Raw genomic sequence first — 56,585 nt, forward strand, 5'->3', positions numbered from 1 at the left:
CCCCGGGGCTCCGGTTGGTCGAAGAGCGGGGCCCGCGTCGACCCGACAGCCACCGGCACCCTCCCGGTCGTGGACTCCAGCCGGTCCGAACGGCGGGGCCCACACTGGCCCGACAACCACCCCGCACCACCCCGACCAGCCCGCACCAGCAGGGGAGCACCACCGATGTCCGTACCACCCGGCCACACCCTGCTGGTCGCCACCGTGATCGCCCACGACCCCGACAGCGACCGGCTGTTGCTGCTCCGCCGAGGACCCCGCGCCAGCTTCGGCACCGGATGGTGGGACCTGCCCGGCGGTAAGCACGAGTCGGGCGAACCCGTCACCACCACCGCCCAACGCGAACTGGCCGAGGAGACCGGCCTGATGACCGCTCCCGAGTCCCTCCGCCTGGTCCACGTCCTCCACGCCCCACCCACCACCACCGCCCCCGGCGGCTACCTCACCCTGACCTTCCTCACCCACATCTGGACCGGTCACGCCCACAACCGGGAACCCGACAAGCACGACCACCTGGACTGGTTCCCCCGCCACGCCCTGCCCGCCCCTCTCCTCCCCAGCACCGCCCAGGCCCTGCGCCCACCCCTCCACCCCGACACCCCCCACCTCACCCTCCACGGCTGGTGATTCGCCCGTCCCGGTGCCAGTCGGCCCACCCCGCCGCCTCGGGGGAGGGGTACGCGTGGGGGCCCGCCTGGACAACACCTGGACCAAGGGCGCGGCCGGGTTGCGAACCCACCAGGGTTGATGACGACACGAAGGTCACGGCCGCGCTCGTCCAAGGCGCCGCGTTGCGAACCCACCAGGGTTGATGACGACGACCGGAGTCCACGTCACGGAGGACGGCCTCCACCGTTGCGAACCCACCAGGGTTGATGACGACGCCAGGGTAAAGCCGCTGTTCAGCGTACAGGGAGGGCGTCGCGGCGGGTTCGTTTCTGCAGCGACCCGTCGGTAGTGCAAAGGTGCAGGTCACAGCGATGAGGGGAGGCGTCTCGTGGCAGTGGTACTCCTCGGAGGAGGGAGGTACCGCGTGCCCCAGTGTCCGTCACCCTGTCGCGAGACGGCTGGTGTAGCCCGCGGTGCGGAGGCGTTCGTAGGCACGCGTCACATCGTTGGGCACGGGTTGGGTGATGGTGAACCCCCGCTCGGGGTAGATCAACAGCCTCTGGAGTGTGCCGACGAGCATGTCCAGGACCAGGTGCGGGTCTCCGATCGACCGTACGTACTCCGTGAAGGCCATCGGCGTGGACGCGCTCACGACCTCGGTGTCCGGCCACAGTCTGCGTGCCGTGGCGTATGCGCGCCGTTCTTCATAGGGCTTGCTGACCAGCAACGTTGATGAGGCCCGAACCCCTTTCCCCTCAAGGAGCGCTCGGCTGAAGAGGATGTTCTCTCCCGTGTTGCGCGCGTGCGGCTCGACGAGCACGGCGGAAGCGGGAACGCCCAGTTCGAGGGCCCGTTCCCGGTAGTGCACCGCTTCCCCGCGAGGCATGAGGTCCCGGGTCGTACGGCTCGTCGAGCCGGTGAAGACGATGAGCGGGGCCATGCCGCGTAGGTAGAGGTCAGCCGTGGTCTCCGCCACGCCCAGGTCGTGGCTCCCCAGGCCGATCGCGACCGAGCAGGGACGCGGTTCGTGGTGCATCAGGTGGTAGTTCCAGACGGTCTGGGCGTCCTCCCATGCCTGATCGGTGACTCCGGGCCGATCCTCCGCTCCGCACTGAGGTACTCCTCCCTGGGGTCTTGGCCCCTGGACGGAGCCACGCGCACGTCACGTACCCGTGAGGTGCCCGTACTCGGTCCCGGAACCAGGACCGTACTCGGAAGGCCGTTGGTGACAGAAGAACGGGCCGTCGGCCGCCTCCTCCGGGAGCGGAGGAACACGGCCGACGGCCCGCAGACGACCCGGAGAACCAGAGACCTGCTCCGAACTGCGACGTTCTTAGATGTCGAAGTACAGGCCAGCATTGCTCTGACCTGTAACAATGCTCCTCTCAGAATTGTTCTGTGCACAACCGGTGCACTGGTGAGATGCAGTGAACATCCTTCGCCGGACGCTTCACGCTGGATATGCGCTTCGAGGGGTATCCGGCGTTCACTCATCGGTACTCTGTGCGGACAGCTCTCCGTGAGTTTCACACCTGCAGGGCGTACTGACGGAACGTGCCGCTGCGGGACCGCATCCGACATCTTGATCATGCTCCTGTGCAGTCTCCCGGGATTCATGACCCGTCGGGTTGTGCAGCTCGTAGCGGACTTGCCGCCAAGCGCGGATGATTTTCGGAAGCTTCGACAGCACCTCGCCTATTTGTGCCAGTACGAGCGTGAGGCAACCAAAAGCGGCAAGGATGATGAGGCTGAGCTTGTCCCAACTCATGGGGCCGGCTACCCGAACAGGGCCTGGCGAGAGATCCAGTCGAGGGCGTCCGCCCCCAGCCGGTCGGGTGCCTCGAGCAAAGCGGCCTTCACCGCCTCGAGGTTCGTGAGCGGCTCAGGTGCTCCCGAACGGTCCCGCACGGCAATTCGCTCCATCGCCGTGGCGACGGCACCGGGCCAGCCTGGCATACCGAAGTGGTGGAGCGCCTTGAACGTGGCCGAAGCCGCTCTGTGCAGGAGCGCGGCGTGCCAGCCTTGCTCACGCATCATCTCCGCGGTGAACCAAGTCCGGTCGTCAACCTGTCGGACCAACTCCTCCACGAACTCAGGTGGTGCCATCCGCAGTGTGAAGCGCGAATCTCCGGCCCAGGGAAGGTCCATATCCGAGGCGACCGCCACGAACGCGAGCAACGACTCGGGCCCGTCGTCTTGCGCGGCCATGAGAGCGGTATGGGCCCTGCGATACAGATCGACGCTTTGCGCGAAAATCTCCCCGTCGCTCGGCCCGTCAGCAGCTTCCCGGATCTGGTCCAGCGGCCCTTCACGCCAGGCGTCGGCGACCAGGCCGACAGCCGCCGCGCTCACCAGGGCATCCGTGTCGTCCGCGGTGATACCGAAGTGCGCAAGGACCGCCGGCACGTGCTCCTCGATGCCTGGGAGCGGTGGGGTCTTCTCCTTAGCCGTGTCCTTCCCAAAGAGAGCGGCAAGACGCGGTGACAGAGGTTCGGGTTCCGGTGGCTCCACGGTGACTCCGTGCTCCGCCAGATCGTCGAAGACAGCGTCAGGGCCGCAGTCGATGTGCGAGGAATCATGGCGGCCTGAACAATCGTCGGCACACTCAAACTCCCCGCACATCTCGGGGTCCTCGGACTGTGCCTCATTGATCAGGTGGTAGGCGAGTCGTTCCGCCACCGTCTCCCGCGCGGTAATCATGGCCAGGTCGAGCCGGAATGCCTCGTCCTTCAGCTCCGTGTCCGCAGGGCCCGCGGAAGCGGGTGGCTCAGGTGTTTCCGGAATCCATGCGTACGCCGACTCCAGTGAGATGAGCAGCCAGGCGATGCGGAGAGCCTCGATGTTCTCGTCTCCGGCCACCTCCGCCGCGGCCTCAGCGGCTTCGCGTACGCGGTTCAGCCGGGCGAGATGGCGTTCACGCATCGGCAACCAGGTCGCAGACTCGGCGCGGGCCCGCTCGGCGTCCTGCGCCAGCGCGGCATCCCGGTTTCTCCGTGCTCGGGTGACCAACCGGGTCAGGCAGGGACGGCATCCGAACAGGCCGGATGTCGGCGTCGGCCCGAGGGGTATGGCGGCGAGGTCCTCTCCGAAGGGCCTCCCGCACAGGCGGCACTCCAGGCCGCCCGCTTGTCGGGACGTGGGCACGCCGGGTAGCACGGCGGCACGGATCGTGTCATGAGCGTAGGAAGGGATGTGCATGTTCGACGGCTCCTTGGGCGAAGGCGCTCTGTTGGCGCTGTCTCCATGCTCACTTCGCCGGACGACCGCGAGTCACAGTTTGGCGGGCGGGCCAGGCAAATTGACGAATCCTGTCTTGGCCCTGGCCTGCGACTTCTACTGTATGAGCGGAACTTGACACTCGAGCCGGAGGAATCCCGTTGTCCGCTTCCGCCACCGTTCCTCAACCTTCTGGTCCTCACAAGGAACTGATTGAAGCCCTGCAGGAACTGCACCGAGCCACAGGCCGGTTGAGCTTCCGGAAGGTGAGCGAACTCATCGGTCGCCGGGAGGAGCGCTTATCAGCTGCGAGTCATGAGACCGTTCGCTCCGCGATCAACGGGTTACGCGTGCCGCGTTGGGAGACCGTCCACGACATCGTCCTGGTGCTGGCGGGCCAGTGCGGACCACCCCGCGACGAGAAGTCGGAGACAGCCAGGTTCCTGCCGCTGTGGCGGGCGATCGGTGAAGGGGAGTCCGGAGCCCTGAAGTCGTTCCAGGAACTGCTCAACGGAGGCTGGGGAGGTGAGGATGGCCAGTGGACTCCGGAACTGGTCATGGGAATGCTGATCAACCCCTTCAGCGCCATCGAAATCCACCCCTCGCTGGCCGCACCGCACGAACCACTGATCTCGGAGGATGACTGGGTTCACGGGATGCTGCGGCTCATCGAGGAGCAGGGAGTCGAACACGCACTACGGGTTCTGCTGCACCTGCTGAAGGGCGACTACGTCGGGGCGAACGAGGGCTCACCGTATGGCTACCGCAACCCCGACCGGGAGGCGTTGGAGGCGCACGCGGCCTTCCAGTACGGCTGCCAGGAAATCCTCCGGCGCCTGAACCGTGAGCCGAACCTCCTCGCGGAGTCGATCCGCGCGATGCGTACCGACACGACAATGGACCGGGACGACAGGGCCGAGATGCTGGAGAACGAGTCCGATCCGAGCCTGATGCGCGAGGTGATGATCGTGACCCCTGACACCTGGGACGAGGTCTCAGAAGAGGCTCAGCACATGGTTTTCGGCTACCTGATCCAACAGATCAGCCCGGTACACCCGGTTGGACCTCCGGGCTCGGACCGATTCACGATCGTCTGGCGGATCCCCGAACCGCTTGTCGAGCAGTAGCCCGATCACGCCGAAGGTCGCTGCCATGAAGCAGGGCAGCGACCTTCGTACGGAATCGCGTTTTAGATGTCGAAGTACAGCTCGAACTCGTGGGGGTGGGGGCGGAGTTGGATCGGGGCGATCTCGTTGGTGCGCTTGTAGTCGATCCAGGTCTCGATGAGGTCGGAGGTGAAGACACCGCCGGCCTGGAGGTACTCGTTGTCGTCCTCCAGGGCGTCCAGGACGGCCGGGAGGGAGGTCGGGACCTGAGGGACGCCGGCGTGCTCCTCGGGGGCCAGCTCGTAGAGGTCCTTGTCGACGGGCTCGGCCGGCTCGATCTTGTTACGGATGCCGTCCAGGCCGGCCAGCAGCAGGGCGGAGAAGGCCAGGTACGGGTTGGAGGAGGGGTCCGGGGCGCGGAACTCGATGCGCTTGGCCTTGGGGTTCGCACCGGTGATCGGGATGCGGATGGCGGCGGAGCGGTTGCGCTGGCTGTAGACCAGGTTGACCGGGGCCTCGAAGCCGGGGACCAGGCGGTGGTAGGAGTTCACCGTCGGGTTGGTGAAGGCCAGCAGCGAGGGGGCGTGCCGGAGGATGCCGCCGATGTAGTAGCGGGCGGTGTCCGAGAGGCCGGCGTAGCCCTGCTCGTCGTAGAACAGGGGACTCTTGTCGGCCCACAGCGACTGGTGGACGTGCATCCCGGAGCCGTTGTCGCCGAAGATCGGCTTGGGCATGAAGGTGGCGGTCTTGCCGTTGCGCCAGGCGGTGTTCTTCACGATGTACTTGAAGAGCATCAGGTCGTCGGCGGCGGCGAGCAGGGTGTTGAACTTGTAGTTGATCTCGGCCTGCCCGGCGGTGCCCACCTCGTGGTGCTGGCGCTCGACCTGGAGGCCGGCCTTGGCCAGCTCCAGGGAGATCTCAGCGCGGAGGTCGGCGAAGTGGTCGACCGGCGGGGCGGGGAAGTAGCCGCCCTTGTAGCGGACCTTGTAGCCGCGGTTGCCGCCGTCCTCGATGGCGCCGGTGTTCCAGGCGCCGGCCTCGGAGTCGATGTAGTAGTAGCCGGCGTTGGACTTGGTCTCGAAGCGCACGTCGTCGAAGACGTAGAACTCGGCCTCGGGACCGAAGAACGCGGTGTCGGCGATGCCGGAGGAGGCGAGGTACGCCTCGGCCTTCTTGGCCACGTTCCGGGGGTCACGGCTGTACTGCTCGCCGGTGATCGGGTCGTGGATGAAGAAGTTGATGTTGAGGGTGTTGTCCTTGCGGAACGGGTCCCGGCGGGCGGTGGTCAGGTCGGGGACGAGCGCCATGTCGGACTCGTGGATGGCCTGGAAACCGCGGATGGAGGAGCCGTCGAACATGAGGTTCTCGTCCGGGTCGAAGGACTCCGCGGGAACGGTGAAGTGCTGCATCACCCCCGGCAGGTCGCAGAACCGTACGTCGACGAACTGGACGTCGTTCTCGGCGATGTACTGCTTGGCCTCGTCGGCGTTCTGGAACATCCATTCCTCCTAGACCCGCCGCGGGAGAGGACGGGGATTGCTGCTCGAAGCGCAGACCAGTGCGGTGGCGCGCTGGGGCCGACCATAGGCAGGGGGGATTTCTCAAGCATCACCCAACTGTTTCGCCGATGTTAACCGCCTCCCACCTGCTGCGCGCGGTACATCCGGGCCCCGGGGCGGCCCGATCCCGCTGTCCGCCGGAGGCCTCCCGGGCGCTACCGTGGACGGGTGAGCAACAGGGACGCACTGGGATCGTGGCTGTCGGGGCCCCGCGCCGCGGCCGAGGACATGGGCGCGGACTTCGGTTACCCGGGGGAGCGGCTGGGCCTGCCCAAGGAGGGGCCGGGGTCGGTGGCCCCGCTGGGCCGGCGCTTCGGGGCGATCTTCCTGGACTGGGGGTTGTCGGTGCTGATCGCCTACGGGCTGCTCGCCGGCCGCCAGTTCAGCTCCACCTCGAACTGGGCGCTGCTGGTGTTCCTGGTGATGAGCGTCCTCACCGTCGGGACGGTGGGCTGCACTCCCGGGAAGCGGCTGCTGGGCCTGCGGGTGGTCGCCGTGGAGGGGGGCCGGTTGCCGTTGTGGCGGGTGGCCGTCCGTACGGCGCTGCTGGGCCTGGCCATCCCGGCGCTGGTGTGGGACCGGGACAACCGGGGACTGCACGACCGGCTCTCCGGCGCGGTACAGGTGCGCGGTTGAGCGGTCCCTCGGGCCCACCCACGGCGGGTACCCGAGCGGGAGGCGCAGTCCCCCGGGCATCGGTCCCTTGGGGCCAGCTGTCCTGTGTGGCGTATCCGTTTACCGCTCGTTTGAGCGCCTGCCCCCCATGACAGGAGAGGTCTCCTCCCCGTGGGAGGGCGCTTCACCGTTGGTCGGCCTCGTCAGTCCTTGAGCTGAGCGACAAATGCCCGCCACGAGTTCACGGAGGCGGTCAGACCCGGGATCGTCACGTCCTTGCTGTCGCGGACAGGGACGACGCCCTGGGTGCTGGCGAGGTTGGTAGCGACCTCGACGCACTCGCCACCGTTGGGCTGGCTGTAGCTGGACTTACGCCAACGGGCTTTGGCGGGGCTCTGGTTCCGGTTCATGGCACTCCTCGTTCTGGTGCGGTTGTTGTGTGAGGTGGGTGCTCAGTACGGACACAACACAAACCCCGCCATCGGGGGTCGCAACTCCCTGGATGGCGGGGCACGTTGGGGTACGGGTGGGGGCTCAGTGCTTCAGGTCGGTGACAAAGGCCGACCAGGCAGCCGGGGGGAACACCACAGCGGGACCGTCGGCCATCTTCGAGTCCCGCACCGGAACATCCAGGTACCCGTCAGCGACCTCGACACACTCACCGGCGTTGCTGTCGCTGTAGGACGACTTACGCCAACGGGCTTTGGCGGGGCTTTGGTTCCGGTTCATGGCACTCCTCGTTCTGGTGCGGCTGTTGCGTGAGGTGGGTGCTCGGCGGGGGAGCGGTACAAACCCCGCCATCGGGAGTCGGAACTCCTGGATGGCGGGGCGGGTGGGGACGTACGGGGTGTGGGCGCGGCGAAGCTCTCCCTTTCCGGGCGGATACGGGAGGCCTTTCGCGCATCTCAGAATTCGTACGGGTCTTCTTCGATGCCGTCCCTGAGCTGCCGCAACAGGTCGTGCACGTCGGCGGGAACTTCTCCCGTTTCCAGACGCCGGGAGATCACGCGCTCAAGATTCGTCAAGGACGCCCGAGATGACATTTCGCTGACGGCCGGGACCAGGGTTTCTGCGGTATGCCGAGCGTCCGGCCAGGCCTTCACGGACAGGAAGCAGTCCAACAGCCATACGGACGCGGCCAGTTCGTACCCGACGTGCGCGCCGTTCTGCTCGTCGGCTGCGCGTTGCAGCACGGGAATCGCTTCGTCCCACTTTCCGACCGTGCTGAGAACCCGTCCTTGCTGCCGGTCGATCTCCCGTTCCGATACCCACCAAGCCCACTCGGGGGCGTCGGTCGGCTCGCACTCCTGCACCAGCGACCGGGCGCGGGCGAACGACTGACGAGAGCGTGAGTCCCCCGCCTGCTGGAGGCCCTGACCTTCCCGGGCGCGGAACATCGCTTCCACCCGGGGGTTCAGGTTGCCCCGGTCGATCACGGCCTGTGCGATCGACAGTTCTTCCCGTGGGCGGCCAGTCCACCCGGCGACCAGGGCCAGGTTCTGCAGCGTGAGCAACTCAATGCCCCTGTCTCCCGCCAACTGGGCCAGATACAGGGCCTCTTGGGAGAAGCGTCGGCTGTCACGTGACCGTCCCTCGTTGAAAAGGGCCCACCCGGCGATCTCGGCCAGTTCAGCGGCGGCGGCTTGAACGTCCCGCTCGTGTTCTGCCCCGAAGTCGTGTTTGCCCAAGCGCCGGTACACGGTCTTGAAGGCCCGGGCGGCGGTCTCCGCGATCGGAAGGCCGTACAACTCATTGTCGAGTGCGATGAGTCTTTGATTCAGCTCCCGGATGGTGGGGGCCAACTCGTCCGGCGCGGCTCTGTGCAGCGCCGGCAGCGCGGCAGGCGTGGGCGATGAACTCCCCATCTGGGGCGGCTTGCTCATGTCCGTAATGGAAACACCCAGCGCATGGGCCAGCGGAGCCAGCCAATCCCGGGGCGTACGCGTGCCCTTCTCGTACCGGTACACGCCTTGCTTGGTGAGCGACCCGATCGGGAGCCCCGCTGATCTGCACGCTTCACGGGCAACCCGCTCCTGCGTCCAGCCGTGCTCAACGCGCAGCCGTCTGAGGTTCTCTCCAACTACGTTGCCCATACTGCCCATTGTGGACTGCTCGGGGCTCACCTGAGGGCTACCCGAGGCGCATAGCCAATGCGCTGTACGCGTCACAGGATTGTCGCTGTACGTAAGCGCCCCGGGCTGGTCGTACGGGCTGGGGGCATGGGTGAACCGCTTTTCGGGAGGGTCGGACGATGAGTGGCCGCAGCGAGCACTTGGCGGTACTCGACATCGTCCGGGAAGCCCCACACCCATCGTCCAGGTCCCCGTTGATGTGCACGGGCGAAGGTGAAGGAACGCGCGCCAGCCACGCCATCGGCCGGTTCGCCAGATCGGCCGCCCTGACCGTCGTCTTCGGGGCGAGCGGACCCATCTTCCTCGCAGTGGCCACCGGCGGCCTGTGAACCGCCGCCTCTGGCGGGGCGCACTCCCTGCCAGGAAACCCCCGCCGGAGGCGGCACCCCATCCCTTTGAGAGAGAGGCACCCCCAGCATGACAGTTGCGACAGAACCGTCAACTCGCCAGCCGAACAGGGGCCGTTGACAGGAGCGGCCGACTCGGGGCGTCCGAGGTGGACGGACTGCTGTGTTCGTTCACCCGCGCCCAGCTCACCCACGAGATGGTCACCGCCGCCATCGAGGACGACGAGGGAGCCCGGAGCGTCGCGTGGGTCTCCGAGCAACTGGCGCGCGGCGCCGAACGGCTGCGGGGGACCGTACTCGCCTCGGCTGCGCACGAGGGACCGTTCCCGGAGTGCGAGTGGGCGCTGGTGACCCGGATGTGCCTCTACGCCCGCCAGGCGGTGGCCGCCGAGACCTGGCGTGACCTGGCCCGCACGGCGGAGGGCGAGCCGGTGGAATCCCTGCTGTTGCACCTGGACGACCGCGCCTGGGCGGACACGTTGGCCCTCCGGGAGGTGACAGAGGCACCGACCGCTCCGACGGTACGGGTGGTGGACGTGCCCTGGGACCGGGAGCCGGTGTGCGGGCGGGGCCAGGAGTTCTGGTCGGTGCTGTGCCGGTACGCGGGGCACCGGGTGGTCTTCCAGACGATCAGTGCCTCGCTGTACCGGTTCGGTGCCGCTCCCGCCGTACTGGCACGCCTGGGCGCCGTACCCGGAGGGATGCGTCAGGCCCTCGCCGGGCTCCGGGCCGCCCGCTGAGGGGGCTGCGATGGGGGCGCCTCGGTCGGGCGGTTCCGTACCGGTGACCATCCCCAGCGGTGGTCACCGGGGGCCTCGGCCGTTCGCCCTCGGCTTCCGGGCCGCCGCGCGGGTGGCCGTCAGGCCCCGTCGGGCCGGCCCCTCGTCGGCGGCACCCACGCGGACTCCCGCCTGGGCCAGCCCCGACTCCTCGGGGGACGCCGGCACGAGGAGTGCGGCACGCGCCGGTGCGGGCGCGCCAGGGGCCAGCCCGGCGGGGGACCGGGGCCACCGGGGCCTCGCCCGACCGGCTCCCCGGCGCCGTACGGGTGCGGGGCCGAGGCCCGGGCGCGAGATGACCCCCTCGGGTGCGCGCACGAGAAACCGGGTGGGGCGGCCTTCGGGAGAAGGCCGCCCCACCCGGTGTGGTCGGTGTGGGGTGGGGTTAGCGTCCGCCGCCCTGGCCCTTGGGGAGGCGCATTCCCTTGGGCATCGGCCCCTTGGGGATGGGCATGTTGCTCAGCAGGTCGCCCATGGCGCGGAGTCGGTCGTTGATCTGGGTGACCTCGCCGCCGGGGACCACCCGGGGCAGCTTGAGGATGGTGGTGCGCAGCTTCTTCAGCGGCACCTGTCCCTCGTCGTCGCCCACCACCAGGTCGTGCACCGGGGCGTCGGCCACCACCCGGGACATCCTGCGCTTCTCCGAGCCGAGCAGGTTGCGTACGCGGTTGGGGTTGCCCTCGGCGACCAGCACGATGCCGGCACGGCCCACGGCCCGGTGCACGACGTCCTGCTGCCGGTTCATGGCGACGGCCGGGGTGACGGTCCAGCCTCGGCCGATGTTCTCCAGCACCGCCGCGGCGGCGCCCGGCTGGCCCTCCATCTGCCCGAAGGCCGCTCGTTCGGCGCGACGGCCGAAGACGATGGCCATGGCCAGGAAGGCGCACAGGAAGCCCACGATGCCCAGGTAGATCGGGTGGCCGATCCAGAACCCGAACGCCAGGAAGGCGCCGAGGACGACCAGTCCCACACCGGCGAGGATGAGCCCGATCTTGGAGTCGGCTCGCCGCGTCATCTTGTACGTCAGAGCGATCTGCTTGAGACGCCCTGGATTCTCGGGGGTTTCCTTCCTCGCCATGACTGGAAGTTTACGTGTCCCCGTCGACAGCGGACGCCTCGGTACGGTCTCCCGCACCGAGGCGCGGTTCCGGGCCGTCACGGGGACGGGGCGGCGGCCCGGTGCGGTCGGCTCAGGCGGGGTGTTCCCGGCCCGCCCGACGGGTGCCGGTGGCCTCCAGCAGACGCTGGGTCTCCCGGCGGGAGTGGGCCCGGCGGCGGTCCTCCACCACGGAGGCCCAGGCGTTGTGGCGGGCGGTGCGCTGACCTCGGTAGAGCAGCAGACCTTCCAGGGCGCGCAGTGTGGTACGCACGACAGCTCCTCCAGGGAAGCGGTAGCGAACGAGGGTTGGTGGGGTCGCTGGTCATCCTTGACCATCTGCCGGGGTGAGTGGTGGACCCCGGTGCCACGACACGTACACCCATGGTGACCCATGAGCTGTTGCCGGCGCGTGTCCAGGACGTCAAAGGTGGGGAAAGCCACATCCGAGGCGGGGTGACGTCGCCCACGTCGGACGACGTCACCCGGTGGCTCAGGCGGCGGCGGAACCGTCGCGTGCGGCGACGGCCTGCTGGTAGAGCCGGCCGGCGCGGTACGAGGAGCGGACCAGGGGCCCGGACATCACTCCGGCGAACCCGATCTCGTCGGCCTCGTCCTTCAGCTCCACGAACTCGTGCGGCTTCACCCAGCGCTCCACCGGGTGGTGCCGGGGGGTGGGGCGCAGGTACTGGGTGATGGTGATCAGCTCGCAGCCGGCCGAGTGCAGGTCCCGCAGTGCCTGGGAGACCTCCTCGCGGGTCTCGCCCAGGCCGAGGATGAGGTTGGACTTGGTGACCAGCCCGTCCTCCCGCGCCTTGGTGATGACCTCCAGCGACCGCTCGTAGCGGAAGGCGGGGCGGATGCGCTTGAAGATGCGCGGCACCGTCTCCACGTTGTGGGCGAGGACCTGGGGGCGGGAGGAGAAGACCTCGGCCAGCTGCTCGGGGACCGCGTTGAAGTCGGGGATCAGCAGCTCCACCCCGGTGTCCGGCATCCGCTGGTGGATCTGGCGCACGGTCTCGGTGTACAGCCAGGCGCCGCCGTCGGGCAGGTCGTCCCGGGCCACGCCGGTGATGGTGGCGTACCGCAGTTCCATCTGCTCCACGGACTCGGCGACGCGGCGGGGCTCGTCGCGGTCCAGCTCGGCGGGCTTGCCGGTGTCGATCTGGCAGAAGTCACAGCGGCGGGTGCACTGTTCACCGCCGATGAGGAAGGTGGCCTCGCGGTCCTCCCAGCATTCGAAGATGTTGGGGCAGCCCGCCTCCTGGCAGACGGTGTGCAGGCCCTCCCGCTTCACCAGGCTCTGGAGGGCGTTGTACTCCGGGCCCATCTTGGCCCGGGTCTTGATCCATTCCGGCTTGCGCTCGATGGGGGTCTGCGCGTTACGGACCTCCAAGCGGAGCAATCGCCTGCCGTCAGGGTTGGCTGGCTGACCGTCGGGTGCGACAGCGGACACGTCCTGCTCCTCAGGCTTTCGATTCCTCGGCGTTCCCCAGGGTACGCCTGCGATTGTCGTGGTGGCCCCGGGCCCCGGCCCACCACTGCCACCGTGATGGTCGCAGTGGGCAGGGCCCCGCGCCAGGGGCCCGCCGGGCTGCTCAACCCTCCTGGGGCAGCGGCTCCCTCAACTCCAGGAACTGCCGCAGGTGTTTCTCCACTACGGGAAGGACATCGGTGGCCGATACATTCCGCCCCAGTTCCTCCGAGAGCGAGGTCACTCCCGCGTCCCGGATGCCGCAGGGGACGATCCGGTCGAACAGGGTGTTGTCGGGGTCGCAGTTGAGGGAGAACCCGTGCATGGTCACGCCCCGGGACACCCGTACCCCGATGGCCCCCAGCTTGCGGTCCTGGCCGCGCTGCCCGGCGTTGGAGGGGGCGTACTCGGGGCCGGCGAGCCGGCTGTCGTACTCGTCCTGGGAGCCGTCGGACATCGCGGGGGCCAGGTCCAGGGCCAGCCCGCCGAGGGCGGTGGCCGGACGTTCCTCGCCCAGCACCCACACCCCGCTGCGCCCCTCGACCCTGGTCGTCTCCAGTCCGAAGTCCGCGCAGGTGCGGATCAGGGCCTCCTCCAGCCGCCGTACGTGCTCCACCACGTCGACGGGCAGCGGGAGTTGGACGATGGGGTACCCCACCAGCTGTCCGGGCCCGTGCCAGGTGATCTTGCCGCCCCGGTCCACGTCCACGACCGGGGTGCCGTCCAGGGGGCGTTCGCTGTCCTCGGTGCGGCGCCCGGCGGTGTACACCGACTGGTGCTCCAGCAGCAGACAGGTGTCGGGCACCTCGCCCGCCAGCCGAGCCGCGTGCACCCGGCGCTGTTCCTCCCAGGCCTCCAGGTACTCCACCGCGTCGGGGCCGAAGCCCAGGTGTACGAAGTGGAGCCGGTCGCCCGGCTCCTCCCGCTGAGGCTGGTCCACTGGACGCTCCTCGCTCGTCGTTCGGCCGCTCGGCGGCCACGGAATGCGCCACCGGCCACTGTACGGCCGAGCTGGCCTCCGACGATATTCAGCCTCCGTACACACATATGGATGAATGCACCGCGCACCCGACCGGTAACACCCTCCGGCTCGTTACATTCGCGCCGTCCCCCACGATCACCAGCCAGGGCGTCAGCCGCAGTCAGCGAGGCAGGAGACCCCACGCACCGATGTCCATGGAACGAACCGGGGAGTCCGCCCCGCGCCAGCGCGTGCCCAACCGACAGCTCGCGGCCCTGATCGCCGAGGCCGGGTTCTCCCACGCGGGGCTGGCCCGCAGAGTGGACCAACTGGGCCTGGAACACGGCCTCGACCTGCGGTACGACAAGACCTCGGTCACCCGCTGGCTGCGGGGACAGCAGCCCAGGGGCGCCACCCCCGCCCTGATCGCGGAGGTGTTCAGCCGGCGCCTGGGGCGCCGCCTCACCGCCCAGGACGTCGGGCTGGACGCCTGCGCCCCGGTGTACGCGGGGCTGGAGTTCGCCGCCACCCCGGTCGAGGCGGTGGACATCGTGAGCGGACTGTGGCGCAAGGACGTCGGCGACCCCCAGGAGCTGCGGAGGATCGCCTTCACCCCGGCCGGACTGGTGGTGCCCAGCCGGGACTGGCTGATCGGACAGCCGGACGAGCAGGTGAGCCACGGGACGCGGGTGACCGCCCGGCCCGAGGAGCCCCAGCCCTCCGGCCGCCGCATCCCCCAGCAGGGGCGCGGCCCGGGGGTGCGGCCCAGGTCGGTGGCGGGGCTTCGGGGGGCGCGGCCGGAGCCCGCGCAGAACGCCAGGGAGGGCTCGGGACACCGGGTGAGCGGAGGGGACATCGCCGCCCTGAGGTCGGTGGGGGAACTGTTCCAGGCCCTGGACCGGGCGCACGGGGGCGGCCACGCCCGGCAGGCCCTGGCCCGCTACCTGGAGCACGAGGCCGAGCCCCTGCTGCGCGGGGTGTACGGGGAGCAGGTCGGCCGCCGACTGTTCGGCGCGGTGGCGGAGTTGACCCGGCTCGCGGGGTGGACCTGCTTCGACATCGCGGCCCACGGGCTGGCCCAGCGGTACTACGTACAGGCCCTGCGGCTGTCCCAGGTGGCCGGTGACCGGGCGTACGGCGGGCACGTGCTGGTGACCATGAGCCAGCAGGCCGTCTACCTCGGGCACGGACGGGAGGCCGTCCAGCTGGCCCGGGTGGCCCAGCAGGGGCTGGGAGCGCCGGCCGCCCCGCTGGTGGAGGCCCAGTTGTACGCCGCCGAGGCCCGGGCCCACGCGGTGGTGGGGGACGGCGCGGCCTGTGCCTCCGCCCTCAGCCGCGCCGAGAACGCCTGGACCGCCGCCCAGGAGGCGGGCGCCGAGCCCCCGGCCTGGGCGCGGCACTTCGACGAGGCGCGGCTGGCCGAGGAGTTCGCGCACTGCCACCGGGACCTGCGCCAGCACCGGCACGCCGCCGAACAGGCCGAGCGCGCCCTGCGGTTGGGGGACCGACGGCACGCGCGGAGCCGGGTGATGTGTCAGGTGGTGCTGGCCACCGCGCTGCTGGGGCTGGGGGAGATGGAGCAGGCCTGCGCACTGGCGGCCGAGGCGGCGGCGACCGCCAGCCAGCTGCGTTCCACCCGCGCCCACGAGTACCTCCGGCACTTCGAACGCTGTCTGGAACCCCACCAGGGCACCTCGGCCGCCCGGGGTTACCGGGAACGGGTGATGGCGCTGGGCTGACCCGTCCGACGGTTCGTGGGTCTCGCGGGTTCCGGTGGGTTCCGGTGGGGGAGGTCCGCGACCGTTCGGGCGGGGTGTCCGCGCGGGCCCCTGGGCCGGTGTCGTCCCCAACCCCCGGTGTCCGTCCCCGTGGTGGGGGACGCCCCGACGCGGCTCCGCGCCGAGCCCGCCGGCCAGCCCACACGTGCCCCGCCCTTCCGGTCGCCTCGGCCACCCACGGCGAGCCACGCCACCCTCCGAGACATCTCAGGGGGCTAAGAAGTCAAGCGGGTCCGCGAGTCTTGATCACTACTGAGCCTGCTGATTGGCTGGCCGACATGACTGATCTCGGACCGGTTGCCTGGCCGCCCGCACCCATCAAGACCGGGAGGCTCGTGCTGCGTGAGCCCGAGGTCAGAGACCGTGCGGCGTTCATCGAGCTGCACGCCTCGCCGGAGGTGCACACCTACCTCGGCGGCCCCCGGCCGCGTGACGAGCTTGAGGGCGAGATGCCCGAGGTGCCCGGGCGGCGGTCCGGGAGTTTCGTCGTCGATCTCGACGGGGTGATGATCGGCCAGATCCTGCTCAGAAGAGTAACGGAGCACGTTTGCCCCTCTGCCGTGGGGAAAGTAGATCTCGGCTACCTGTTCCTGCCGCAGGCGTGGGGATTCGGGTATGCGGCCGAAGCGTGCGCGGCGGCTCTCGGCTGGCTCGAAGACGTCCTTCCGGGTGAGCCGGTGGTGCTCGCCACTCAGACCGCCAACGTCCGTTCGATGCGCCTCGCGGCGAAGCTGGGGTTCGCCGAAGCGCAACGGTTCCGGGCCTGGGACGCCGATCAGTGGCTCGGCTTGCGGGCCCCTGTCACGCCCTCCAGTTGAGCTCGAAGGAGTGGCGCGAAGGCGCGCTGTTCGTCGAACGGCTGTCGTGTCTGGAGGCAGTGGTGGAGCTGTCCGAGGAAGCGGTTGAGTAGGTGGCGCTGGGCGGCGTTGTGCCAGTCTCCGTGTTCGCGTCGGCGTCGGTAGTGGGCGTTCGCTCCTGGTGAGGCGGTGAGGGATGAGAAGGCCCAGAGGGCCGGTGGCCGCTCGAAGAGGGCGAGTGGCCGCGTGCGTGGGACGACGCACGCTCGCCGTCCCGCGTCCCGCGCGGGCTCGCCGCCCAGCCCGCTGGCGCACGCCGGCGTTGTCCCGCATCACGATCCTCGCGGCCCTCGGTGGAGGGGGGCTCGGGCGGACGGTAGGTGGCCGATGCTGGTCTCCACGCTGGGTCGGCGGGGGCTGCCGGGACGGCCGGGGAGCCCCCGCAGGCCGCACCCCGAGTGGCGAAGGTGGCCGTGCCGGCTCGCCCCCCACCGGGAGCCCCCCCACCCAGGGACCGTTCGCCGGGGGCGCTGCCGTTCCGCTTCGTTCCCGACCGTTCGCCGGCCCACCGCGTCGTCCCGGTGGTCACGTCCAGAGGGAGGGGCGGCGTGCGGGGAGAGGCCGGGGCCGAGGTACGAGCCCGACGATGGCGCAACGGCTCCGAGGCGGCCCCGGTGAGCTGACCGCTACGCCTCGGGACCAGCCCACCCGGCGCGGGGCACCCACCAAGGTGCGCGGCCCCCGAGGCGCGGCGCGCGCCCACCTCAGGCGTGGACCTCCCACGTCCACCTCGAAGGTGGCCGCCGACGGCTCAGGCGGCGGTGCTCAGCGACACCTGCCCGGTGCGCACACCCATGTCCCGCAGGAGGGCCAGGGCCGCCCGGCGGCCGGAGCGCAGCGAGCCCTGGAGGGTGCTGCTGTCGCGGTGGTCGCCGCAGACGTAGAGCCCGCCCAGCACCCGTACCGCCCGGTTGGGGTCGTGGGGCGCCGGCATCGCGGGCAGCGCCCGGGTGTCGGCGTGGGCGGCGAGCAGCTCCCAGTCGCTGGTGGACACCCCGTGCAGCGCGGCCAGTTGGGGTCGGGCGGCCCGGTCCAGTTCGCTGGCCGGCGCCCCGGCGGCCGAGCCCAGCACCACCGAGGTGACCAGTCCCCGCCCCTCGGGGGCGCGCCCCGGGTCCACCGTGGAGGCCACCCAGCTGTGGCTGACCGGACCCCGTTGGTCGGCGTCCACACACAGCGAGCCGGCGTGGCGCGGCTCCAGCCTCGGGGTGGCGTGGTGCAGCACCGTGACCGGGTGGAAGTCGGGCACCCGCAGTCCGGGCAGCAGTCGGGCGGCGGAGGCGGCACCGGTGGCGACCAGTACCGCGCGGCAGTGGACCGGCCCGGCCTCCAGGGTGCGGGCCTGCCGGGTGCTGACCGACCGTACGGTCACGCCGGTACGTACCGTGCCTGGGGGCAGGGCGTCGGCCAGCAGCCGGGGCACCGCCTCGGAGCCGCCCTCGGGGAGGGCCAGTCCACTGCGGACGAAGCTCCGCAGCACCAGGTCGGCGATCCGGCCGGAGGTGGTGAGCGTCGGGTCGGACAGCAGGGCGGTCAGCAGGGGGGCGAGCAGGCCCTCGACCGTACGGGAGGGCAGTCCACGTCCCAACCAGGACTGCCGTACCGGGAGTTCGGCCCGACTCAGCAGCCGTTCGGGGTCGGTGGCGGACAGCCGGGTGAGCACCGAACGCAGCCTGGCCAGGTCCAGGACCTCCGTCATGCCGCCCCGGCGGCGGGCGGTGGCCAGGGCGCGGGCGGCGTGCAGGGCGTTGCGGGCGGCCAGCCGGCTGTCGGTGTGCGGGGTGCGGCGGGGTTCGCCGACCCGGTGGCGGCGGCCCTCCCAGTGCACCAGGGCGCCGGGGTCGAAGGGGCGCAGCGGCAACGGGCGCAGGGCGTCCAGCCGCCCCAACTCCGGCCAGTCCAGGGGGAACAGGCCCGGCCCCTGGTCGAGGAGGAAGCCGGACAGGTGGTGGGTGCGCAGCCGGCCGCCCACCACGGGTTCCCGTTCCAGCACCCGTACGGTCACCCCGGCGTCGGACAGGTGGTGGGCCGCCGCCAGACCGGCCGGGCCGGCGCCGACTATCACCACCTCGGCGTCGAGTTCTCTCGCGTCGCTCGTGCGCGTCGCATCGCCCATGGCCACGTGTCCTCCCTCGCTCGCGCCGGTACCCGCCCCACCGGGCGCGGGCCTCAACCGGCTTACGACATGGCCGAGTTCCCTCTTGCCTCCACTCTATGCAAGGGGGCGGTCGCGGTCAGTCGTCATGGCGAGGCGGATGGTCGCACCACGGTCGCATCCGGTCGCGGTGGGGGCGCGAGGGATCGGGAGGGGATCACTGTCGGCGCGGGGCCCCTTCTCCGCGCCCCTTCTCCGCGCGGTCCGGGGGCACTTGCGCGGGCCCGCTCCTCGGGGCGCTCCGGGGCCCTGGAGGAGCGTGGGGTTCAGTCCAGAGCGGCCCGTACCGCCTCGCGGACGGTGGGGAAGGCGAAGGTGAACCCGGACTCCAACAGCCGCTTGGGCAGCACCCGTTGACTGGAGACGATGTCCCCGGCGAACTCGCCCAGGGCCGCCTTGAGGGCGAAGGCGGGGACGGGGAGCACGGCCGGACGGTGCAGCACCTCCGCCATCGCCTCGGTGACCTCCTTGTTGGTGGCCGGTTCGGGGGCGGTGAGGTTGACCGGGCCGGCCAGCTCGGGGGTGTCCAGGATGTGGCGGAGGGCGGCGACGTGGTCGTGCAGGGCGATGTGGCTCCAGTACTGCTCGCCGTCGCCCAGCCGTCCGCCCAGGCCCAGCTTGAAGATCGGGAACAGTCGGCCCCAGGCCCCGCCCTCCCGGGAGACGACCAGTCCGGTGCGGGCGTAGGCGGTACGGATACCGGCTCGTTCGGCGGGCGCGGCCGACTCCTCCCACTGCTGGCACAGGTCGGCGAGGAAACCCTCGCCCGGAGGGGAGTCCTCGTCCACCGGCTGGTCGCCGGTCTCCCCGTAGTAGCCGACGGCGGAGCCGACCACCAGGGTGTGCGGGGGGCTGTCCAGGGAGGCCAGGGCCTCGGCGACGGTGGCCGTGCCCAGCACCCGGCTGTCCCTCAACTCCCGCTTGTAGGCGGCCGTCCAGCGCTTGTCGGCGATTCCCGCGCCGGCCAGGTGGACCACCGCCTCGCAGCCGACCAGGCCGGCGGCGTCCACCTCCCGTCGGCCCGGGTCCCACCGCACCTCGTCGCCGGTTCGGGCCGGTCGCCGTACCAACCGCACCAGTTGGTGGCCGTCGGCCCGCAGTGAGTCCACCAGTGCCGAGCCGATCAGTCCATGGCTGCCGGAGATCGCGATACGCATGGGCCCAGTCTCCCCCACGGTGGCCCCGTACGACGCGGGCCGTGCGCGCGCATCCTCCGTGCGGCGCAAAGGGGTTGAGCACCGGGTCGCCCCTGGGACACGGTGGGCGCATGAGCGAGGCGCGGCACATCGACTCCGGGTCCGGCTGGCTGGTCCGGCCGGCCGACTGGGCGGACGACGAGGGACTGCGGGAGCTGAGCGTCCGCACCTGGTCCACCCTGCACGCGGTCACCCCACCGCCGGAGGAGGGGGCGCCCTTCCTGTCGTTCCAGGACCCGCCGGAGCGGTACCAGGTGGCCGAGGACCACGGCGGGCGGTTGCTGGGCTACGTCTGCCTGGGCTGGCCCACCGGTCTGGCCAGCAACGCCCACGTGCGCCAGATCCGGGGGCTGGAGGTGGACCGGGCGGCTCGTGGCCGGGGCGTGGGGCGCGCGCTGGTCCGGTCGGCGATCGAGGGGGCCCGTCTGTCGGGGGCGCGGCGGCTGACCCTGCGGGTGCTGGGGCACAATCGTCCCGCCCGGACGCTGTACGAGTCGCTGGGCTTCCGCGTCGAGGGCGTGCTGCCCGGGGAGTTCCACCTGGCGGGGGAGTACGTGGACGACGTGCTGATGGGGCGTTCGCTGCTGCCGTGAGGCGGGTCGGCGACCTCAGTAGCCGAAGCGGTCCCAGAGGCGGGGGAGGCGGGTGGCCAACTCCTTCTCCTCCTCCAGGTCGAGGGGGAGCCCCTGCGGTTCGTCCGGGGGGTCGGGTACGCCCAGCTCCGGCAACTCCACGCCGGTCAGCTGCTCGTAGGCGTCGTCGGCCACGAAGCGCAGGTCCTCGGCCTCGCCGTCGAGTTCCTCGTCGAAGTCCTCCAACAGTTCCGCGAGACTGTCCGCCTCGTGGGCCGCGCCCTCGAAGACGGTACGGCCCTGGCCGATCAGCCAGGCGCGGAAGGAGTCGAAGACGTCGTCGCTGGCGCCGTCGAGGAGGATCCAGGCGGCGGCCCACAGGTCCCACTGGTAGGCGCGGTGGAAGCGGGCCTCGAAGTGGCGCGCGAAGTCGGTGACCGCCTCCGGGTCGAGCTGGGTGAGGCGGTCCAGGAGCAGGTCGGCCTGCTCCTCGGCGTCGCCTTCGGCCGCCTGCCGGGTGGTGTCGATCAGCTCCCAGAACTCCGCTTCGTCCATCACGCCCCCCAGCATCCAACCTCCGAGGGTGCCACGCACGTGGAGTGCCCCAGTCGGGACGCGGTCGTTATAGAGGGGCTTTTCCGATGGGCCTCCGATCGGTCCGGTGCGGTCGGGCCACCGGCTGGCGACCCACCGGAACGTCGGGGCGGGGAGTGGGTGTGGGGACCGGGTCCGGTACCCGTGTGGGTGCCGGACCCGGTCGCCCGCCCGTCAGCCGTTCCGCGTCACAGGACAGGGCGAGGCGGAGGGCTGAGTTGACGTGGTGGGGGGTTCCCGGGATGGCGCGTATCCCGGGGATGGTTCACCCCCCACCGCTGTGAGCGACTGTAGCCCTCTGATCGATGATCGATCAAAGGGTGGGCCAAAGAATCATGGAAAACCCGTGAAGTCGGCATCCGGTGCCCGACTCAGTCGTCCTCGGCGGCACGCGGTGCACAGCCGAGCACATGCTCCTTCACCAGCTCCGGCACCCGGGGGTCCCGCCGACGGAAGGCCTCCACCAACGACTGGTGCTCCTCGGCGTAGGACTGCTGCCGGGTGCCCAGCCAGCGGATGGACAGGGTGGTCCACACCCCGATGCCCAGGGACTCCCAGGTGTGCAGCAGCACGCTGTTGCCCGAGGCCCGCACCAGCTCCCGGTGGAAGGCCACGGTGTGCCGCACCTGCGCCTCGCCGTCCCCCGTCCGGTCCGCCTCGTACAGGGCACGCACCTCCGGCTCCAGTACGGACGCGTCCTCCGCCAGCCGCTCGGCGGCCAGCTCCGCCGCGATCTGCTCCAACCCGGCGCGCACCGGATAGATCTCCTCCAGGTGCGAGGCGGACAACGCCCGCACCCGTACCCCTTTGTTGGGGGCGGACTCGATCAGCCGCAGGCTCTCCAGCTCCCGCAGCGCCTCCCGTACCGGCGTCTGGCTGACCCGCAGTTCCACCGCGATACGGCGTTCCACGATCCGTTCCCCCGGCTTCCACCGCCCCTGGACGATCCCCTCCACGATGTGCTCGCGGATCTGCTCGCGCAGCGAGTGGACGACGGGTGCGGTCATCGAAGACGACTCCTTCGGGAACGGGTCCGGTGGCATGGGGCCCTGCGTTGACCATACGGCGACCGGGGCGCCGCGGAACCCCGTCGCGGCGGGCCCTCGGGGCGGGGGAGGGCCGTTCCGGCGCCCGGGCCGGGGCCCCGGGTGCGGGGCCGGGGTCGCTCGTACCGTCCCTGGTCACCCCTCGGTACGGGAGGGCCGGGCGCGGACCGCTGGGCCGGGGCTCCGGGGCCGCCCGGGGAACGTCCGGCCACATGACGGTGGCCCCGTCCCGGAGTGCGGGAACGGGGCCACCGACGGGTGCCGGGTTGACGGCTGCCGCACCTACAGGCCGAGGTCGGCCTCGAACTCGCCCTCCTCCAGGCGGTCCTTGACCGTGCCCAGGAAGCGGGCGGCGTCGGCGCCGTCCACGATCCGGTGGTCGTAGGTCAGGGCCAGGTACACCATGTCGCGGACCGCGATGGTGTCGCCCAGGTCGGGGTCGGAGACGACCACCGGGCGCTTCACCGTGGCACCGATACCCAACATGCCGACCTGCGGCTGGTTGAGGATCGGGGTGTCGAACAGGGCGCCCCGCGAACCGGTGTTGGTGATGGTGAAGGTGCCACCGGTCGCCTCGTCCGGCTTCAGCCCACCGTTGCGGGTACGGTCCGCCAGGTCGGCGGTCCGCTTGGCCAGACCCGCGATGTTGAGGTCGCCGGCCCCGTGGATCACCGGGACGAACAGCCCCTTCTCGGTGTCCACCGCGATGCCGATGTTCTCCACGTCGTGGTAGGTGATGGTGTCGTCGTCGTTCACCTTGGCGTTGACGGCCGGGTGGACCTTCAGCGCCTCGGTGGCCGCCTTGATGAAGAACGGCATCGGCGACAGCTTCACGCCCTCGCGCTGCTGGAAGCTGGCCTTGGCCCGCCCCCGCAGCCGCATGATGCGGGTGACGTCCGCCTCCACCACGGTGGTCAACTGCGCCGAGACCTGAAGCGAGTTGAGCATGTGCTTGGCGATGGACTTGCGGATGCGGGTCATCGGCACCGTCTGGCCCCGCAGCGGCGAGGGCTCGATCGGCGTCGACGCCTTGCGCTGGGTGGTGCCACCGGCCGGCTGGGCCGAACGCGCGGCCTCGGCGGCGGCCACCACGTCCTGCTTGCGGATGCGGCCACCCACGCCGGAGCCCTTCACGGTGTTCAGGTCGACGCCGTGCTCCTGCGCCAACTTCCGCACCAGCGGGGTCACGTACGGTCCCTCGACCGCCGAACGGCCGGCGGGAGCCGGAGCCGGACGGGCGGGCTGCGCCGGCTGCGCGGGCGCAGCCTGAGGTGCCGCCTGCGCGGGGGCCTGCTGGGGCTGGGCGGGAGCCTGCTGTGCCGGTTCCGGCTGGGCCGGGGCCTGCGGTGCGGGCGCCGTCTGGGGCTCGGGCTGCGCGGGGGCCTGCTGCGGCTCGGGCTGCGGTTCCGGCTGGGCGGGCTCCGGCTGCGCGGCGGGCGCGGCACCGGCCACACCGATGACCGCCAGCTTGGCGCCGACCTCGGCCGTCTCGTCCTCGCCCACCACGATCTCCACCAGGGTGCCGGCGGCGGGTGCGGGGATCTCGGTGTCGACCTTGTCGGTCGACACCTCCAACAGCGGCTCGTCCTCGGCCACTTCCTCGCCCACCGACTTCAGCCAGCGGGTGACGGTGCCCTCGGTGACGGACTCGCCGAGCGCCGGCAGCACCACGTCGGTGCCCTCGGTCGCGCCACCGGAGGCCTGCGGTGCCGGCTCGGGCTCCGCCTGGGCGGGGGCCTGCTGCGGCTCGGGCTCGGCCGGCGCCTGCTGGGCCGGCTCCGGCTGCGCGGGGGCGGGCTCGGGCTCGGACTGCTGGGCCGGGGCGCCGGAGTCGGCGGGAGCGCCGGAACCGTCGTCGATCACGGCCAGTTCGGCCCCGACCTCGACGGTCTCGTCCTCGGCCACCTTGATGGAGGAGAGGGTGCCGGCGGCGGGTGCGGGGATCTCGGTGTCGACCTTGTCGGTCGACACCTCCAGGAGGGGCTCGTCTGCCTCGACTCGCTCACCCTCGGCCTTCAGCCAGCGGGTGACGGTGCCCTCGGTGACGCTCTCGCCGAGCGCCGGCAGGGTTACGGAAACCGCCATGGTTTCGGTTGCTCCTTACGAAGTGTGCGGAACGTGCTGGTGAGGACGCTCGCGCTCGGACGGTAGGTCAGTCGTGGGCGTGCAGCGGCTTGCCGGCCAGGGCCAGGTGCGCCTCGCCCAGGGCCTCGTTCTGGGTGGGGTGTGCGTGGATCAGCTGGGCGACCTCCGAGGGCAGCGCCTCCCAGTTGTAGATCAGCTGGGCCTCGCCCACCTGCTCACCGAGCCGGTCGCCGACCATGTGGACGCCGACGACGGCGCCGTCCCGCACCTGGACGAGCTTGATCTCGCCCGCGGTCTTGAGGATCTTGCTCTTGCCGTTGCCGCCCAGGTTGTACTTCAGGGTCACGACCTGGTCGGCGCCGTACTTCTCCTTGGCCTGGGCCTCGGTGATGCCGACGGAGGCCACCTCGGGGTGGCAGTAGGTCACCCGGGGCACCCCGTCGTAGTCGATGGGCACCGGGTTGAGTCCGGCCAGCCGCTCGGCGACCAGGATGCCCTCGGCGAAGCCCACGTGCGCCAGCTGGAGGGTGGGGATCAGGTCACCGACGGCGGAGACGGTCGGCACGTCGGTGCGGCAGTACTCGTCGGTGAGCACGAAGCCCCGGTCGGTACGGACGCCGACCTCCTCGTACCCCAGGCCCTCGGAGACCGGGCCCCGGCCGATGGCGACCAGCAGCACCTCGGCCTCGTGCTCCTTGCCGTTGGCGAGGGTGACCTTGACGCCGTTCTGGGTGTACTCGGCCTTCTCGAAGAAGGAGCCCAGCGAGAACTTGATGCCCCGCTTGCGGAACGCCCGCTCCAGCAGCTTGGAGCTGTTCTCGTCCTCGGCCGGCACCAGGTGCGGCAGGCCCTCGACGATGGTCACGTCGGCGCCGAACGACTTCCAGGCCGAGGCGAACTCGACGCCGATGACGCCGCCGCCCAGGATGATCGCCGACTCCGGGACCCGGTCGCGCACCAGCGCGTGGTCGGAGGAGATGATCCGGTCGCCGTCGATGGTCAGTCCGGGCAGGGAGCGGGGCACCGAGCCGGTGGCCAGCAGGATGTGCCGGCCCTCGTACCGCTGGCCGCCCACGTCCACCGAGGTCGGGGAGGACAGCCGGCCCTCACCCTCCACATAGGTCACCTTGCGGCTGGCCACCAGGCCCTGGAGGCCCTTGTAGAGCCCGTTGACCACGCCGTCCTTGTACTTGTGGACGCCGGCCATGTCGATGCCCTCGAAGGTGGCCTTGACCCCGAACTCGGCGCTCGCCCGCGCCTGGTCGGCGATCTCGCCGGCGTGCAGCAGGGCCTTGGTCGGGATGCAGCCGTTGTGCAGGCAGGTGCCGCCGAGCTTGTTCTTCTCGATCAGGGCGACGTCCAGACCCAGTTGCGAAGCGCGCAGGGCAGCGGCGTAACCGCCGCTACCGCCTCCGAGGATCACTAGGTCGAAAACGGTGCTGGCGTCGTTCGCCACGTCACGTCCTCCATGCAATGGGTACGCCGTAGCCGGCCGTCGGTGGCCGGGCGGCTGAGGTTCGGCCGCTGTCGTTCGGCCCTGGACTCGATCGTTGGGTGAATCGTGCGGGCCCTGTCCTGCCGAGGACCCATCTTCGCACTTGTCGACACCCCACGGGACGCCGGCCCTGAGCTACCGATGGGTACGGCCCCGTGCGCCCACCAACCACCCGTGGACGTACGGGGCCGTAGTGGCGGAGGTCATCCCCGCCCGGGGCTCACAGGTCGCCGTCGGCGGCGTGCTCCAGCAGCCGTACCAGCGTGCGGACGCCCACCCCGGTGCCGCCCTTGTGCGTGTAGCCCTGGGGGACGCTCTCGTGGAAGGCCGGGCCCGCGATGTCCAGGTGGGCCCAGGGGGTGCCCTCGGAGACGAACTCCTTGAGGAAGACCCCGGCCACCAGGCCGCTACCGGCCCGCTCACCCATGTTGGCGAGGTCGGCGACCGTGGAGTCCATGCCCTTGCGCAGGTCGGAGGGCAGCGGCATCGGCCAGGACGCCTCGCCCACCTCCGTGGCGGTCTCGTGCACCCGGGTACGGAAGGCGTCGTCGTTGCCCATCACGCCGAAGGTGCGGTTGCCCAGGGCCACCACCATCGCTCCGGTGAGGGTGGCCACGTCCAGCAGCGCGTCCGGGGACTCCTCGCAGGCCCGGGTCAGGGCGTCGGCCAGCACCAGCCGCCCCTCGGCGTCGGTGTTGAGCACCTCCACCGTCTTGCCGCTGTACATGGTGAGCACGTCGCCGGGGCGCATCGCGGTGCCGGAGGGCATGTTCTCGGCGAGGGCCAGCCAGCCGGTGACGTTCACCCGCAGGTCCAGCCGGGCGGCGGCGGCCACGGTGGCCAACACGGCGGCGGCGCCGCTCATGTCGCACTTCATGGTCTCGTTGCTGCCCGGAGGCTTCAGCGAGATGCCGCCCGAGTCGTAGGTGATGCCCTTGCCGACCAGGGCGACGGTCTTCTTCGCCTTGGAGTGCTTGTAGGCGACCCGCACCAGCCGGGGCGGGTTCTGGGAACCCTGGCCGACGCCGAGGATGCCGCCGAACCCGCCCTTGGTGAGGGCCTTCTCGTCCCACACCTCGACCTTGAGGCCCAGCTCCTTGCCCAGGGCCTGGGCCTGCTCGGCGAAGACGGCCGGGTTGAGGCCGTTGGAGGGGGTGTTGATCAGGTCACGGGCCCGGTGGACCTCGGTGACCAGTTCGGTGGCGCGGTGCACGGCCGCCTTGTGGTCGGCGTCCCGGGACCTGCCACCCAGCAGGACGACCTCGTCCAGCGGGGCGTTCCCGCCGTTCTTCCCGTCCTTGGCACCCTTGCCGTCCTTGCCGTTCTTGCCCTCGGTGCCTCGGTAGGCGGTGAAGGCGTACGCCCCCAGCAGGGCACCCTCGGCGACGGCGGCCACCGACCCGGTGTCGGCCAGCGGCAGGGCGAAGCCGGCCTTCTTGGTGCCGGCCAGCGCGCGGGAGGCCGCGCCGGCGGCCCGGCGCAGGGCCTCGTGGTCGTAGGTGTCGTTCTTCCGTGGCACGTCACCCAGCCCGACGGCGAGCACCACCGGGGCCTTCACCCCGCTGGCCGGGGCCGGCAGCTTGGTGACCTCTCCCTCGGAGCCACTGGCGCCCAGGGCCTCCAGGGTCGTCGCCAGTTTGCCGCCGAAGGCCTTGTCCACCGCCTCGCCACCGAGGGCGACGACGGGACCCTTGGCGCCCTTCGCGACGCCGATGACCAGAGCGTCCGCTCGCAGCGTGGCGATGGACGACGTGCTGAGACTCAAAGCAGACACAGCGGTAGGGACCTCTTCCAGTTGGGGACCCGGTCTCTTCCTGGTGGATCCGGGTGAAGTGCCGGGTGGGGGCGCAGCGCGGAACAGGCCCCGGACGGCATGGTATGCCCGTACGCCCCGCTCACGGCCAGGGGGGCCGGGAGTGGCGTCGGTGGCCGTGGCGCGTGCCGCGTCCGTCACCAGGAACGACGCGGCGGCCTCGGGCCCTCGGGGATGCCGAACTCCCCCGCACCGCCCGGTGGTTGGGCACCGGCGACCGTTCCCCGCCCGGGTGGCCGGAGGTCGTGCCCGGATGGCCGGAGGTCGCGCCTGTGTGGCCGGGGGCCACGGGATCCCCTCTCCGGGGCGGCCGGCCGCCCCGGGAACGGGTACCGGTGTCCGCGCGGTGGGTGTACGGGACCCGGGGGTACCGACCGGATCAGGTGGCGTCCAGGTCCGAGACCGGGTCGGAGGCCGACTCCGGCTCCCGGACCGGCAGTTCGGCGGCCAACCGCGAGGCCGACACCACCAGGGGCAGGGACAGCAGGGAGCCCAGCCCCTGACCCACGGTCACCCCGTGGTCCAGCAGCGGTTCCAGGGTGAGCCGGTCCAGCGCCTTGGCCTGCGCCGGCTCCCCGCTGGCCTGACCCACCAGCCACCAGTCCGGCCCCCGGAACGCGATCCGCTGGGCCACCAGGGCACAGGCGGCCGAGACCACCCCGTCCAGGATGACCGGGGTACGGCGTACCGCCGACTGCAACAGGAACCCCGTCATGGCGGTCAGGTCCGCTCCGGCCACCGTCGCCAGCAGCCGCAACTGGTCGCCCAGTACCGGCCGGGCGCGGCGCAGCCCGTCCCGGATGGCGGCGCACTTGCGCATCCACGCCAGGTCGTCCAGACCCCCGCCGCCCCGGCCGGTCACCACCGAGGCGTCCGTACCGCACAGGGCGGCCACCAGGGTGCCGGCGGCGGTGGTACCGCCCACCGACAGGTCGCCCAGCACCACCAGGTCGGTGCCCGCGTCCGCCTCCTCGTCGGCCACCGCCATACCGGCCCGGAACGCCCGCTCCGCCTCCTCGGCGCTGAGGCTGTCCTCGATGTCCAGCCGCCCGCTGGAGCGGCGCACCCGGTGGCGGGTGACCTCCGCCGGCAGCTCCTCGGCCGGGCAGTCCACCGACAGGTCCACCACCCGTACCGGCACACCCTGGTGGCCGGCCAGCAGGGCGCTGGGGCTCTGGCCGTCCAGGGCGGCGCGCACCAACTCCCGCGCCCCGTCGACCGGTTGGCCGGAGACCCCGAGCGAGGCCACCCCGTGGTCGCCGGCGAACAGCAGCATCCGGGGCCGTTCCACCGGCCGTACCGGGACCTGACCCTGTGCGGCCGACAGCCACTCGGCGATCTCGTCCAGCCGCCCCAACGCCCCCGGAGGCAGACCGGTCCGCTCCCGGCGTTCCTCGGCGTCGCGCCGCACACTGCCCAGGGGGCGCTCGATCCGGTCGGTGAAGTCGTCGAGATCCAGGCTGCCGTCGCTCATAGTGGCGAAGCGTACGGTACGGTCCGGCCGCCCACCGGACCGGTGTACGCCGGCTCAGCCCCGCAGCCGACAGGCGGTGCCGGCTACCATCAACAGCACCTCCTCGCACTCCTCGGCCACCGCCGCGTTCAGCCGGCCCAGCTCGTCCCGGAACCGTCGGCCGGCCCGCCCGGTGGGCGCCCCAGCCGAGGCGGTGTCCTCGCTGACCGCCACCACGGTGCGCCGGGTGGCCCGGAAGGCGGCCACCAACTCGCCCGCCCGCTTGTGCAGTTCGGCCCGCGCGCCGTTCCGCCAGGCACCGTCGTCCCAGGCGTTCACCCGGTCCATGGCGTCCGACAGCCACCGCGCCAGACAGTCCACCAGCAGCGGCGCCGCGTCCCGTTCGGCCAGCAGCGGCACCAGGTCGCAGCCCTCCACGGTGCGCCAGCCCGGCGGCCGGCGCTCCCGGTGCGCCTCCACCCGCTCCCACCACTCCGGGTCGCCGTTCCCCTCCTGGCCGCCGCCCCCGGTCGCCGCGTACACCACGTCCGGGAACCCCGCGAGCCGCCGCTCTGCCTCCACCGACTTGCCCGACCGCACCCCGCCCAGCACCAGGGTCCGCCGGGGGACGTCCGGCACCTCGCGGTACTCGCCCACGGTCAGCGAGGTGCCGTCCGGTTCCGCCCGGGCCCCCAGCGCCGCCAGCCGCCGCCGTGCCTCCGCCCCGGGTGGCACCTGGTGGCCGAGGTGGACGGCCAGTACGTCCGTGGTGGCGGTGACCGCCCCGACCGCCCGCAGCCGGGCCAGCGCGTCCGGCCGACCCAGCACGTCCGAGGCGACCAGGTCGTACGGCGCCTGCCGGGGGGACAGCCCGGCCGGCGCGCCCCCCGGTGGCAGGTACAGCATCCGCGCCCCGCTGGGGCCCACGATCTCGTAGCCGGTGCCCGGGGCGTCCAGCGGCACCGCCCGTACCCGGTGGCCGCTGATCAGGGACAGTTCCTGCCCGTCCGGCACCCGCACCGGGGAGGGCAGCCCGGCCGGGAACTCCATGGCGGGACCGTCGTGGGGGTGGGACAGCAGTACCTGCCGCACCTCGTGCACCGACCGTCCGGCCCGGGCGGCGGCCAGGGCGGCGCCGGGGGTGAGGTCCAGCAGCAGGGAGTGGTCGACCAGCAGGGAGGTCGCGGCCCTGGCCTCCGGGCCGGTGGCCAGGGCACACCGCGCGCAGGGGCAGCCGGGGCGGGGGAGTCCGTCGGGGGCCCCGGTGCCGAGCAGAGTCAGTTCCACAAGCCGATCGTCCCTCCTCCCGCCGGCTGTTGCCCGCCGGCCGAGCCGGCCGGGGCACTTCCGCGGTCCCCGGGCGGACACCGCCCTTCGCTCAGTACCCTGCGACAAGCATCGACCCGATCCTCAAGGAGGCGCAGTGCCCTGGACATGGCGGTTCGAGAAGGCCGACGGTACCGAGACCACCACCGGACTCCAGGTGGAGGAGTTCTCCACCCAGGGCGACGCGGAGTCCTGGATCGGCGAGGCCTGGCGTGACCTGAAGGAGGAGGGCATCGACCAGGTCGTGCTCCTGGACGACGGGGCCACCGTGTACGGCCCGATGAGCCTGCACGCCGAGTGACCCGAGGGGCACCCCGCACATGACGGCGCCGGGGCGGACGAGGACAGGTGAGTCCGTCGTCCGCCCCGGCGCCGTCGGGTCAACCGGGGGCGTGCGTCAGGGGTGCTCGCCGCGCGCCACCTGGGGCTTGGGCAGCCGCATCTTGCGGATCTGGAGGGTGCGCATCAGGGCGTACGCCACCGCGCCCTTGCGGTTCTCGTCCGGGAACCGCTCCCGCAGCCGCTTCCTCAGCCGGACCACGGTCATCGCCGAGTCCAGGACGATCAGCAGGATCAGCGCCATCCACACCAGCAGCACGTACGCCTGGAGGGCACCGGCGTTGACCATGCTCAGCACCAGGATCACGATGGCGACCGGCATGAAGAACTCGGCCACACACCATTTGGCGTCCACGAAGTCCCGGACGTAGCGGCGCACCGGCCCCTTGTCGCGGTAGGGGAGGTAGCGCTCGTCGCCGGTCATCATGGCCTCGCGCTGCTGGGCCATCTCCTTGCGGCGCGCCTCCCGGGCACGCTTCGCCGCCTCCTTGCGGTTGCTCGCGGGCTTGGCCAGCGTCCTGCGCTGACCCTGCGCCTCGCTCCGCTTGGGGGTGGGCCGGCCCTTGGGGGCCTGCGGGTCACGGACCTGCGTGGGCTCGTCGTCGGTCACCGGGGACGTGGAGGAGCGCTCATCCTTCGTACGGCTTCGAAACACCCCTCCACCCTACGGCGCCCCCGGGTGTGCGCCGCCGGCCAGGGGGGAACGAATCGGCAACGACCTCGGTCCCGCCGCCGTCGGTGGGGGCGCGTACCCGGAGACGGAGGGGGCGCGGCCTACTCCCTCCGCCGGAGGTCGGCGATACTGATCGTCCTACAGGAGGAGCGCATCCCGCACCGAACAGTGCGGTAATGGAACCAGGCCCCGTAGTCTGGGGTCTGTAGATGTGCCGAGGTTCGAGTCCGTTACGAAGGGGGCGCGCGAGGCCCATGAGCGGTGTCATGAAGCGTATGGGAATGATCTTCCGCGCGAAGGCCAACAAGGCCCTGGACCGGGCTGAGGACCCGCGCGAGACTCTCGACTACTCGTACCAGAAACAGCTGGAGCTGTTGCAGAAGGTGCGCCGGGGCGTCGCCGACGTGGCGACCTCCCGCAAGCGTCTTGAGCTGCAGATGAACCAACTCCAGGGCCAGTCCTCGAAGTTGGAGGAGCAGGGCAAGAAGGCCCTGGCGCTCGGCCGGGAGGATCTGGCGCGGGAGGCGCTGACCCGCAGGTCCGCCGTCCAGCAGCAGGTGACCGACCTGGAGACCCAGCACCAGACCCTCCAGAGCGAGGAGGAGAAGCTGACCCTGGCGGCCCAGCGCCTCCAGGCCAAGGTGGACGCCTTCCGCACCAAGAAGGAGACCATCAAGGCCACCTACACCGCGGCCCAGGCGCAGACCCGCATCGGGGAGGCCTTCAGCGGCATCTCCGAGGAGATGGGCGACGTGGGCATGGCCATCCAGCGAGCCGAGGACAAGACCCAGCAGCTCCAGGCCCGGTCCGGTGCCATCGACGAACTCCTGGCCTCCGGCGCCCTGGAGGACCCCTCGGGCACCGCGCGGGACGACATCTCCGCCGAGCTGGACCGCCTCTCCGGGGGCAGCGACGTGGAGTTGGAGCTCCAGCGGATGAAGGCCGAGCTGACCGGCGGCCCCGCCGGGGGACAGCAGGCCATCGAGGGCGGCGACGCCCAGCAGCCGCAGCAGGAGTCCCAGGGCAGCACCCCCAGGTTCGACAAGCAGTGACGGTGAGCCCGTGTCCCCCAGGGGCACGGGCCTCGCGGTGGGACCGTGACCGCCGTCGGCCCCTCGTCAGCAGGTGAGTTAGGAGAACGTCGTGATCGTACGGATCATGGGGGAAGGCCAAGTCAAGCTGGACGACAGCCACTTCGCGGAGCTGAACAAGCTCGACGACGAGTTGCTGGAGGAGATGGAGACCGGCGACGAGGAGGGTTTCCGTAGGACTCTGGGTGCCCTGCTGGAGGCCGTCCGTCGGCTGGGCAGCGAGCTGCCGGCCGACTCCCTGGAACCCTCCGAGCTGATCCTGCCCTCGCCCGAGGCCACCCTGGAGCAGGTCCGCGAGATGCTCAGCGATGACGGGCTCATCCCGAACTGAGACCGCTCGTTGAACGGGACGGTACGTGAGTGGCCGTCCCGTCTGTGGGGTTGGCTGCGCGAGCACCCGTCGTTGGCGGACGCCCTGCTGGCGACGGGCGCCTTCGTGCTGATGATGGCCGGGGCTGCCGCCGGGTACGACCACGACGGGCGACAGCCACTGATCACGGGACGCCCGGTGTCCCCGGTCATGGTGGTGCTGTCGGTGCTGTCCAGCCTGGCGCTGGTGTGGCGGCGCCGCCAGCCCTTCCTGGTGCTCTGTCTGACCGGCACCTTCACCCTGGTCGGCCTGCTGTCCCAGCCGACCGCGCCCACCAGCCCACACGCCCCGTTGGCGACCGGTTCCGCGGTGGCCCTGTACACCGTCGCCGCCTCCACCGACCGTCCGACCACCTGGCGGGTGGGCGGGCTGACCATCGTGGTGCTGACCGCCGTCGGCCTGGCCTTCGGGGCGCGCCCCTGGTACGCCCAGGAGAACATCGGCATCTTCGCCTGGACCTGCATGGCCGCGGCGGCCGGGGACGCGGTGCGCAGCCGGCGGGCCTTCGTGGCCGCCATGCGGGAGCGGGCCGAACGCGCGGAGCGGACCCGCGAGGAGGAGGCCCGGCGTCGGGTGGCGGAGGAACGGATGCGCATCGCCCGGGAGCTGCACGACGTGGTGGCCCACCACATCGCGCTGGTCAACGTCCAGGCCGGGGTGGCCTCCCACGTCATGGACCGCCGACCGGACCAGGCCAGGGAGGCGCTGGCCCACGTACGGGAGGCGAGCCGGCACGCCCTGGACGAACTCCAGACCACCGTGGGGCTGCTGCGGCAGACCGGCGACCCCCTGGCGCCCACCGAACCGGCGCCCGGACTGGGGGTGTTGGAGGAACTGGTGGAGAGCTTCGAGCTGGCGGGACTGCCGGTACGGCTGCGGCAGGACCTGCCGGTGCCCGGGCAGTCGCTGCCCGCGGCGGTCGACCTCACCGCGTACCGGGTGGTGCAGGAGGCACTCACCAACAGCCACAAGCACGGCGGCCCGGGGGTGCGGGCCCAGGTGCGGGTCGCCCGCGAGCGGTACGCCCTCCAGGTCACGGTGACCGACGACGGCCAGGGCTCGCGGCGGGGGAGCGGGCCCCGGGGCTCCGGGGGGCACGGACTGCTGGGGATGCGGGAGCGGGCGGCGGCCCTGGACGGTGAGTTCTTCGCCGGCCCCCGACCGGAGGGCGGGTTCCGCGTCTCGGTACGGCTGCCCCTGCCCGGTACCCGGGCCGAGAGCCGTCCCCGCGCGGGGGAGTGCTGGTCGTCGACGTCCAGGAAGGCGCTGTGCCGCGACCCCAGTGGCCGGGGCCGCGCCGGTGCCTCCGGCGACAGCGGTGCCCCCGACTCCGGCGGTGCCCCCGACTCCGGCGGTGCCGATCACCACACCGACAGCACTCATGACGGCGCCCATGACGGCGCTGACCACAGCACCCCCGGTCCGCCCGGCGACCCGGCCGCGCGCTCCTCGGAGAGCGGGACGGCGAGCGGTACGCCGGGAACGGCGGGGGACACGAGGAGCACGGAGAACTCACGGCGATGAGCGGGACGATCCGGGTGGTGCTGGCCGACGACCAGGCGCTGTTGCGCAGCGCCTTCCGCGTACTGGTGGACTCCGAACCGGACATGGAGGTGGTGGGTGAGGCCTCCAACGGCGCCGAGGCGGTGGAGGTGACCCGGGCGGAGCGGGCGGACGTGGTGCTGATGGACATCAGGATGCCGGGCGTGGACGGGGTGCAGGCGACCCGGGCCCTGAGCGCCGACCCCGACCTGGCCGGGGTGAAGGTGGTGATCCTGACGACCTTCGAGGCCGACGACTACGTGGCCGAGTCCCTGCGGGCCGGCGCCTCCGCCTTCCTGGGCAAGGGCGCCGAGCCCTCCGAGCTGCTGCACGCCATCCGTACCGCCGCCGAGGGGGAGTCGCTGCTGTCCCCGGCCGCTACCCGGGAACTGATCGCGGCCTTCCTGGCCCAGGACGGGAGTGGGGCGCCGGCCGAGGTGTCGGCGGAGGCGGCCGGCCGGCTGGAGGTGCTCACCGGCCGGGAGAGCGAGGTGCTCGCGCTGGTGGCCGGCGGGCTGTCCAACGACGAGATCGCCGAGCGGCTCACGGTCAGCCCGCTGACGGTCAAGACCCACGTCAACCGCACCATGGCCAAGCTGGGCGCCCGGGACCGAGCCCAGCTGGTGGTGGCCGCCTACGAGAGCGGGCTGGTACGACCCGGCTCCGAACCGCGCTGACCGGCACCGAACACCGCCGGGCAGCCTTGCTCAGTGGTGCTCGGTGCCGGTCAGTACCGGTTCAGTACCGGTCAGCGGAGAGGGGCGCGGGGACGACCCCCGTACGGCCCGCACCCCTCACTCCGGGACATCAGGGCAGTGCCAACATCCGCTCCAGGGCGAGCTTGGCGAACTTCTCGGTCTCCTGGTCGACCTGGATGCGGTTGACCACCTTGCCCTCCACCAGGGACTCCAACGCCCAGACCAGGTGCGGCAGGTCGATGCGGTTCATGGTGGAGCAGAAGCACACGGTGCGGTCCAGGAAGACGACCTCCTTGCCCTGGTCCGCGTAGCGGTGCGCCAGCCGCCGCACCAGGTTCAGTTCGGTGCCGATGGCCCAACGGGAGCCGGCGGGCGCCGCGTCCAGGGTCTTGATGATGTACTCGGTCGACCCCACGTAGTCGGCGGCGGCCACCACCTCGTGCTTGCACTCGGGGTGGACCAGGACGTTCACGCCCGGGACGCGTTCGCGGACCTCGCGCACCGAGTCCAGGGAGAAGCGGCCGTGCACCGAGCAGTGGCCGCGCCAGAGGATCATCCGGGCGTCCCGCAACTGCTGGGGGGTGAGGCCCCCGCCCGGCTTGTGCGGGTTGTAGACCACGCAGTCGTCGAGGGTCATGCCCATCTCGCGGACCACGGTGTTACGGCCCAGGTGCTGGTCGGGCAGGAACAGCACCTTGCCGCGCTCACCGTCGACCTGGGAGAAGGCCCAGTCCAGGGCCCGCCGGGCGTTGGAGGAGGTGCAGATGGTGCCGCCGTGACGGCCGGTGAACGCCTTGATGTCGGCGGAGGAGTTCATGTACGACACCGGCACGGTGTCCTCGGCCACCCCGGCCTCGTTCAGTACGTCCCAGCACTCGGCGACCTGCTCGGCGCTGGCCATGTCGGCCATGGAGCAGCCGGCCGCCAGGTCGGGGAGGACGACCCGCTGGGCGTCGTTGGTGAGGATGTCGGCCGACTCGGCCATGAAGTGGACGCCGCAGAAGACGATGTACTCGGCCTCGGGGCGGGCGGCGGCGTCCCGGGCGAGCTTGAAGGAGTCCCCGGTCACGTCGGCGAACTCGATGACCTCGTCCCGCTGGTAGTGGTGGCCCAGCACGAAGACCCTGTCGCCGAGCTTCTCCTTGGCCGCGCGGGCGCGCTCCACCAGGTCCGGGTCGGAGGGGGAGGGCAGGTCGCCGGGGCAGTCCACGCCCCGTTCGCTGGTGGCGTCGGACTGTCGGCCGAGCAGCAGCAGGGCGAGCGGGGTGGGCTGTACGTCGAGGGTGTCCCCGCCGGGCCGGGTGGCGCCGGTCAGGGGGGTGTGGGCGGTGGTCACGTCACGCACCCTTTCTCTGCTGGGGAGTTCTCCGGGGTCGCCGGAGTTTCCGGGAGGCCCTTTTCGTCTAACTGACGCTATCTATCATAACCGCTTCACGTCACTTTGACGATGCCGATAGCGTCGATGTGACGCATCACTAGTCGGGCGCGCCCACCCGGTTCCCACACGGCTGCGCGGGCCCCACGGCCACCCCGCGTGAGGCCAACTCCCGCCCCGCGTCAGGACGTTGGCCACCCCGACGTACCGGGCGGCCCCGAGGGGATGCCCGAGCGGCGGTTCGGGGGCGCGACCCCGGTGGACCGGGGCGGGGGAGGGTGGTTGAGGCCACAGCGTCCGACGCCCTGCGGCGCCCGGCGAGACCGTGACCCGCTCGACGCGGTGTGCGAGCATGAGGGAACGGAAATCGCGAGAAGTCTCCGTGCCAGACCTGGAATGAATCCGGGAAGCCGCCGGTTGTCGCTGGTGGTTCTTGCAGACCGTACAAACCCGGGAGAGAAGCAGATGTCCGTATCGGACGAGACCGCCGTGAGCGAAGGCATCATCCTGTCGGACGCTGCGGCGTCGAAGGTCAAGAGCCTGCTGGAGCAGGAGGGCCGTGAGGATCTGGCGCTGCGGGTGGCCGTGCAGCCCGGCGGTTGCTCCGGCCTGCGTTACCAGCTGTTCTTCGACGAGCGTTCGCTCGACGGCGACGTGGTCAAGGACTTCGACGGCGTCAAGGTCGTCACCGACCGGATGAGCGCCCCCTACCTCGGCGGCGCCTCCATCGACTTCGTGGACACCATCGAGAAGCAGGGCTTCACCATCGACAACCCCAACGCCACCGGCTCCTGCGCCTGCGGCGACTCCTTCAGCTGAGAAGCACCACCTACGGGGCGGGGTGACCGTCGGGGAAGGCGGTCACCCCGCCCCGTAGGTGTGCCCGGGTACGGCTGCCGCGTCCGGGGATGACGGGTCGAAGGTTGTCGTACGGGTGACGTCCCGGTCGTCGCTCGGGTGCGCTCCTTCGTGCCGGTACCCACGGGCCCGGCCGCGAGCCGGACGGAGGATCCCCGCGCGGACGAGGGCCCTCGTATCCCCGGACACGGGCTCCCCGGACGGGGACGCGGGCGGCCCGGTGTTCCGCGTGGTCATCGGACCCGCCCCCACGCCAGTGCCATCCGGCGACGGGTTCCACGGGCGACGCGACTGTGACCCCCGCAGCGACCTCGGCCACCTCCGCGGACCCCGCGACGAGGCCACGTCCAGACGCAGGTGCAGGTGTGGCGTCGATGGCGCGAGGTTCCCGATGGCGTCGACGACGGTCACCACGACGCTCGGTCGCAAGGGCCAGCCGTGAAGCCTCCCACCAAAGCCAGCCACGACGGGTCGCTCGTGCGCCCGCGATGAGTTCGCGGCCCACTGACGACCTCCGCGGTGTTCCGCGAAGGTCGTCAGTGGCTCAGGGGCCCGCGCGAACGTCGTCGAGGGCGGCGGACTCCCCCCACGGGATCCGCCGCCCTCGACATCGGCCCGGTACGGGCCCTCTCTCACGCGGTGCTCAGATGGGGCGCCCCCCACGGCACCCCACTGAGGTCACCGCTTCTGCGGAAGCTCCTTCTTCTGCGGCAGGGGCTTGCCGGCGTTGCCGTCCACGATCTTCCGCTCACCGACCGCCTTGTCCAGCTCCACGTCCACCGACAGCCGCTTGGCGATCTTGATGCACTTGGTCTGGCCCTTCTTCGGGGTCGACTTCACGTTGATCCGTACCTCGTCCTTGGACTCCTTGGTCACGGCCTCGTAGTTGTCGCAGACCCCACCCCAGAAGTGCAGCTTCAGCTTCTTGTCATCGGCCTTGTAGGGCTCGACCGACTGGGGGGACAGGGTCCGGCCGCCGCCGGAGACCTCGTCGTTCTTCTGCTGGATGATGAACTCCGGCTTCAGCGCGGGGTACGAGACCGGGTAGTTGTCCTTGGCACCCGGCAGCTTCACCTCGTAGATCCAGGACGGCACCAGCAGCGGCTTGCCGTCGGAGTAGTGCGAGGCCAGGCCGAAGGTGGCCTTCTCCACCTCGGCGGCCTGCTTGCCGTCCCGGGCCGGGCCGCAGGGGGCGGCCTTGCCGGACTCCCCGGCCTTACCGGTGCTTCCGGCCTTGCCCTCGGAACCGCCCTGGCCGCACATGATGCCGATGCCACCGTTCTGGCCACGGTGCTTGTTCAGGGCCGCCAGCGCCTGCTTGGCGGTCAGCAGCGGGTAGTCGGCACCCTTGTCCAGCTGCGGCAGACGGCCCTGGGCGCGGATCAGCTCGCCCTTGTCGTCCAGGGTGAACGTGGACCGCCAGTTGTGGGTGGGCAGGTCACCGACCTCGGGCTCGACGGCCAGCAGCCGCTGCGACCCGTAGGTCGACTGGGTCTTGACCTCGGCGTCCTCCAGGCCCAGCGCCTTGAGGGCGTCGGCGATGGCGTCCTTGGCCTTCTCCTCGGAGACCGGCTTGCCCTTGTTCTCGCCGGGGGTGGTGGAGCGGCTGTAGTTCCAGCGGCCCAGCGACTTGCCGGCGTCCACGGTCAGGGTCCCGGCCTTCATGTCCCGGGAGGTGCCCACCTTCCAGGTGCCGTCCTCCTGACGGGGCGAGCCGACGACCTCCAGGGCCTTCGCCAGCTCCGAGACCTTGGACTTCTCGGTGGGCTTGGTCTGGTAGATGGGGGCCGAGTCCGGGCCGGAGGGCAGTTCGCCCTTGGCCTTGTAGGTGGTGGAGTACGGCTCACCGGGCGCGATGCCCTTGTCCTTCTTGGTGCTCTCCGCCTTCTGGCCGTAGCCGTCCAGCCGCAGCGGGGAGGGCTTGCTGTCCCCGGAGTTGGCGGTGGACTCGGCGTCGGAACCGGAGGACGATGCCAGGAAAGCGCCTCCGCCGCCGACGGCCAGTACGGCTGCCGTTGCCACGGCGATGATGGTGACCTTGCCGCGTCGGTTGTCGGTTTCGGGTGTGGGTTCCATGCTCACCGCACGCTCCTTCGGGCTCCGCTTGCAGTCAGGCCACTCGGGGAGTGTGCGGGGGGTTGTGCTTCCCCGAGTTGCCGGATCCCTCCGGTGAGGGTCGCCGATGAGACGGGGAAGGTGCCGAGTCGGTTCCCGGGAATTTTCCCCTCAGTCGGCCAGGGGGCCGGCCGAGGGGGTGCGAGGGGAGGCCGCTGTGGGGGAAACCCGCAGCTCAGTCCCCGTAGGAGGACATTCCGTCGAGGAGTTGAGCGGAGCTCGCGGGAACCCGAACGCCGCTCGGCAGGGAGTGCGCGGCCGGGATCGGGCTCAGCGGGTGCACGGTGTTGAGGGTGTAGCGGGCGTCGATCCGCGCGCAGTCACCGCGCAGTTGCTCCAGCGACTCCGGTTCGGAGGTGTGGGGCCAGGCGGGTGCGGACGGGGCGGAGAGGATGTCACTCATGGTGGTGACGCTAAGCCGTACTGGTCGGTCGGGTAAGCCCTACCTTTGGGTAGTTTTGGCCGCTACGGCGAATCCGGCTCGCGAGGTAGCGTAAGCACGCCCGCTGTCCCCTTTCCCCATCCCCATCGGGAGCAGATTCTCGTGCGTATCGCCGTTACCGGATCCATCGCCACCGACCATCTGATGACGTTCCCCGGTCGGTTCACCGACCAGCTCGTCGCGGATCAGCTGCACACGGTCTCGCTCTCCTTCCTCGTCGACGGACTGGAGATCCGCCGTGGCGGTGTGGCCGCCAACATCTGTTTCGGCATGGGCCAGTTGGGCGCCCGGCCGATCCTGGTCGGCGCCGCCGGCGCCGACTTCGACGAGTACCGCGCCTGGCTGGACCGGCACGGGGTGGACACCAGCTCGGTGCGGATCTCCGAGGTGCTGCACACCGCCCGCTTCGTGTGCACCACCGACGCCGACCACAACCAGATCGGCTCCTTCTACGCCGGCGCCATGAGCGAGGCCCGCCAGATCGAACTCCAGACCGTGGCCCAGCGGGTCGGCGGGCTGGACCTGGTCGTCATCGGGGCGGACGACCCGGAGGCGATGATGCGGCACACCGAGGAGTGCCGTTCCCGGGGAATCCCCTTCGGCGCCGACTTCTCCCAGCAGATCGCCCGCATGGACGGCGAGGAGATCCGGGGCCTGGTGCAGGACGCGACCTACCTGTTCACCAACGAGTACGAGGCCGAACTCGTCGAGTCCAAGACCGGCTGGACCTCGCAGGACATCCTGAGCCGGGTGGGCCACCGCATCACCACCCTCGGCAAGAACGGTGTCCGCATCGAGCGTGACGGCGAGGAGCCGATCACCGTCAGCTGCCCCCAGGAGGACGCCAAGGTCGACCCGACCGGTGTCGGCGACGCCTTCCGCGCCGGCTTCCTGTCCGGTCTGGCCTGGGGCGTGAGCCTGGAGCGCGCCGCCCAACTGGGCTGCATGTTGGCCACCCTGGTGATCGAGACCGTCGGCACCCAGGAGTACGAGCTGTCCCGGGCCCGCTTCATGGAGCGGTTCACCAAGGCGTACGGCGACGAGGCGGCCACCGAGGTCAGCGCCTTCCTCAAGTAACCGTCAGGAGTCCCGGCTCCACCACCGGGTCGGCCGGTCCTGGGCTCTCGGCTCAGGACCGGCGGCGTACCCGGTACTCCGTACCGCTGACGCCCTCGAAGTGCTGCCCCCGCATCTCGCACCAGGCGGGGATGTCCAGCCGGGCCGCCTCGTCGTCGGCCAGCACCCGCACCAGTCCGCCCACCGGCACCCGGTCGATGACCCGGGCCAGCTCGATCACCGGGATCGGGCACCGGCGGCCCAGCGCGTCCACCGTCAACTCCCGCCGCTCCGCGTCCGGTTGCCCTTCCTCGGGCCCGACCCGCGCGCCCCGGTCCTCCTCCTGGCCCGGCCCGCCGAGGTGCTGGCGCACCGAGGCCACCGCCCCGGGCAGCACCGTCAGCAGCCGCTCCACCTCCTCGGTCGGCGTCCCCACCGGCAGCGACACCCGTACGTTGCCCTCGGACAGCACCCCCATCGCCTTCAGCACATGGCTGGGCGTGAGCGTGCTCGACGTGCACGAGGAGCCGGAGGACACCGAGAAACCCCGCTCGTTCAGGGCGTGCAGCAGGGCCTCCCCGTCGACATAGAGACAGGAGAAGGTCACCAGGTGCGGCAGCCGGCGTACCGGATCGCCGACCACCTCGGTGTCCGGCACCACCCGGGGTACCTCCTCCCGCAGCCGCTCCACCAGCGACCGCAGCCGCCCGGCCTCCGCGTCCGCCTCCTCCCGCACCGCCCGCAGGGAAGCCGCCGCCGCCACGATCGCCGGTACGTTCTCCACCCCCACCGCACGGCCCGACTCCCGCTCGTCACGGGGGCCCGGCACCGCGAAACGGGTGCCCTTGCGCACCACCAGCAGGCCCACCCCCGGCGGCCCGCCCCACTTGTGGGCGCTGCCGGTCAGCAGCGACCAGTCACCCTCCACCGGCCCCCAGGGCAGCGACTGCGCCGCGTCCACCAGCAACGGCACCCCCAACTCCCGGCACCGCCCGGCCACTTCGGCCACCGGCTGCACGGTGCCCACCTCGTGGTTGGCGGACTGGAGGCAGGCCAGGGCGGTGTCGGCGGCCAGCGAGGCCCCGTACACCTCCGGGTCCACCCGTCCGTTCCGGTCCACCGGCACCTCGGTCACCGTGCCCCCGCCCCGCTGGTGCGCCTCCCCGGCGTGCAGCACCGCCGAGTGCTCCACCGCCGAGTACGTCAGCCCCCGGCCCACCCGGGAGCGGCCGGCCAGGGCACCGGCCACCCCGGTGTGCAGCGCCTGGGTGCCGGAGGAGGTGAAGCTCAGCTCGTCCGGGCGGCACCCCACCGCCTCGGCGGCGGTCTCCCGGGCGGCGTCCAGCAGCATCCGGGCCCGGCGCCCCTCCCGGTGGAGCCGGGCGGGGTCGGCCCACCCCTCGTCCAGGGCGGCCGTCAGGGCCTGTCGGGCGACCGGGTGCAGGGGAGCGGCGGAGGCGGTGTCGAAGTAGGGCACGCCGCCACGCTAGCCCGCCGTCGTGGACCGGGCCACGGGCCTCGGCGGCCGGTTCCGCCAGGGTGCCGCCGAGGGCCGTATCACCGGGCTGACCACGGAGGTTGACGGTCACCGATCCGTCGGCGCCACCCCATCGGAGGGGGTCGCGGCGCGTTGGGCACCCTCCCCGCGCGACGCCAAATAGCGTCCAGTAGGGTTTGGTCCGCATAAACATCAAACCCTGCCCGTGCCAGGGCCGGCGCCCGACCACCACCAAGGCCGAGCCCGGCTGAGCGGGCGAGACCCTCGGGAAGGCGCTACGTGAGTCCCAACGGCTCCGACCTCCCCCACCGCCTGTCGGGCGTGGGCGGTACCCCCATGTCACGGCGCCCCTTGCAGCGGAAGCTGCTGCAGGCGCTGACTGTGGGCCTGGTCCTTGTGACCGCTACCGGGTGCACCTCCAAGGACTTTCCTCGGCTCGGTATGCCGACGCCCGTCACGGACGAGGCACCGCGGATTCTCCACCTGTGGCAGGGCTCGTGGGCGGCGGCGCTCGCCACCGGCGTGCTCGTGTGGGGCCTGATCCTGTGGAGCGTGATCTTCCACCGGCGTTCGCGCACCAAGGTCGAGGTCCCGGCACAGACCCGGTACAACATGCCCATCGAGGCGCTCTACACCGCGGTCCCGCTGGTGATCGTCTCGGTGTTCTTCTACTTCACCGCCCGGGACGAGGCCAAGCTGCTGGAGACCTCCGCGAAGCCCACCCACGTGGTGAACGTGGTCGGTTTCCAGTGGAGTTGGGCCTTCAACTACATGGAGGACGTGGACGGCGACCCGTCCACCTCCCAGGCCCAGTCCAAGAAGGAACTGTCGGCCATCCCCGACCGGATGATGAAGAACGTCCCCAAGGGTGCCGAGGGCGTCTACGACGAGGGCGTGCCGGGTACCCGCAACCCCCAGAACGGCAACCCGGGTCCCACCCTGTGGCTGCCCAAGGGGGAGAAGGTGAAGTTCATCCTGACCTCCAGGGACGTCATCCACTCCTTCTGGGTGCTGCCGTTCCTGATGAAGCAGGACACCATCCCCGGGCACACCAACACCTTCGAGGTGACTCCCAACAAGGAGGGCACCTTCCGGGGCAAGTGCGCCGAACTCTGCGGCGTCGACCACTCCCGGATGCTGTTCAACGTCAAGGTCGTCTCGCCGGAGCGCTACCAGCAGCACCTGAAGGACCTGGCCAAGAAGGGCAAGACCGGCTACCTCCCGGCGGGCATCGCCCAGTCGAACGCCGCCAAGAACGCGGAGACGAATAACCCGTGAGCATCCTCAACGAATCCCAGGGTGCCGCAGCGGCCGAGGGCTCCTCAGCCCAGCCGCCGGTGCGCCGCAAAGAGCCGGGCAACGTCGTCGTCAAGTGGCTGACCACCACCGACCACAAGACCATCGGCAGCCTGTACCTCATCACCTCCTTCGCCTTCTTCGTGGTCGGCGGTGTGATGGCGCTGCTGATGCGCGCCGAACTGGCCCGCCCCGGCACCCAGTTGATGTCGAACGAGCAGTTCAACCAGGCGTTCACCATGCATGGCACGGTCATGCTGCTGATGTTCGCCACCCCGCTGTTCGCCGGCTTCGCCAACTGGATCATGCCGTTGCAGATCGGCGCGCCCGACGTGGCGTTCCCCCGGCTGAACATGTTCGCTTACTGGCTCTACCTGTTCGGCTCGCTGATCGCGGTGGGTGGCTTCCTCACCCCGCAGGGCGCCGCCGACTTCGGCTGGTTCGCCTACTCCCCGCTGTCGGACGCGATCCGCTCCCCGGGAGTGGGCGCCGACATGTGGATCATGGGCCTGGCGCTCTCCGGCTTCGGCACCATCCTCGGCTCGGTCAACTTCATCACCACCATCATCTGTATGCGGGCGCCGGGCCTGACCATGTTCCGTATGCCGATCTTCACCTGGAACGTGCTGCTCACCGGTGTGCTGGTGCTGCTGGCCTTCCCGGTGCTGGCCGCCGCGCTGTTCGCCCTGGAGGCGGACCGTAAGTTCGGGGCACACGTCTTCGACGCCGCCAACGGCGGCGCGTTGCTGTGGCAACACCTGTTCTGGTTCTTCGGCCATCCCGAGGTGTACATCATCGCGTTGCCGTTCTTCGGCATCGTCTCCGAGGTCATCCCGGTCTTCAGCCGCAAGCCGATGTTCGGCTACATCGGTCTGGTGGCCGCCACCATCGGTATCGCCGGTCTGTCGGTGACCGTGTGGGCGCACCACATGTACGTCACCGGAGGGGTGTTGCTGCCCTTCTTCTCGTTCATGACCTTCCTGATCGCGGTGCCCACAGGGGTGAAGTTCTTCAACTGGATCGGCACCATGTGGAAGGGGTCACTCAGTTTCGAGACACCGATGCTGTGGACCGTGGGCTTCCTGATCACCTTCCTGTTCGGTGGTCTGACCGGCGTCATCCTGGCCTCGCCGCCGCTGGACTTCCACGTGTCGGACACCTACTTCGTGGTGGCCCACTTCCACTACGTGGTCTTCGGCACCGTGGTGTTCGCGATGTTCGCCGGGTTCCACTTCTGGTGGCCCAAGTTCACCGGCAAGATGCTGGACGAGCGGCTGGGCAAGATCACCTTCTGGACCCTGTTCATCGGCTTCCACGGCACCTTCCTGGTGCAGCACTGGCTGGGCACCGAGGGTATGGTCCGTCGGTACGCCGACTACCTCGCGGCGGACAACCTGACCGCGCTGAACACGGTCTCCACCATCAGCTCGTTCCTGCTGGGCCTGTCGATCCTGCCGTTCTTCTACAACATCTGGAAGACCGCCAAGTACGGCAAGCCGGTGGAGGTCGACGACCCCTGGGGCTACGGCCGTTCGCTGGAGTGGGCGACCTCCTGCCCGCCCCCGAGGCACAACTTCCTCACCCTGCCCCGTATCCGCTCCGAATCCCCCGCCTTCGACCTCCACCACCCGGAGATCGCCGAGCAGGACCAACTGGAGAACACCCACGCGGGCGAGAAGGCGCTGGCCGGCGGCAAGGAGGGCGACAAGTGAAGTTCCAGGGCAAGCTGTTCGTCGGGCTGGCCGTCTTCGTCCTCGCGGTCGCCATCGTCTACGGGCTGTGGTCCAAGGAGCCGGTGGGCACCACCGCGCTGTTCCTGGCCTTCGGGCTGACCCTCATGATCGGCTACTACCTCTGGTTCACCGCGCGTCGGGTCGACGTCGGGGCGCAGGACAACGAGGACGCCGACGTGGCGGACGACGCCGGCGAGTTGGGGTTCTTCAGCCCCCACAGCTGGCAGCCCCTGGTGCTGGGCCTCGGCGGGGCCTTCGCCTTCCTGGGCGTGGTCTTCGACTGGTGGCTGCTGTACTTCTCCCTGCCGCTGCTGCTGATCGGCGTCTTCGGCTGGGTCTTCGAGTACTACCACGGTGAGAACCAGAACCAGTGACAGCACGGGTCCCGCGCCCCCACGGGCGGGACCGGCACGGTAGGGCCCCGGAGTGATCCGGGGCCCTACCCGTTTGTACGCGCTTGCCGGGCCGTGGGCCGGAGTTCTTCCTAACGTGGCCGCATGAGCCACAGAGCACATCGCCGGAAGGCCATAGCCAGCGCCCTGATACTGGCGCCCCTGGCGGCGGGGCTGACCTCGTGCGGCGACTCCTCCCACCCGCAGTCCGCCGAACCGTACGACGCGGTCGACCAGGTCGACATGAGCGCCCCCGACAACAGTCGGACCGTGGACTCCAGCAAGCCGCTGGTGGTGACCGCGAAGGGCGAGGACCGAATATCCGACGTGGTGGCTCAGGACGCCTCCGGGCGTCATCTGGCGGGCCGCCTCAACCGGGACGGGACCCGTTGGCACAGCACCGGACCGCTGGCCGCCGGGGTGAGCTACACGGTCCGGGTCAGCACCGAGACCGACGGTGGAGCCCCCGGCCAGCGCGTACTGCGCTTCCGCACCAAGCCGGCCACGGAGGACCGCCTCAAGGTGTCCTTCGGACCCAAGTCGGGGGAGTACGGGGTCGCTCAGCCCCTCACCGCCAAGCTGAGCCAGCCGGTGCGCAACCGTCAGGAGCGCCGCACGGTCGAGCAGGCCCTCAAGGTCGAGTCCACCCCCGCCGTCCAGGGCGGCTGGCACTGGGTCGACGGCAAGGAGGTCCGCTTCCGGCCCCGCGAGTACTGGCCGGCCCACACCAAGGTGACCGTACGGTCCACCCTGGACGGGGTACGCGTCCGTCACGGACTGCGTGGCGGGGAGAGCAAGCCGCTGTCCCTGACCATCGGGGAACGGGTCGAGGCGACAGCCGACGCCGGCAGCCACCAGATGCTGTTCAAGAAGAACGGCAAGGTCATCAGGAAGATACCGATCACCACCGGCAAGGCCGGCTTCCGTACCCGTACCGGCACCAAGGTCGTCCTGGAGAAGCAGGCGTTCGTACGGATGCGCGGCACCAGCGTGGGCATCGCCGAGGGCAGCGCCGACTCCTACGACCTGCCGGTGCACTGGGCCACCCGGCTCACCTGGAGCGGGGAGTACGTCCACGCCGCCCCCTGGTCCGTGGGTTCCCAGGGCGCGGACAACGTCAGCCACGGATGCACCGGGATGAGTACCGAGAACGCCAAGTGGTTCTTCGACCACGTCCGACCCGGCGATCCGATCACCCACCGCAACACCGAGGGCGAGCCGATGACCGGGTTCGACAACGGCTTCGGCGACTGGAACGTCAGCTGGGAGAAGTGGAAGGAGGGCAGCGCCCTCGGGGACCACGGAAAGTCACACCGGGCACCCGGGGCATCCGCCAGGCTCCAACCCGAGCTGTGACCGGCGGGGCCGCGCGCGGTTCCCGCGCTCCCGCCCCAGACGGGTCGCCCCGCCCGAGCGGCGGGGCGGCCGGGACGGTGACCGTCCACCCTCCTCCGGGCGGTCACCGTCCACCTCTGCGCGGGCCCTCTCTGCGGGCGTCACCGCCCGGAGGGGGTCAGGCCTCGGCCAACTCGCGGCTGCCGCGCAGCAGCTGGGCCAGGCCGTCGGCCAGGGCCACCGGGTCGATGGGGTGCGAGACCGCCGCCTCGGCCCGGCTCCAGGTCGCCAGCCAGGCGTCCTGGGGGCGTCCGATCAGCAGCATCACCGGCGGGCAGTTGAAGATCTCGTCCTTGATCTGACGGCACACCCCCATGCCGCCGGCCGGCACCGCCTCGCCGTCCAGCACACAGACGTCCACCTTCAGCTCCTCCAGGGTGCTCAGCACCGCGGGCATGGTGGCGCACTCCACGTACTCGACCTCGGGCACGTCCCCGGCGGGCCGCCGCCCGACCGCCAGCCGCACCTGCTCGCGGGTGTTGGCGTCGTCGCTGTAGACCAGCACCGTGGCGGTCCGCTGCATTGGTTCCTCCTGGAGTTGGGCCCTACAGACACGGCATCGGGTCAGGGAGCCGATGCCTCGGATGCTACTTGGTCACCCCCGGGGCCGACAGCGCCGCCCCACCCCCGGTGGGCGGGCGCGGGGGCGCCGTCGGGGAGGGTGTGCCGGTCACCCCGACGGCGACCGCGAGCGGGGCGCGCGAGGCCCCGACGCGCCCCGACGCGCCTCCCGCGAGGGTGGCCGACGCCGGTGCCCGACGCGGGCGTGGAGGGGGACCGCCACCGGGGTCGCCGGCAAGTCGAATGACCTTGCCGGGCGGGGTGTTTGAGCTGACCAGAGGGCATGGACACACCGAAGAGCACCCCCCGGAGTGAGGGCGGGATAAGGGACCGACATAATGTCGGTCGTGGCGACAGCAACAGCAGTAGACACCGGGCACGCGCACCCCTCGGTCAACCGACCGAACCTCACCAGCGTCGGAACCATCATCTGGTTGAGTTCCGAGCTGATGTTCTTCGCGGCCCTCTTCGCGATGTACTTCACCCTGCGGTCGGTGACGGGTTCCGAGTACTGGAAGGAGCAGGCCGATCTGCTCAACCTTCCGTTCTCGCTGACCAACACCACGATCCTGGTCCTCTCCTCGCTCACCTGCCAGCTCGGCGTGTTCGCCGCCGAGCGCGGTGACGTGAAGAAGCTGCGGATGTGGTTCATCGTCACCTTCGTCATGGGGTCCGTCTTCATCGGAGGTCAGGTCTTCGAGTACACGGAGCTGGTCGAGCACGAGGGCCTGTCCCTCTCCTCGGACCCGTACGGCTCGGTGTTCTACCTGACCACCGGCTTCCACGGGCTCCATGTGACGGGAGGGTTGATCGCGTTCCTGTTCGTCCTCGGTCGGACGTACATGGCGCGGCGCTTCACCCATCACCAGGCCACCGCGGCCATCGTCGTGTCCTACTACTGGCACTTCGTCGATGTCGTGTGGATCGGCCTGTTCGCCACCATCTACCTGATCAAGTAGTGGCTCGGGCCCGACCTGACGGGCTTGACGGCCAAGCAGCAGTCAAGAAGCAGCCAGAAGCATCGACGCAGAAGATCCTGACACCGGGGTAATCCGTGAAAAAGCTCTCCGCACGACGGCGCCATCCGCTGGCGGCGCTCGTCGTCCTACTCTTCGCGCTGGCGGTCACCGGGGGGCTGTACGCCGCTTTCTCCCCCGCCGGTGAGGCGAAGGCCGAGAACACCTCGGCACAGTCCACCGCCATCGAGGAGGGCAAGAAGCTCTACGCCGTCGGCTGCGCCAGCTGCCACGGGACCGGCGGACAGGGCACCACCGACGGCCCCAGCCTGGTCGGCGTCGGTGCCGCGGCGGTGGACTTCCAGGTCTCCACCGGCCGGATGCCCGCCCAGCAGCAGGGCCCCCAGGCGCCGAAGAAGAAGAAGGCGTACGACCAGGCCGAGACCGACCAGCTCGCCGCCTACATCGCCTCCCTCGGCAGTGGACCCGCGGTGCCCGAGAAGGGCCAGTACAACCCGGAGGGCGCGGACATCGCCCGGGGTGGCGAGCTGTTCCGCAACAACTGCGCGCAGTGCCACAACTTCACCGGTGAGGGCGGCGCCCTCACCCACGGCAAGTCCGCTCCCGACCTCGGCGACGTGGACGCCAAGCACGTGTACGAGGCCATGTTGACCGGCCCCCAGAACATGCCGTCCTTCCCCGACACGGTGCTCAAGCCGAAGGACAAGAAGGACGTCATCGCCTACCTGAAGAAGGTCAACAGCAAGGAGTCCGAGACCCCCGGTGGCTTCAACCTGGGCGGCTTCGGTCCGGTCAGCGAGGGTCTGTTCGGCTGGGTCTTCGGACTGGGCGCCCTCGTCGCCGTCGCGGTCTGGGTCGCGGCGCGGACCGCAAAGGCGAAGAAGTCATGAGTAGCGAGACTGGATCCCACAACGTGTCTGACGACAACCTGCCCGAGGCGCAGGACCAGGCCCCGGGCACGGTGGCGACCAAGGACGGCGACCCCTTCGCCGATCCGGGTCTGCCTCCGCACGAGCACCGCGTCCAGGACATCGACGAGCAGGCCGCCAAGCGCTCCGAGCGCACCGTGGCCCTGCTGTTCCTGATCTCGATGGTGGCCACCGTCGGGTTCATCGCCTCGTTCGTGGCCTTCCCGATCGACAAGATCATCCACGTCTGGCCGTTGGGCAACATCAGCGCGCTGAACTTCTCGCTGGGACTGTGCCTCGGGGTGGCCCTGCTGGGCATCGGCGGCGGCGCCGTGCACTGGGCGCGCACCCTGATGTCGGACCACGAGATGGTCGACGAGCGGCACCCGATCTCGGCCGAGCCCGAGGTGCGGAGCAAGGTCTTCGAGGACTTCAGGGAAGGTGCCCAGGAGTCGGCGCTCGGTCGCCGCAAGCTGATCCGCACCACGATGTTCGGCGCCCTGGCGCTGCTGCCGCTGTCCGGCCTGGTGCTGCTGCGTGACCTGGGCCCGCTGCCCAAGAACAAGCTCCGGCACACCATGTGGGAGAAGGGCAAGCTGCTCGTCAACGAGAACACCAACGAGCCGCTGCGTCCCGAGGACATCTCCGTGGGCTCCCTGACGTTCGCCCGGCCCGAGGGGCTGGAGCACGACGACGAGGACTTCAACAAGGAGATCGCCAAGGCGGCCCTGATGCTCGTACGGTTGGAGCCGAAGGACATCAAGGACAAGCGGGAGCTGGACTGGTCCCACGAGGGCATCGTGGCCTACTCCAAGATCTGCACCCACGTGGGGTGTCCGGTCAGCCTCTACGAGCAGCAGACGCACCACGTGCTGTGCCCCTGCCACCAGTCGACCTTCGACCTCTCCGACGGGGCCAAGGTCATCTTCGGCCCGGCCGGGCACGCGCTGCCGCAGCTGCGGATCAGCGTCAACAAGGACGGCTATCTCGAAGCGCAGGACGACTTCGCGGAGCCGGTTGGCCCGAGCTTCTGGGAGCGCGGATGAGTAACGCAACCGACAACAGGCAGAAGCCCGCGGCCGGCGAACGGGTGGCCGACTGGGCCGACGGCCGGCTGGGCATCTACACCCTGGCCCGCACGCAGATGCGGAAGATCTTCCCGGACCACTGGTCCTTCATGTTGGGCGAGATCTGCCTCTATAGCTTCATCATCATCATCCTCACCGGCGTCTACCTCACCCTGTTCTTCAACCCGAGCATGGGCGAGATCGAGTACCACGGCGCCTACGTCCCGATGCAGGGCGTGCGGATGTCGGAGGCGTACGCCTCCACCCTGGACATCAACTTCGAGGTCCGTGGCGGTCTGCTGATCCGGCAGATCCACCACTGGGCGGCGCTGGTGTTCCTCGCCGGCATGTTCGTCCACATGATGCGGGTGTTCTTCACCGGCGCGTTCCGCAAGCCGCGTGAGCTGAACTGGCTGTTCGGCTTCCTGCTGTTCGTGCTGGGCATGTTCACCGGGTTCACCGGCTACTCGCTGCCGGACGACCTGCTGTCCGGTACCGGTGTCCGGTTCATGGAGGGCGCGATCCTCTCCATGCCGGTGGTCGGCACCTACGTGGCGATGTTCCTGTTCGGCGGGGAGTTCCCCGGACACGACGTGATCCCACGGTTCTTCGCCGCGCACGTGCTGCTGTTGCCGGGCATCATGCTGGGCCTGTTGGTGGCCCACCTGATCCTGGTCTTCTACCACAAGCACACCCAGTTCGCCGGGCCCGGCCGCACCAACAAGAACGTGGTCGGAATGCCGTTGCTGCCGGTGTACATGGCCAAGGCCGGCGGCTTCTTCTTCCTGGTCTTCGGGGTGATCGCGGTGATCGCCGCGACCTTCACCATCAACCCGATCTGGGTGCTGGGGCCGTACCGACCGGACCACGTGTCCACCAACGCCCAACCCGACTGGTACATGGGCTTCTCCGAGGGACTGATCCGGTCCATGCCGGGCTGGGAGGTCAACCTCTGGGGCCACACCCTGATCCTCGGGGTGTTCATCCCGCTGATGATCTTCCCCCTGGTGCTCGCCACCATCGCGGTGTACCCGTTCATCGAGTCCTGGGTCACCGGCGACAAGCGGGAGCACCACCTGCTGGACCGGCCCCGGAACGCCCCGACCCGTACCGCCTTCGGCGCCGCGTGGATCAGCTGGTACTTCGTGATGCTGGTCGGTGGCGGCAACGACCTGTGGGCCACCCACTTCCACCTGTCGATCAACGCGATCACCTGGTTCGTACGGATCGGCTTCTTCGTGGTGCCGGTCGTGGTGTTCGTCATCACCCGGCGGATCTGTCTGGGCCTCCAGCGCCGGGACAAGGAGAAGGTCCTGCACGGGAGGGAGTCCGGCATCATCAAGCGGCTCCCGCACGGCGAGTTCATCGAGGTGCACGAGCCCCTGTCGCAGGAGCAGCGCCACACCCTCACCGCCCACCAGCAGTACCAGCCGCTGGAGGTCGGCGAGGAGGCCGACGAGAACGGGGTGCGCCGCAAGGTCGGCCCGGCCACCAGGCTCCGCGCCCGGCTGTCCCGGGGCTACTACGGCGACCACGCCCAGGTCTCCAAGCCCACCGTGGAGGAGTACGAGGAGATCACCAGCGGCCACGGCCACCACTGATCCCCCGACCCACTCGACCCGGGCCCGGTCACCCCTCCTCGCGAGGGGCGGCCGGGCCCCGTCGTGTGCCCGGACTCCCCGGGGCACGACGGGGAGCCCCCCGCTGCGGACCGGGTGCCCGACGGGTGCCGCCGTGCCGGGTGCCGGTGGATAGTCTTGCGCCCACGGGTGTGTGTCCCGTGTCTTCCACCGACCCCAGGAGTACCCCATGAGCAGCTTGGTGCCCCCCGCAGGAGGCGACACCACGGCGGCCCGGTCCTGGCCCGACCTGCTGGGCGCGCTGCTGGCCGGTAGGGACCTCAGCGCGGAGGACACCGCCTGGGCCATGGACCGGGTGATGAGCGGTGAGGCCACCGGCGCCCAGATCGCCGGCTTCGCGGTGGCCCTGCGGGCCAAGGGTGAGACGGTGGAGGAGATCACCGGCCTGGTGCGCACCATGTACGAGCACGCCTCCACCATCGAGGTGCCGGGCCCCGCCGTGGACATCGTGGGTACCGGGGGAGACCGGGCCCGTACCGTCAACATCTCCACCATGTCCGCGATCGTGGTCGCCGGCACCGGGGCCACCGTGGTCAAGCACGGCAACCGCGCCGCCTCCTCGGCCAGCGGCGCCTCGGACGTGCTGGAGAAGCTGGGCGTCAACCTGGAACTGCCGGTGGACCGGGTCGCCCCGGTGGCCGCCGAAGCCGGGATCACCTTCTGCTTCGCGGTCCGCTTCCATCCCGCGCTGCGCCATGTGGCCGCCGCGCGGCGGGAGTTGGGGGTACCGACCTTCTTCAACTTCCTGGGACCGCTCACCAACCCCGCCCGGGTGCGGGCCCAGGCCACCGGGGTCGCGGACGCCCGGATGGCCCCGATCCTGGCCGGGGTACTGGCGGCCCGGGGTTCCTCCGCCCTGGTCTTCCGGGGCGACGACGGGCTGGACGAACTGACCACCACCGCGACCTCCACGGTGTGGGAGGTGCGGGAGGGGCAGGTGCGCCAGCAGAGCTTCGACCCCCGCGACGTGGGTCTGGAACTGGTGCCGGTGGAGGCCCTGCGGGGCGCGGACGCCGCGTACAACGCCGACGTCGCCCGCAGGTTGCTGGACGGGGAGCGCGGCCCGGTGCGGGACGCGGTGCTGCTGAACTCCGCCGCCGCGCTCACCTCCCTGGAACCGGCCGACGGGCCGCTGGAGGAGCGCCTCGCCTCGGGGATGGCGAAGGCCGCCGACTCCCTGGACTCGGGGGCGGCGAAGGCCGCCCTGGAGCGCTGGGTGAGGGCCAGTCACCACTGACGCGGAGCGCCGGCCCGGGGGAGTGCTTCCCCGGGCCGTTCCCGTCCCGGCCCGCCCCCACCGCCGTACGCCGTGGGGGCGGGCCGTGCCGCGTCCGGGCTCGTCCCGGGTGTGACCAAGCCCTCGCCGTCCGGGGGAAGGACGCCGGTTTCCGGCATACCGCCGCTGTGGCATACTCGCGGCAGGTCACGAGCGACAGCGATCAAGGCCCCGGCCCGCTGTCCGGCAACCCTCCGTCCGTGGCGGGGTGCCCCGGGTGATGACCGGGCCGTACGACAGCAGGGTCTACGGCAAGCGCGGACCCCTCGCACACTCCAGGGGTCCTGGTGACGAGGGAGATTCCCGTGAGCAAGCGAATGTCCTAGGCCTGACGCGCCCCCGCTCGGTTTCCGGCGACCGTACGCCGAAGGTGCCGAGCCACTGGTTCGCCTCAGGCCCGTTCACCCGGCCCGCCCCTCGTGGTCGCGGCCGTCTCCCTCCTCGTACGCCCGCCTCGTGGGCCGCCTCCGCCCTCGCGTGGACGCCGCCCGCCGCTCCACAGGAGTTATGTCATGCCTTTTGTTGATTCCTCCGCCGTGCTCTCCGCCTCCGCCCCGTCCACCGTGGAGTGTGACAACGAGGCCCAACCGGCCGTACTGGGCCGGGGGGTGAGGGTGCCGCTGGTGACCGGTGGCGAGGTGGAGTACGCCGCCCTGGACTACGCGGCCAGCGCCCCCGCCCTCCGGCGGGTGTGGGACGAGGTCGCCGCGTACGCCCCGTACTACGCCAGCGTCCACCGGGGTGCCGGCTACCTCTCCCAGCTGTCCACCGACCTGTACGAGCGCAGCCGCCGGACCGTGCGGGACTTCCTGCGCTGCCGCGACGAGGACCAGTTGGTGTTCACCCGCTCCACCACCGACTCCCTCAACCTGCTGGCCTCCGCCCTGCCGGCCGACACCCGGGTGTGGGTGTTCGAGACCGAGCACCACGCCTCGCTGCTGCCCTGGAGCGCCCACCCCACCACCGTGCTGGCGGTACCCCGCTCCGCCCGGCAGGCCGTCGAACAGCTCCGGGAGGCGCTCGCCGAGGCCCCCGAGGGACCCAAGCTGCTGTGCGTCACCGGGGCGTCCAACGTCACCGGAGAGGTCTGGCCGGTACGGGAGCTGACCGAGGTGGCGCACCGCCACGGGGCCCGAGTGGTCCTGGACGCCGCCCAGTTGGTGCCGCACCACCCGGTGGACGTCCGCGCCTGGGACGTGGACTGGATCGCCTTCTCCGGCCACAAGCTGTACGCCCCCTTCGGCGCCGGGGTGCTCGCCGGCCGCGCCGACTGGCTGGCCGAGGCCGAGCCCTACCTGGCCGGGGGAGGGGCCAGCGCCCAGGTGGCCAGGGGCGAGGACGGAACCCTGGAGGTCACCTGGCGGGAGGGGGAGGCCCGCCACGAGGCCGGTTCCCCCAACGTCATCGGCGCCTACTCCATCGCCGCCGCCTGCCGGGCCCTGGAGGACATCGGCTTCCCCGCCCTGGTCACCCGGGAGCGGGAGTTGCTGGAGCGGCTGCGTTCCGGTCTGGCGCGGGTGCCCGGGGTGCGGCAACTGTCGCTGTTCGGCGAGGAGTCGGACACCGGGCGGGTGGGGGTGCTGTCCTTCGTGGTGGACGGCTGGAACAGCTCCCACCTGGCCGCCGCCCTGTCCGCCGAGTACGGCATCGGGGTCCGGGACGGGCTGTTCTGCGCCCACCCCCTGCTGCGGCACCTGCTGGGCGCGGACCAGGGCGTCTCCGCCGAGTGCGGTGCCCCCGAGGGAGGGGCCGACGCCACCTCGCTGAACGCCGTGCGGGTCAGCTTCGGCGTCGGCACCCCCGACGAGCACGTGGACCGACTGGTGGCCGCCGTGGACGAGTTGGTGCGGCGGGGCGCCCGGTGGAGCTACCACACCGAGAACGGCCGCTGCGTCCCGGACAGTGACGCCGGGGCCCGTGGCGCGGAGCGCTGAGCGGCTGGGCGTTGGGGGGGCGTACCGGGGCGGCGCGTCTCGCGGCGGGGGTTACGGGGCGTGGTGGCCCTCGCGGTCAGCGACGTACCGGGGCTGCTTCCCGGTTTCCCCGGGCGCCGTCCACGGGCCCACGGCCCGGTACGGAGCCGCCCGGGGTGACGGCACCGGAACGCGGTCGCCGACCCCTCGGGAGCCGAACGGCGCCCCGGTCACCGCTGAGGGCGGGTGCCGGCCCGAGGGACCCGGGTCAGGCGTCCAGCCCGATGGCGAACGCCGCCTCCAGGTCGTGCTGGGAGTAGGTGCGGAAGGCGATGTGGGTCTCGGTGGACTGCACCCCGGGCACCTTGCTGATCCGTCCGGGGATCACGTCGGCCAGGTCGTCGTGGCGGGCCACCCGTACCAGCGCGATCAGATCGTGGGCTCCGGTCACCGAGTACACCTCGCTGACCCCCTCCAGCGCGGCGATCTGCTCGGCGATCTCCGGGATGCGGTCGGTGCTGGTCCTGATGAGCACGATCGAAGTGATCACGGGGTCTCCTCCCAAGGCGGTCCGCTCACTCTAGACTCACCGCCCACCCGGCCCGGGCTCAGGCGGCGCCTCGGGGTGACGCCGGCGGAACACCACCGCGTAGGCCAGTCCGAGGGCGAAGCCGATCACATGGGTGAGGTAGGCGACCCCGGGGGCCTGGCTGTCCGCGCGTACGGCCAGCGACTGGAGCACCACCCAGAACACCAGCACCATCCAGGCCGGGAACCGCAGCGGCAGGAACAGCAGGAACGGGAACACACTGGTGACCCGGTGCCGGGGGAACAGCCAGAGGAAGACGCCCAGCACCCCGGAGATGGAGCCGGAGGCGCCCACCAGGGTCTGGGTGGAGTCGGGGTACACGGCCGCGTAGCTCAGCATGGTGCAGCAGCCCACGGTCAGGTAGCAGGCGAGAAACCGCCAGCGGCCCAGCCGCTGTTCCACCAGCCCGCCGAACACCGACAGGAACAGCAGGTTGCCCAGCAGGTGGATCCAGTTGCCGTGCAGGAACAGCGCCGACAGGGGGGTCAGCAGGGTCTCGGGCTGGTGACCGTTCCAC

The 56,585-nt window shown here is 70.8% G+C and carries 50 protein-coding genes, 2 pseudogenes and 1 riboswitch (1 of these 53 only partly in view); of the genes and pseudogenes, 24 read left to right on the forward strand and 28 right to left on the reverse strand.

Going from position 1 to position 56,585, the window contains the following annotated elements; genetic code table 11:
- Nucleotides 1-165: 165 nt before the first annotated feature.
- Nucleotides 166-627, forward strand: coding sequence for an NUDIX domain-containing protein (locus ABZT14_RS08775; protein ID WP_356298767.1), 462 nt, complete (start codon nt 166-168; stop codon nt 625-627).
- A 421-nt stretch (nt 628-1,048) separates the two neighbouring features.
- Here ABZT14_RS08775 and ABZT14_RS08780 read toward each other — a convergent pair whose 3' ends face one another.
- Together ABZT14_RS08780 and ABZT14_RS08785 are read right to left on the reverse strand one after the other, a co-directional pair.
- Nucleotides 1,049-1,645 (reverse strand): YdcF family protein, encoded by a 597-nt coding sequence (locus tag ABZT14_RS08780; protein WP_356298769.1) that lies wholly within the window; start codon nt 1,643-1,645, stop codon nt 1,049-1,051.
- A 740-nt stretch (nt 1,646-2,385) separates the two neighbouring features.
- Nucleotides 2,386-3,807: a hypothetical protein gene (locus ABZT14_RS08785; RefSeq protein ID WP_356298771.1), complete on the reverse strand. Its 1,422-nt coding sequence runs from the start codon at nt 3,805-3,807 to the stop codon at nt 2,386-2,388.
- A 284-nt stretch (nt 3,808-4,091) separates the two neighbouring features.
- Here ABZT14_RS08785 and ABZT14_RS08790 point away from each other — a divergent pair, with 284 nt between their 5' ends.
- The gene (locus ABZT14_RS08790) at nt 4,092-4,952 is read left to right on the forward strand and encodes a hypothetical protein (RefSeq protein ID WP_356298772.1); all 861 of its coding nucleotides are present in this window, start codon (nt 4,092-4,094) and stop codon (nt 4,950-4,952) included.
- Between the two features lie 62 nt (nt 4,953-5,014).
- On the opposite strand, the gene glnA is transcribed toward ABZT14_RS08790, so the two are convergent.
- Nucleotides 5,015-6,430, reverse strand: a complete 1,416-nt coding sequence (gene glnA, locus ABZT14_RS08795) for a type I glutamate--ammonia ligase (protein ID WP_356298774.1) — start codon at nt 6,428-6,430, stop codon at nt 5,015-5,017.
- Nucleotides 6,431-6,658: 228 nt separating this feature from the next.
- Here glnA and ABZT14_RS08800 point away from each other — a divergent pair, with 228 nt between their 5' ends.
- On the forward strand, nt 6,659-7,126 hold the full coding sequence (locus tag ABZT14_RS08800; protein WP_356298776.1) for an RDD family protein: 468 nt from the start codon (nt 6,659-6,661) through the stop codon (nt 7,124-7,126).
- A gap of 182 nt (nt 7,127-7,308) precedes the next feature.
- On the opposite strand, the gene ABZT14_RS08805 is transcribed toward ABZT14_RS08800, so the two are convergent.
- From ABZT14_RS08805 to ABZT14_RS08815, 3 genes are all read right to left on the reverse strand, one after another.
- Entirely contained in the window at nt 7,309-7,515 is a 207-nt protein-coding gene (locus ABZT14_RS08805) for a DUF397 domain-containing protein (protein ID WP_356298777.1), read from the reverse strand.
- A 124-nt stretch (nt 7,516-7,639) separates the two neighbouring features.
- A complete protein-coding gene (locus tag ABZT14_RS08810) occupies nt 7,640-7,834 on the reverse strand; it encodes a DUF397 domain-containing protein (RefSeq protein WP_356298779.1) in 195 nt (64 codons plus the stop codon).
- Between the two features lie 176 nt (nt 7,835-8,010).
- On the reverse strand, nt 8,011-9,198 hold the full coding sequence (locus tag ABZT14_RS08815; RefSeq protein ID WP_356298781.1) for a helix-turn-helix transcriptional regulator: 1,188 nt from the start codon (nt 9,196-9,198) through the stop codon (nt 8,011-8,013).
- Between the two features lie 535 nt (nt 9,199-9,733).
- Between ABZT14_RS08815 and ABZT14_RS08820 the strand changes: the two genes are divergently transcribed.
- Nucleotides 9,734-10,324 (forward strand): hypothetical protein, encoded by a 591-nt coding sequence (locus tag ABZT14_RS08820; protein WP_356298783.1) that lies wholly within the window; start codon nt 9,734-9,736, stop codon nt 10,322-10,324.
- A gap of 424 nt (nt 10,325-10,748) precedes the next feature.
- On the opposite strand, the gene ABZT14_RS08825 is transcribed toward ABZT14_RS08820, so the two are convergent.
- The 4 genes from ABZT14_RS08825 to lipB form a co-directional block, all read right to left on the reverse strand.
- A complete protein-coding gene (locus tag ABZT14_RS08825; RefSeq protein ID WP_356298785.1) occupies nt 10,749-11,441 on the reverse strand; it encodes a DUF4191 domain-containing protein in 693 nt (230 codons plus the stop codon).
- A gap of 112 nt (nt 11,442-11,553) precedes the next feature.
- A complete protein-coding gene (locus ABZT14_RS08830) occupies nt 11,554-11,733 on the reverse strand; it encodes a hypothetical protein (protein WP_356298787.1) in 180 nt (59 codons plus the stop codon).
- Nucleotides 11,734-11,952: 219 nt separating this feature from the next.
- Nucleotides 11,953-12,915 carry a lipoyl synthase gene (gene lipA / locus ABZT14_RS08835; protein ID WP_356298789.1) on the reverse strand — a complete coding sequence of 321 codons (963 nt, stop codon included), beginning with the start codon at nt 12,913-12,915 and terminating at the stop codon, nt 11,953-11,955.
- A gap of 142 nt (nt 12,916-13,057) precedes the next feature.
- The gene (lipB, locus tag ABZT14_RS08840) at nt 13,058-13,873 is read right to left on the reverse strand and encodes a lipoyl(octanoyl) transferase LipB (RefSeq protein ID WP_356298791.1); all 816 of its coding nucleotides are present in this window, start codon (nt 13,871-13,873) and stop codon (nt 13,058-13,060) included.
- Nucleotides 13,874-14,103: 230 nt separating this feature from the next.
- On the opposite strand from lipB, the gene ABZT14_RS08845 reads away from it, so the two are divergent.
- Nucleotides 14,104-15,633 carry a regulator gene (locus ABZT14_RS08845; RefSeq protein WP_356298793.1) on the forward strand — a complete coding sequence of 510 codons (1,530 nt, stop codon included), beginning with the start codon at nt 14,104-14,106 and terminating at the stop codon, nt 15,631-15,633.
- 317 nt (nt 15,634-15,950) lie between these two features.
- The gene (locus ABZT14_RS08850) at nt 15,951-16,490 is read left to right on the forward strand and encodes a GNAT family N-acetyltransferase (protein ID WP_356298795.1); all 540 of its coding nucleotides are present in this window, start codon (nt 15,951-15,953) and stop codon (nt 16,488-16,490) included.
- Here ABZT14_RS08850 and ABZT14_RS08855 read toward each other — a convergent pair.
- From ABZT14_RS08855 to ABZT14_RS08865, 3 genes and pseudogenes are all read right to left on the reverse strand, one after another.
- A pseudogene (locus ABZT14_RS08855) lies at nt 16,448-16,681 on the reverse strand (IS110 family transposase); the annotation flags it as partial. The gene ABZT14_RS08850 and the pseudogene ABZT14_RS08855 sit on opposite strands and share 43 nt — an antisense overlap.
- A 599-nt stretch (nt 16,682-17,280) precedes the next feature.
- The gene (locus tag ABZT14_RS08860; protein WP_356298797.1) at nt 17,281-18,645 is read right to left on the reverse strand and encodes an NAD(P)/FAD-dependent oxidoreductase; all 1,365 of its coding nucleotides are present in this window, start codon (nt 18,643-18,645) and stop codon (nt 17,281-17,283) included.
- A gap of 305 nt (nt 18,646-18,950) precedes the next feature.
- Nucleotides 18,951-19,841 (reverse strand): TIGR01777 family oxidoreductase, encoded by an 891-nt coding sequence (locus tag ABZT14_RS08865; RefSeq protein WP_356298799.1) that lies wholly within the window; start codon nt 19,839-19,841, stop codon nt 18,951-18,953.
- A 110-nt stretch (nt 19,842-19,951) separates the two neighbouring features.
- Between ABZT14_RS08865 and ABZT14_RS08870 the strand changes: the two genes are divergently transcribed.
- A complete protein-coding gene (locus ABZT14_RS08870) occupies nt 19,952-20,473 on the forward strand; it encodes a GNAT family N-acetyltransferase (protein ID WP_356298801.1) in 522 nt (173 codons plus the stop codon).
- A 15-nt stretch (nt 20,474-20,488) separates the two neighbouring features.
- Here ABZT14_RS08870 and ABZT14_RS08875 read toward each other — a convergent pair whose 3' ends face one another.
- From ABZT14_RS08875 to ABZT14_RS08905, 7 genes are all read right to left on the reverse strand, one after another.
- Entirely contained in the window at nt 20,489-21,010 is a 522-nt protein-coding gene (locus ABZT14_RS08875; protein WP_356298803.1) for a DUF4240 domain-containing protein, read from the reverse strand.
- A gap of 407 nt (nt 21,011-21,417) precedes the next feature.
- Nucleotides 21,418-22,053 carry a GntR family transcriptional regulator gene (locus tag ABZT14_RS08880; RefSeq protein ID WP_356298805.1) on the reverse strand — a complete coding sequence of 212 codons (636 nt, stop codon included), beginning with the start codon at nt 22,051-22,053 and terminating at the stop codon, nt 21,418-21,420.
- 321 nt (nt 22,054-22,374) lie between these two features.
- Nucleotides 22,375-24,177, reverse strand: a complete 1,803-nt coding sequence (sucB, locus tag ABZT14_RS08885; protein WP_356298807.1) for a 2-oxoglutarate dehydrogenase, E2 component, dihydrolipoamide succinyltransferase — start codon at nt 24,175-24,177, stop codon at nt 22,375-22,377.
- A gap of 67 nt (nt 24,178-24,244) precedes the next feature.
- A complete protein-coding gene (gene lpdA, locus ABZT14_RS08890) occupies nt 24,245-25,633 on the reverse strand; it encodes a dihydrolipoyl dehydrogenase (protein ID WP_356298809.1) in 1,389 nt (462 codons plus the stop codon).
- A gap of 259 nt (nt 25,634-25,892) precedes the next feature.
- On the reverse strand, nt 25,893-27,446 hold the full coding sequence (locus ABZT14_RS08895; protein ID WP_356298811.1) for a leucyl aminopeptidase: 1,554 nt from the start codon (nt 27,444-27,446) through the stop codon (nt 25,893-25,895).
- Nucleotides 27,447-27,864: 418 nt separating this feature from the next.
- Nucleotides 27,865-28,959 (reverse strand): nicotinate-nucleotide--dimethylbenzimidazole phosphoribosyltransferase, encoded by a 1,095-nt coding sequence (locus ABZT14_RS08900; protein ID WP_356298813.1) that lies wholly within the window; start codon nt 28,957-28,959, stop codon nt 27,865-27,867.
- Between the two features lie 54 nt (nt 28,960-29,013).
- A complete protein-coding gene (locus ABZT14_RS08905; protein ID WP_356298814.1) occupies nt 29,014-30,225 on the reverse strand; it encodes a bifunctional adenosylcobinamide kinase/adenosylcobinamide-phosphate guanylyltransferase in 1,212 nt (403 codons plus the stop codon).
- Between the two features lie 136 nt (nt 30,226-30,361).
- Here ABZT14_RS08905 and ABZT14_RS08910 point away from each other — a divergent pair, with 136 nt between their 5' ends.
- The gene (locus ABZT14_RS08910; RefSeq protein WP_356298816.1) at nt 30,362-30,565 is read left to right on the forward strand and encodes a hypothetical protein; all 204 of its coding nucleotides are present in this window, start codon (nt 30,362-30,364) and stop codon (nt 30,563-30,565) included.
- Nucleotides 30,566-30,661: 96 nt separating this feature from the next.
- Here ABZT14_RS08910 and ABZT14_RS08915 read toward each other — a convergent pair whose 3' ends face one another.
- Nucleotides 30,662-31,258: a DUF3043 domain-containing protein gene (locus ABZT14_RS08915; protein WP_356298818.1), complete on the reverse strand. Its 597-nt coding sequence runs from the start codon at nt 31,256-31,258 to the stop codon at nt 30,662-30,664.
- Nucleotides 31,259-31,542: 284 nt separating this feature from the next.
- Here ABZT14_RS08915 and ABZT14_RS08920 point away from each other — a divergent pair, with 284 nt between their 5' ends.
- The 4 genes and pseudogenes from ABZT14_RS08920 to ABZT14_RS08935 all read left to right on the forward strand — a co-directional run bounded on the left by ABZT14_RS08920 (nt 31,543) and on the right by ABZT14_RS08935 (nt 34,956).
- Complete coding sequence (locus ABZT14_RS08920) at nt 31,543-32,328, forward strand: PspA/IM30 family protein (RefSeq protein WP_356298820.1); 786 nt, start codon at nt 31,543-31,545, stop codon at nt 32,326-32,328.
- A gap of 91 nt (nt 32,329-32,419) precedes the next feature.
- Nucleotides 32,420-32,698 carry a hypothetical protein gene (locus ABZT14_RS08925; RefSeq protein ID WP_356298822.1) on the forward strand — a complete coding sequence of 93 codons (279 nt, stop codon included), beginning with the start codon at nt 32,420-32,422 and terminating at the stop codon, nt 32,696-32,698.
- Between the two features lie 42 nt (nt 32,699-32,740).
- Nucleotides 32,741-33,937: pseudogene (locus tag ABZT14_RS08930) on the forward strand (histidine kinase); the annotation flags it as partial.
- Between the two features lie 320 nt (nt 33,938-34,257).
- A complete protein-coding gene (locus ABZT14_RS08935) occupies nt 34,258-34,956 on the forward strand; it encodes a response regulator transcription factor (RefSeq protein ID WP_356298824.1) in 699 nt (232 codons plus the stop codon).
- Between the two features lie 130 nt (nt 34,957-35,086).
- On the opposite strand, the gene nadA is transcribed toward ABZT14_RS08935, so the two are convergent.
- Nucleotides 35,087-36,292, reverse strand: a complete 1,206-nt coding sequence (gene nadA / locus ABZT14_RS08940; protein WP_356299314.1) for a quinolinate synthase NadA — start codon at nt 36,290-36,292, stop codon at nt 35,087-35,089.
- 525 nt (nt 36,293-36,817) lie between these two features.
- Between nadA and erpA the strand changes: the two genes are divergently transcribed.
- Nucleotides 36,818-37,171, forward strand: a complete 354-nt coding sequence (erpA, locus tag ABZT14_RS08945; RefSeq protein ID WP_356298826.1) for an iron-sulfur cluster insertion protein ErpA — start codon at nt 36,818-36,820, stop codon at nt 37,169-37,171.
- A gap of 717 nt (nt 37,172-37,888) precedes the next feature.
- Here the strand turns inward: erpA and ABZT14_RS08950 are convergent.
- Together ABZT14_RS08950 and ABZT14_RS08955 are read right to left on the reverse strand one after the other, a co-directional pair.
- Nucleotides 37,889-39,286 carry a hypothetical protein gene (locus ABZT14_RS08950; RefSeq protein WP_356298828.1) on the reverse strand — a complete coding sequence of 466 codons (1,398 nt, stop codon included), beginning with the start codon at nt 39,284-39,286 and terminating at the stop codon, nt 37,889-37,891.
- 214 nt (nt 39,287-39,500) lie between these two features.
- Nucleotides 39,501-39,728: a hypothetical protein gene (locus tag ABZT14_RS08955; protein ID WP_356298830.1), complete on the reverse strand. Its 228-nt coding sequence runs from the start codon at nt 39,726-39,728 to the stop codon at nt 39,501-39,503.
- A gap of 141 nt (nt 39,729-39,869) precedes the next feature.
- On the opposite strand from ABZT14_RS08955, the gene ABZT14_RS08960 reads away from it, so the two are divergent.
- The gene (locus ABZT14_RS08960) at nt 39,870-40,844 is read left to right on the forward strand and encodes a carbohydrate kinase family protein (protein WP_356298831.1); all 975 of its coding nucleotides are present in this window, start codon (nt 39,870-39,872) and stop codon (nt 40,842-40,844) included.
- A 52-nt stretch (nt 40,845-40,896) separates the two neighbouring features.
- On the opposite strand, the gene ABZT14_RS08965 is transcribed toward ABZT14_RS08960, so the two are convergent.
- On the reverse strand, nt 40,897-42,300 hold the full coding sequence (locus ABZT14_RS08965) for an aminotransferase class V-fold PLP-dependent enzyme (protein ID WP_356298833.1): 1,404 nt from the start codon (nt 42,298-42,300) through the stop codon (nt 40,897-40,899).
- Nucleotides 42,301-42,600: 300 nt separating this feature from the next.
- Here ABZT14_RS08965 and coxB point away from each other — a divergent pair, with 300 nt between their 5' ends.
- From coxB to ABZT14_RS08985, 4 genes are all read left to right on the forward strand, one after another.
- The gene (gene coxB, locus ABZT14_RS08970) at nt 42,601-43,599 is read left to right on the forward strand and encodes a cytochrome c oxidase subunit II (RefSeq protein ID WP_356298835.1); all 999 of its coding nucleotides are present in this window, start codon (nt 42,601-42,603) and stop codon (nt 43,597-43,599) included.
- Nucleotides 43,596-45,329 (forward strand): cytochrome c oxidase subunit I, encoded by a 1,734-nt coding sequence (gene ctaD, locus ABZT14_RS08975; protein ID WP_356298837.1) that lies wholly within the window; start codon nt 43,596-43,598, stop codon nt 45,327-45,329. Before coxB ends, ctaD begins: the two co-directional genes overlap by 4 nt.
- On the forward strand, nt 45,326-45,724 hold the full coding sequence (locus tag ABZT14_RS08980) for a cytochrome c oxidase subunit 4 (protein ID WP_356298839.1): 399 nt from the start codon (nt 45,326-45,328) through the stop codon (nt 45,722-45,724). The genes ctaD and ABZT14_RS08980 overlap by 4 nt, the downstream gene beginning before the upstream one ends.
- 123 nt (nt 45,725-45,847) lie before the next feature.
- A complete protein-coding gene (locus tag ABZT14_RS08985) occupies nt 45,848-47,098 on the forward strand; it encodes an Ig-like domain-containing protein (RefSeq protein ID WP_356298841.1) in 1,251 nt (416 codons plus the stop codon).
- A 157-nt stretch (nt 47,099-47,255) separates the two neighbouring features.
- Here the strand turns inward: ABZT14_RS08985 and ABZT14_RS08990 are convergent, their stop codons facing one another.
- On the reverse strand, nt 47,256-47,660 hold the full coding sequence (locus ABZT14_RS08990; protein WP_356298843.1) for a hypothetical protein: 405 nt from the start codon (nt 47,658-47,660) through the stop codon (nt 47,256-47,258).
- A gap of 376 nt (nt 47,661-48,036) precedes the next feature.
- Here ABZT14_RS08990 and ABZT14_RS08995 point away from each other — a divergent pair, with 376 nt between their 5' ends.
- The 6 genes from ABZT14_RS08995 (at nt 48,037) to ABZT14_RS09020 (ending at nt 55,500) form a co-directional block, all read left to right on the forward strand.
- Nucleotides 48,037-48,657: a heme-copper oxidase subunit III gene (locus tag ABZT14_RS08995; RefSeq protein WP_356298845.1), complete on the forward strand. Its 621-nt coding sequence runs from the start codon at nt 48,037-48,039 to the stop codon at nt 48,655-48,657.
- 95 nt (nt 48,658-48,752) lie between these two features.
- Nucleotides 48,753-49,565 carry a c-type cytochrome gene (locus ABZT14_RS09000; RefSeq protein ID WP_356298847.1) on the forward strand — a complete coding sequence of 271 codons (813 nt, stop codon included), beginning with the start codon at nt 48,753-48,755 and terminating at the stop codon, nt 49,563-49,565.
- Nucleotides 49,562-50,629: a Rieske 2Fe-2S domain-containing protein gene (locus tag ABZT14_RS09005; protein WP_356298849.1), complete on the forward strand. Its 1,068-nt coding sequence runs from the start codon at nt 49,562-49,564 to the stop codon at nt 50,627-50,629. Before ABZT14_RS09000 ends, ABZT14_RS09005 begins: the two co-directional genes overlap by 4 nt.
- Nucleotides 50,626-52,251 (forward strand): cytochrome bc complex cytochrome b subunit, encoded by a 1,626-nt coding sequence (locus tag ABZT14_RS09010; protein ID WP_356298851.1) that lies wholly within the window; start codon nt 50,626-50,628, stop codon nt 52,249-52,251. Before ABZT14_RS09005 ends, ABZT14_RS09010 begins: the two co-directional genes overlap by 4 nt.
- 208 nt (nt 52,252-52,459) lie before the next feature.
- The gene (gene trpD, locus ABZT14_RS09015; protein WP_356298853.1) at nt 52,460-53,527 is read left to right on the forward strand and encodes an anthranilate phosphoribosyltransferase; all 1,068 of its coding nucleotides are present in this window, start codon (nt 52,460-52,462) and stop codon (nt 53,525-53,527) included.
- Nucleotides 53,528-53,711: 184 nt separating this feature from the next.
- A riboswitch (SAM riboswitch) is annotated at nt 53,712-53,830 on the forward strand.
- Between the two features lie 248 nt (nt 53,831-54,078).
- Nucleotides 54,079-55,500 carry an aminotransferase class V-fold PLP-dependent enzyme gene (locus tag ABZT14_RS09020; protein WP_356298855.1) on the forward strand — a complete coding sequence of 474 codons (1,422 nt, stop codon included), beginning with the start codon at nt 54,079-54,081 and terminating at the stop codon, nt 55,498-55,500.
- 247 nt (nt 55,501-55,747) lie between these two features.
- Here ABZT14_RS09020 and ABZT14_RS09025 read toward each other — a convergent pair whose 3' ends face one another.
- Both ABZT14_RS09025 and ABZT14_RS09030 read right to left on the reverse strand, forming a co-directional pair.
- Entirely contained in the window at nt 55,748-56,029 is a 282-nt protein-coding gene (locus tag ABZT14_RS09025) for an Lrp/AsnC ligand binding domain-containing protein (protein ID WP_356298857.1), read from the reverse strand.
- Nucleotides 56,030-56,065: 36 nt separating this feature from the next.
- A protein-coding gene (locus tag ABZT14_RS09030) for a rhomboid family intramembrane serine protease (RefSeq protein ID WP_356298859.1) crosses the window boundary here: on the reverse strand, nt 56,066-56,585 show its 3' portion. 251 nt of this gene lie beyond the right edge of the window; only the last 520 of its 771 coding nucleotides appear in the window; its start codon lies off the right edge, out of view — the gene reads right to left on this strand; the stop codon is at nt 56,066-56,068.

The organism is Streptomyces sp. NPDC005438 (assembly GCF_040606315.1).
In the GTDB taxonomy this organism is placed as follows: Bacteria; Actinomycetota; Actinomycetes; order Streptomycetales; family Streptomycetaceae; genus Streptomyces.

What these genes read in the sequence shown, in the direction of transcription:
- ABZT14_RS08950 (WP_356298828.1), bottom strand. Translation starts at nt 39,286, where the DNA reads ATGGAACCCACACCCGAAACCGACAACCGACGCGGCAAGGTCACCATC.
- ABZT14_RS08900 (WP_356298813.1), bottom strand. Translation starts at nt 28,959, where the DNA reads ATGAGCGACGGCAGCCTGGATCTCGACGACTTCACCGACCGGATCGAG.
- ABZT14_RS08870 (WP_356298801.1), top strand. Translation starts at nt 19,952, where the DNA reads ATGAGCGAGGCGCGGCACATCGACTCCGGGTCCGGCTGGCTGGTCCGG.
- ABZT14_RS08775 (WP_356298767.1), top strand. Translation starts at nt 166, where the DNA reads ATGTCCGTACCACCCGGCCACACCCTGCTGGTCGCCACCGTGATCGCC.
- ABZT14_RS08865 (WP_356298799.1), bottom strand. Translation starts at nt 19,841, where the DNA reads ATGCGTATCGCGATCTCCGGCAGCCATGGACTGATCGGCTCGGCACTG.
- ABZT14_RS08780 (WP_356298769.1), bottom strand. Translation starts at nt 1,645, where the DNA reads ATGCACCACGAACCGCGTCCCTGCTCGGTCGCGATCGGCCTGGGGAGC.
- ABZT14_RS08825 (WP_356298785.1), bottom strand. Translation starts at nt 11,441, where the DNA reads ATGGCGAGGAAGGAAACCCCCGAGAATCCAGGGCGTCTCAAGCAGATC.
- ABZT14_RS09005 (WP_356298849.1), top strand. Translation starts at nt 49,562, where the DNA reads ATGAGTAGCGAGACTGGATCCCACAACGTGTCTGACGACAACCTGCCC.
- sucB (WP_356298807.1), bottom strand. Translation starts at nt 24,177, where the DNA reads ATGGCGGTTTCCGTAACCCTGCCGGCGCTCGGCGAGAGCGTCACCGAG.
- ABZT14_RS08850 (WP_356298795.1), top strand. Translation starts at nt 15,951, where the DNA reads ATGACTGATCTCGGACCGGTTGCCTGGCCGCCCGCACCCATCAAGACC.
- ABZT14_RS08920 (WP_356298820.1), top strand. Translation starts at nt 31,543, where the DNA reads ATGAAGCGTATGGGAATGATCTTCCGCGCGAAGGCCAACAAGGCCCTG.
- ABZT14_RS08845 (WP_356298793.1), top strand. Translation starts at nt 14,104, where the DNA reads ATGTCCATGGAACGAACCGGGGAGTCCGCCCCGCGCCAGCGCGTGCCC.
- ABZT14_RS08995 (WP_356298845.1), top strand. Translation starts at nt 48,037, where the DNA reads ATGTCGGTCGTGGCGACAGCAACAGCAGTAGACACCGGGCACGCGCAC.
- ABZT14_RS09010 (WP_356298851.1), top strand. Translation starts at nt 50,626, where the DNA reads ATGAGTAACGCAACCGACAACAGGCAGAAGCCCGCGGCCGGCGAACGG.
- ABZT14_RS08805 (WP_356298777.1), bottom strand. Translation starts at nt 7,515, where the DNA reads ATGAACCGGAACCAGAGCCCCGCCAAAGCCCGTTGGCGTAAGTCCAGC.
- ABZT14_RS08935 (WP_356298824.1), top strand. Translation starts at nt 34,258, where the DNA reads ATGAGCGGGACGATCCGGGTGGTGCTGGCCGACGACCAGGCGCTGTTG.
- erpA (WP_356298826.1), top strand. Translation starts at nt 36,818, where the DNA reads ATGTCCGTATCGGACGAGACCGCCGTGAGCGAAGGCATCATCCTGTCG.
- ABZT14_RS08785 (WP_356298771.1), bottom strand. Translation starts at nt 3,807, where the DNA reads ATGCACATCCCTTCCTACGCTCATGACACGATCCGTGCCGCCGTGCTA.
- ABZT14_RS08955 (WP_356298830.1), bottom strand. Translation starts at nt 39,728, where the DNA reads ATGAGTGACATCCTCTCCGCCCCGTCCGCACCCGCCTGGCCCCACACC.
- ABZT14_RS08815 (WP_356298781.1), bottom strand. Translation starts at nt 9,198, where the DNA reads ATGGGCAACGTAGTTGGAGAGAACCTCAGACGGCTGCGCGTTGAGCAC.
- ABZT14_RS08860 (WP_356298797.1), bottom strand. Translation starts at nt 18,645, where the DNA reads ATGGGCGATGCGACGCGCACGAGCGACGCGAGAGAACTCGACGCCGAG.
- trpD (WP_356298853.1), top strand. Translation starts at nt 52,460, where the DNA reads ATGAGCAGCTTGGTGCCCCCCGCAGGAGGCGACACCACGGCGGCCCGG.
- ABZT14_RS09020 (WP_356298855.1), top strand. Translation starts at nt 54,079, where the DNA reads ATGCCTTTTGTTGATTCCTCCGCCGTGCTCTCCGCCTCCGCCCCGTCC.
- ABZT14_RS08880 (WP_356298805.1), bottom strand. Translation starts at nt 22,053, where the DNA reads ATGACCGCACCCGTCGTCCACTCGCTGCGCGAGCAGATCCGCGAGCAC.
- glnA (WP_356298774.1), bottom strand. Translation starts at nt 6,430, where the DNA reads ATGTTCCAGAACGCCGACGAGGCCAAGCAGTACATCGCCGAGAACGAC.
- ABZT14_RS08990 (WP_356298843.1), bottom strand. Translation starts at nt 47,660, where the DNA reads ATGCAGCGGACCGCCACGGTGCTGGTCTACAGCGACGACGCCAACACC.
- ABZT14_RS08810 (WP_356298779.1), bottom strand. Translation starts at nt 7,834, where the DNA reads ATGAACCGGAACCAAAGCCCCGCCAAAGCCCGTTGGCGTAAGTCGTCC.
- ABZT14_RS08985 (WP_356298841.1), top strand. Translation starts at nt 45,848, where the DNA reads ATGAGCCACAGAGCACATCGCCGGAAGGCCATAGCCAGCGCCCTGATA.